Here is a 56895-nt window from a genome sequence, read left to right as displayed (position 1 = left end):
TGCACGAGCGTCACGACGACGTCGGGCACGGGCTCGACGACGGCCTGCTCGACGCGCAGGTGCACCTCGGCGCCGTGCACGGCCTCGACGACGGTCCGCAGGCGCACGCCCGCGCCGTCGACCACGTCGATCCGCTCCCCCGGCCCGCGCCGCTGGACGACGCCGGCGTGCCGGCCCTCGGCGCCGTCGAGCACGTACAGCGCACCCGCGCCGTACTCGGACAGCGGGTGGGCGGCGGACGCCTCGGCGAGAAAGACTGGCGCGCTCATCGGTGCGCGGTCAGCGCCCGCTGAGCTTGTCGCGCAGGCGCGAGAAGACGCCGCCCTGGACCGTCGCGAGCCGCGGCTCGGGCCGCTCCTCGCCGCGCAGCGCCGCGAGCTGCTGCATCAGCGCGGTCTGCTCCTCGTCGAGGCTCGTGGGGACCTGGACCTCGATGTGCACGTTGAGGTCGCCGCGCCCGTTGGAGTGCAGGTGCCCCACGCCGAGGCCCTTGAGGGTCATGACCTGGCCGGGCTGCGTGCCGGGGCGCAGGTCGATCTCCTGGAGGCCGTCCAGCGTGTCGAGCTCGAGCACGGTGCCGAGGGCGGCCGCCGTCATCGGCACCTGGAGGGTGCAGTGCAGCTCGTCGCCGCGCCGCACGAACGTGTCGTGCGCGCGCTCGCGGATCTCCACGTACAGGTCGCCGGCGGGGCCGCCACCGGGGCCCACCTCGCCCTGAGCGGAGAGCTTGATGCGCGTGCCGGTGTCGACGCCGGCGGGGACGTTGACCGCGACGGTGCGCCGCGAGCGCACGCGGCCCTCGCCGGAGCAGTCGGTGCAGGGCTCGGGGATCACCGTGCCGAAGCCGCCGCAGGCGGAGCACGGCTGGTTGGTCATGACCTGGCCGAGGAACGAGCGGGCGACGCGCTGCACGGAGCCGCGGCCCTGGCAGACGTCGCAGGTGCGGGCGTGGGTGCCCGGCCGCGCGCCGTCGCCGCCGCAGGTGTTGCAGACCACCGCGGTGTCGACCTGGATCTCGCGCTTGGCACCGAACACGGCCTCGGCGAGGTCGAGGTCGAGGCGCACGAGCGCGTCGTTGCCGCGCCGCGCGCGCGGGACCGGGCCGGTCGGCTGCCCGCCGCCGAAGAAGGTCTCGAAGATGTCCTGGAACCCGAACCCGGCGCCGAACCCGCCGCCCGCGCCGCCGCCGGGCGACGTCGGGTCCACACCCATGTCGTACTGCTGGCGCTTGTCGGGGTTGGACAGCACCTCGTACGCGCGCGCGACGTCCTTGAACCGGTCCTCGCCCGCGTCGCCGGCCACGTCCGGGTGCAGCTCGCGGGCCAGCTTGCGGTATGCCTTCTTGATCTGCTCGGGCGAGGCGTCGCGCGGAACACCGAGAATCTCGTAGTAGTCGGTCACAGGTCTCTCTTCGTGATGAGGTGAGTAGTCAGCTGGGCAGCACTCGCGACAGGTAGCGCGCGACGGCGCGGACCGCGGCGATGGTGCCCGGATAGTCCATACGGGTGGGGCCGATCGAGCTCAGGATCGCGACGGTGTCGCCGTCGGACGAGCCGTAGCCGGACGTGACGACGGAGGTCTCCGCCAGTCCCGCCAGCCGGTTCTCGTGTCCGATGCTCACCGCCACCTTGGCGTCGTCGGTCATGTCGGTGAGGAGGCCGAGCAGGACGACCTGCTCCTCGAGCGCCTCCAGGACGGGCCGCAGGCCCTGCTCGAAACGCATGCCGGAACGTGCCAGGTTGGCCTGGCCGGTCAGGACGATCCGCTCCTCGCTCTCCTCGGCGAGCGCGGCGGTGACCACCTCGGCCACAGCCGTCGCCAGGGGGCGGTGCTCGGCCGGCATCGCCTCGGCGACCCCGGCGAACGCGTCACCGAGGTCGGCGAGCCGGCGGCCGGCGGTCGCCGCGTTCAGGCGGGCGCGCAGCTCGCCGAGCGTGCCGTCGTCCAGGTCGACGGGCACGTCGAGGAAGCGCTGCTCCACCCGGCCGGTGTCCGTGATGACGACGACGAGGAGCCGCCCCTCGGCGGTCGGCACGAGCTCCAGGTGCCGCAGCCCGGACCGCCGCAGCGACGGGTACTGGACCACGGCGACCTGGCCGGTGAGCTGGGCGATGAGCCGCCCGGCGCGGGCCACGACGTCGTCCAGGTCGACCGCCTCGGACAGGAAGGTCTCGATGGCCCGCCTCTGCGGGACGGACAGCGGCCGCACCTCGGCGAGCTGGTCCACGAAGAGGCGGTAGCCCTTGTCGGTGGGGATGCGCCCCGCCGAGGTGTGCGGCTGGGCGATGAGCCCGGCCTCCTCCAGGGCGGCCATGTCGTTGCGGACCGTGGCCGGGGAGACGCCGAGCTGGTGGCGCTCCGTGAGAATGCGCGAACCGACGGGCTCCCGTGTGCGGACATAGTCCTCCACGATGGCCCGCAGGACATCGAGTCTGCGTTCCTCGCTCACCGCGCTCACCTCCGTCCCCAGGTAGAACGTCCGGGACGTGCACCCGGGTTCCGGCCCGCTCACCGACACTGCCTTCCAGCACTCTCACCGACCGAGTGCCAATCTTACGCGGCACGCGCCACCCGCCGGGTCGCCGACCCGCCGCTTGCCCCGCACACCCGGGCCGGCCGCGCCGTCCCGCCCCGGCAAACACGCGCCTGACCTGCATGTCCTACCGTTCGCCGAGGGCTGAGCACCGAGCATAGGGCGATGCCTTAGGCGCGCCCACCCCGCATCGCGAACCCGACGCGAAAGATGCGGCGACCGCCCGATCCGCGCGACGTACCTCACAGACGAACCTGGAATCACCGCCGGCGAGGGGCCGGCGGTGACACCGGGAGGAACCACCATGTTCGGTTTTTCGGACTACGCCGAGTACCGCCGCAACGAGCGGGAGCTCGACCAGCGCAACGAGCGGGCCCGCGTGGCCCGGGAGCAGAAGGACGCGGCCCGCCGGCAGGCCGCCGCGCAGCGCACCGCCGAGCGCGGTGCCCGGGCCAAGGCGGCCGACGCCGTCCGGCCGCGGGTCGCCTGATCCCGTAGGGAGGGCGACCGTGCCGGGCGGCGGACAGGCCCGCGAGAGCGGCGGGCCGGCCGACGAGAGGAAACAGAACGACCACGGACCGGCATGGGACGATGAGCCCATGCCGGTCCCCCGTGCCCGCCTGGTGGGCCGAGCCCCCGAGCTCGGCGCGCTCGAGGCCGCTCTCGCCGACGTCCGCTCCGGCGGCAGCCGCACCCTGGTGATCGCCGGCGAGGCCGGGATCGGCAAGACCCGCCTGCTCGACGAGCTCACCTCCCGGGCCGACGGCGCCCACGTGATCGTCGGCCAGTGCGCCGACGAGGGCTCGGGACCGCTCCCCTACGCGGCCCTGGCCGGGCTCCTGAACGGCGTCGTCCGGACGATGGGCCACGAGGCGGTCGTCGCCGCGGCCGGCCCCGCTGCGGGCGCCCTGTCCGCCCTCGCTCCCCAGCTCGTCGCACCCACGCCCGACGCCGGGGCCGACCGAGTCCCCGAGGTCCTCACGGACCTGCTCGCCGGGCTCGCGCGCGAGCGCCCCGTCGTGGTGGTCATCGAGGACCTGCACTGGTCCGACGACGTCACGCGCGCCGTCGCGCTCCGCCTCGCCCGCACCACGCCGCCGGGCCTGCTCCTGCTGCTCACCTACCGCAGCGACGACGTCTCGCGCGCCCACCCCCTGCGCACCGTCATGGCCGAGCTCGACCGGGCCCGCCTCATCACACGCCTCGAGCTGGCCCGCCTGGGCCAGACGGAGATCCGGGAGATGGCGCAGGACCTGCTGGACGCCGGCCTCGACGCCGAGTCGCTCGCCGACCTGGCGGACCGCAGCGAGGGCGTCCCCTTCTACGTCGAGGAGCTGGTCGGCTTCCTCGGCACCGACCTGCCCGACTCGCTGCGCGACATCCTCCTGCTGCGCTACTGGAACCTGAGCCGCGCGGCCCAGGCACTGTGCCGCGTGGTCGCGGCCGCCGGCCCGCGCGTCTGGTACGACGTGCTCGACGACGTCCTCGCGGATCCCTCGACGGGGTCCGGCCCGCGCACCGTCCCCGACGCCGGTCCCGGACCGGACGCCGGCGTCGTCCCGAACACCGGCGTCGAACCGGAGGAGGCGGTCCGCGAGGCGGTCGAGGCACAGGTGCTGGTCGTCACCGAGGTCGGGTACGCGTTCCGGCACGCCCTGGTCCAGGAAGCGGTGTACGCCGAGCTGCTGCCCGGCGAGCGGCGTCGGCTGCACGCCGCCTACGCACGCGCGCTGGAGCAGGCGCTGCACCGGCGCGCCCGGTCGGTCGCGAAGCTGTCCCGCATCGCCGACCACTGGTGGCGCGCCGGGATGCTCGGCAAGGCGCTCGCGGCGGCCGTCGAGGGGCACCGGGCCGCGGCGGATGGGGCGGCGTCGTCCACCGCGGTCGCTCTGGGTGAGCGTGCCCTGGAGCTCTGGGACCAGGTGCCCGACGCCGAGGCCGTGGCCGGCCTGCCGCACCACGAGCTGCTGCGCTCCGTCGCCGAGGCCCTGCGCGGCTCGACCCGGACCGCCCGTGCCCTGGCCGTGGCGCACGAGGCGCTCGACGAATGGCCCGCCGACGACCCGGCGGGACTCGCCGGCATGCTCTCCGACACGGCACTCATCGCGGGCCACGCCGGCTCGGGCGAGGGGCCCGAGCTCATCGAACGGGCCCTGGCGCTCGTCGAGCCCGGCCGGGACGACGTCGTGCGCGGCCAGCTCCTGATGCTGCGGGCGCGCCGCGCGATGCTCGGCGGCCGGCCCAAGGAGGCGATCGAGGCCGCGACGGCCGCCTACGAGGCCGCCCGTGCGATCGGCAACGACGAGGTCATGTCGGTCACGCTGAACCTGCGGGGCGTGAGCCGCGTCCAGCTCGGCGACACCGGCGGCTTCGCGGAGATCGACGCCGGCCGCGAGGCGGCCGGGGACACCTGGCACGGGCTGAGCCGGTACTACGTCAACGGGTCGGACGCCCGGCTCGTCGTGGGCGACTGGACCCGGGCGGCGGAGATCGCCCAGGAGGGGATCGGCGCGGCGCGGCGACACGGCTCGTCCGACTCGACCCGGCTGATGATCGAGGGAAACCTCGCCGAGGCGCAGATCGGGCGCGGCGACTGGGCCGAGGCCGCCGCCTGGTACGAGCGGACGATCCCGCCGATCCACGACAGCGTCTACTCCGCCTACCTCAGCGAGCGCCGGATCTGGCTCATGATGTGGCAGGGCGAGGTGGAGCAGGCGCAGGCCGAGGCGCGCCGCAGGGCCGCGAGCTGGGAGCGGTTCGGGCGCCTGGAGGAGCAGATCAGGTCGCGCACCAGCGTGACGCTGGCGGAGCTCGCGCTGCTGCGCGACGAGCCGGCCGAGGCCCTGGAGCGCATGTCGGTGGTGGTCGCCCCGGACCGCCCGCGCATGCCGGCCTACGACCTGCAGCAGCTCGCGGCGGCGGCCCAGGCGATCGCCCGGCTGCGCTCGGCCGGGCAGGACGTGGCCGACGCTCCCTACCGGGCGGTCCTTGCCCAGTGCGCGCACTGGCCGACGTTCCCGTTGTGGTCGGCACTGTTCGAGGCGGAGCTCGGTACCGGCCCGTGGGCCGCCGTCGCCGACCTGCCCGGTGCCGGGCCCGTGCACCTGCGCCCGTACGCGCTGTCGCGCGAGGGCGCGCGCCTGCTGGAGGCCGGGGACCGGGGCGGTGCCCGGTCGACGCTGGGGTCGGCCGTCGCGGAGGCGGAGAAGATCGGGGCGGGGCTGATCGTCCGGCAGGCGCAGGGGCTTCTCGACCGGGCGGGGCTGGCCGGCACGGCAGGGCCGGCCGGGCGGGCCGGCCTGACCGGCCGGGCCGAGGAGCGGCGTCCTGCCGAGGGGCCGGACGCCGGGACCGACGCGCTCACCGCCCGCGAACGGCAGGTGCTGGCCCTGGTGGCCGAGGGCCTGACGAACGGGCAGATCGCCGAGCGGCTGTTCATCTCGGCCAAGACCGCGTCGGTGCACGTCTCGGCGATCCTCCGCAAGCTGGGCGTCGCAACCCGCACGGAGGCGGCCCTCCGCGCCACCCGCTGACCCCCGCCGGCCCACCCGCCCGCCCTCGTGGAGTGCGGGCTGTCCGCGCCGGATGACACTCCGGGAGCACGGATATCCAGCACTCAACGAGAAGGGCGACCTAGGCTCGCGGCGTGGTCGACGAACGGTATGGAGCCGATGTGCTGTCCCCCCAGTTTCCCGGCGCGCAGCGAGGGCGGCGGCCGACGTCGCAGCCCACGCCCGCCGAGCTGGGCCTCGTGGTCGAGGAGGTCGAGACCGGCTGGGTCGGCGCCGTGGTGCGCGTCGAGAAGTCGGGCGGCATGCACGTGGTGGTCCTGGAGGACCGCCGGGGCCGCACCCGCACCTTCCCGCTCGGCCCGGGATTCTGGGTCGAGGGCAAGCCCGTCGAGCTCACCGCGCCCGTCGTGCACCGCGCCCCCGCGCAGCCCACCCGCACGGCCTCCGGCTCCGTCGCGGTGCACGGCGCCCGGGCGCGCGTCGCCCGCGGCAGCCGCATCTGGGTGGAGGGCAAGCACGACGCCGAGCTCGTGGAGAAGGTCTGGGGCGACGACCTGCGCGTCGAGGGTGTGGTGGTCGAGATGCTCGACGGCGTCGACCACCTCGCCGAGCGCCTCGCCGAGTTCGGGCCCGACGCCGAGCGCCGGGTCGGCGTGCTCGTGGACCACCTGGTGCCCGGGTCGAAGGAGCAGCGGCTCACCGACGAGGCGCTGGGTACCGTCCCCACGGGCACCGTGCTCGTGCTGGGCCACCCCTACGTCGACGTGTGGCAGGCGGTGCGCGCCGAGCGCCTCGGGCTGGAGCGCTGGCCCGTGATCGACCGCGGCACCGAGTGGAAGCTGGGCATCCTGCGGTCCCTGGGCTGGCCTGCGCAGACGCAGGCGGACGTCGCCCGCGGCTGGCAGCGGATCCTGGGCACGGTGCGCGACTTCCGGGACCTCGACCCGGCCCTTCTGGGACGCGTCGAAGAACTTATCGATTTCGTGACCGTCTCGTAAGGCACAGCCTCTACGGTTGGTCATATGTCCGAAAACCCGCAGGAGCCGCAGACTCCTCAGCAGCCCGGCCCGGCGCCGCAGCAGCCCGGTCCCGCACCTCAGCAGCCGCAGGACGCCCCGGCCTACGGGACGCCCCAGCCCCAGCCCCAGTCGCCGTACCAGGGTCCGCCGGCGGCGGGTCCGGCGTACAGCACCGGCTACGGTCCCGGCGCGCCGTACCAGCCCCAGCCGCTCACCCCGTCGGACGAGCGCATGTGGACGGTCTTCGCCCAGGTCGGCGCGATCATCTTCTCGTTCGTGCCGCCGCTGGTGATCTGGCTGGTCTTCAAGGACCGCAGCCGGTTCGTGGAGCAGGAGGCGAAGGAGTCGCTGAACTTCACGATCACCGTGATCATCGCGAACGTGGCGCTCGCGATCATCGCCGCGGTCACGTTCGGCCTCGGCACCATCCTGTACATCGTGCTCATCGCCGCGGTCGTGTTCCAGATCCTGGCTGCCGTCGAGAACGGCAAGGGCGCGCCCTACCGCTACCCGGTCAACATCCGCTTCATCAAGTAACCGCCGGCGCCCGGCCGGCCCGCCCTCGCGATCGCCGAGTCAGCATGCTGGTCCGCGACCAGCATGCTGACTCGGCGCATCGGTCGGGCGGCTCAGGCGACGGCGGGACCCATCGTGCCCGGGCTGGCCGTCGCCGGACCGCTGGCGACCGGCCCGCCGGTGAGGCGGCGGAACGCGAAGGCCAGTGCCAGCAGCGACAGCGGGAAAGTGATGAACCAACCGAGCAGGCACGGGATCGCGCCCAGGAGGTTGATGCCCAGGAGCGCGAGCTCCAGCAGGAACACCGAGCCGAAGTTCTTCCCCACCAGGCGGAACGAGCCGGTCAGGGCGTCCCACGCGTTGAGGTTGCGGTCCACCACGTTGTGGTAGGTGAACGGCGCGAAGATCGCCAGGGCGATGAGGCCCAGGCCGCACAGCAGCACGCCCACGAAGCCGGCGACCAGCAGCAGGAGCGCCGCCAGGATGATCATCGGGTAGCTGTTGACCTTGAAGAGCGTGCCCCAGGTCGCCTTCTCGCCCGAGACCTCACGCAGGGCCGCGTTGATCCCTAGGGCGCCGAGGATCGAGTTGATGATTCCACCGATCAGCCCCAGCAGCGAACCTCCGAACGACACCCCGGTTGCCGTGGACGAGCTGATGTCGCCGCGCATCGCGGCCTGGTTGATCTCCTGGTAGTCGCCGATCGAGCTGGCGTTGAAGATGGCGCCCACGGCGAACGAGAGCAGGATGAAGAGCACCCAGAAGAGCCAGTTCCCCGTGAAGCGGCTCCACCCGAAGCTCAGTGCCTCGCCCACGGCGAACGGCGCGGCCGACTGCGTGCCGTAGGGCACGCCCGGACCCCCGTAGGCCGGCGGCTGACCCGCCCCGCCGTAGGGCGGGGGCTGGCTGGCACCGCCGTACGGCGACTGCTGACCGGCGCCGTAGGGCGACTGCTGACCGGCGTCGTACGGCGGCGGCTGCGCGGGCCCGCCCTGCTGCGTCGGCCCGCCGGCCGGGTTCTGCGGCGGCGTCGGGCCGCCGGCTCCCGGCTCGTACGGGTTCTGCGGAGTGTTCTCGGTCATGTGTGTCCCCTTTTCACTGTTCAGTGATCCGAAGCCACCTTCACCTTTTCTCCGCAAATCCGCATGTGCAACCGTGGAGTTGTTCCCCGTCGGTCAGGACCGGACCGGCTCCCCGGTCCACCGCTGGACGAGACAGGCCCCCACCAGCAGCATCGCCGGGGCGATCACCACCAGGCCGATGCCGCACGTGAAGACCGACGCGACGGCCAGGCCGGCGAAGATCCCGAAGAACGCCAGCGCCGCACCGAGATGGGACAGCACCAGCCCGACGCCGCCGCCGAGCGCCCGGCCGAAGCCGACCCCCTTGAGCAGCAGGAACGGCACGGGGAGCAGGAGCAGCGTGCAGACGAGCTGGATCAGGCCGCCCACCACCGGGACGACGGTGCTGACGAACCCGATCACCCCCGCGAGCAGCGCGTACGCCACGAGGCCGCCGAAGCCGCGCAGCAGGAAGAAGTCCCGGAACCGGACCGTGCGGGTCCGGGTGGCGGCGAGCGCGCCCGCGTACAGGAGGGCTTGCAGCAGGAAGCTGATCGCGGTGCCCGCCGCGCCCAGCGCCTTGGCCTCGAACGACTGCCCGGCGACCAGCGCGGCGTCCAGCGCCGCCGGGTCGGTGGAGCTCGACAGGGCGTCCATGGTGGACGGGCTGAACAGGAGGACGACAGCGATCTGCGCGACACCGAGCGTGAGGCTCATCAGCACCCAGATGCCCCAGCTCGCGCCGAACGCGCCCCAGGCCCAGCGCCACGCGCCGCCGATCGTCGGGGGCACGTCGTCGGAGCCCGGCGCCGGCTCCTGGACCGGCGCGTAGGCCCGGACCTGCTGCTGCGGCGCCTGGTACTGCTGCTGGAAGCCGCCGTGCGGGTGCTGCGGGGGCTGGTAGTCCGGCCGGCCGTACGGGTTGGCGGGGCGGCCGTACGGGTCGCGCGGCCCGTACGGGTCGGGCTGCTGCGGTGGCTGGCCGCCCTGCGTCCGGGGGTCCGGACGCTGTCCGGAGGAGGGATCCTGCGGGTTCCAGCCACCGTAGGTGTTGCTCATGCGCGTGCCCCTTGTCAGGCGGGACCGAGCCGCCTCGTAACGGTATGAACAGCACAAGATATCGACGGTTTCGCCCACCGTGCAAACAAACGAAAAGGACCTTCTGCGTGAAGAAAAGGGGTGCGGATCAGGCGGTCAGGTCCCGCACGACGGCGTCGGCCAGCAGGCGCCCGCGGCGCGTCAGGACGGCGCGCGGGGTGCCCGCGCTCGAGGCGCCGGGCGTGCCCGGCACGCCGACCCCGAGGGCGGCGTGTCCGTCGAGCAGCCCGCGGGCCACGAGGCCCGCCACCGCGGTGCGGCCCTGCGCCGAGAGCACACCGAGGTCGAGCCCCTCGCGCAGCCGCACGCCGAGCATGACACGCTCCAGGTGCGCCTCCTCGCGGGTGAGCAGCTCGCGCCCGGCACCCGGGCTGTGCCCGGCCTCCAGCCGCGTCGCGTAGGCGCGGGGGTGCTTCACGTTCCACCAGCGGACGCCGGCGGGCGGCTCCTCGCCGTCCGGCCCGCCGTCCGACGCCCCGCCGTCCGACGGAACCGACGCCGCCGGCGCCGGCGCCGGCGCCGACACGTAGCTGTGCGCGCCCGGGCCCACGCCCCACCAGTCGTCGCCCCGCCAGTAGCCCACGTTGTGCCGGCACTCGTGCCCCGGCCGGGACCAGTTCGACACCTCGTACCAGCGCAGACCCGCCGCGGTGAGCAGGTCGTCGGCCAGCTCGTACTTGGCGGCCTGGTCGTCCTCGTCGGGCAGCGTGACCTCGCCACGGCGCACCTGGGCGGCCATCTTGGTGCCGGGCTCGACCACCAGCGCGTAGGCGGACACGTGGTCGACGCCGGTGGCCAGCGCCGTCTCGACGCTGGTGCGCCAGTCGTCCAGGGACTCGCCCGGCGTGCCGTAGATGAGGTCCAGCGACACGTCCAGGCCGGCGTCCCGCGCCCAGCGGACGACGTCGGGGATGCGCAGCGGGTCGTGGGTGCGCTCCAGGGTCGCCAGCACGTGCGGCACCGCCGACTGCATGCCGAACGAGACCCGTGTGAACCCGGCGTCGGCCAGCACGCGCAGCGACTCGGGCGTGACGGAGTCGGGGTTGGCCTCGGTGGTGACCTCGGCCGCCTGCCCTGTGCCTGTCGAGGGGTCCGCCAGGCCCCACGCCTCCCGGATGCCGGTCAGCACGCGGGCCAGGTCCTCGGCGGGCAGCATCGTCGGGGTGCCGCCGCCGAAGAAGACGGTCGAGACCGCGGCGGGCGACCGCCCGGCGTCCGCCAGGACCTGCCGCGCGAGCGAGACCTCACGCAGCGCCGTGGTCGCGTAGGCGGCCTGGTTCGCGCCGCCGCCCAGCTCGGACGCCGTGTAGGTGTTGAAGTCGCAGTACCCGCAGCGCACCGTGCAGAACGGCACGTGCACGTACACGCCGAACGGCCGGGCGGCGCTGGTCGAGCCTGTCGAGACCGCGGCCTCGGCAGGCTCGACCAGCGAGGGCACGGGGCGCACCCAGGCAGGCAGCCCACCGTCGTCGGGCACGGGGATGCCGGAGGGAAGTGCGGGCACCTACTTCTTCTTGTCCTTGGGGCCGTCCGAGTCCGAGGAGAGCGCGGCGATGAACGCGTCCTTCGGCACCTCGACGGAGCCGATGTTCTTCATGCGCTTCTTGCCCTCCTTCTGCTTCTCCAGCAGCTTGCGCTTCCGGCTGATGTCACCGCCGTAGCACTTGGCGAGCACGTCCTTGCGCATGGCGCGGATGGTCTCGCGGGCGATCACGCGTGCGCCGATGGCCGCCTGGATGGGCACCTCGAACTGCTGGCGCGGGATGAGCTCCTTGAGCTTCGCCGTCATCATGACGCCGTAGGAGTACGCCTTGTCCCGGTGCACGATGGCGCTGAACGCGTCGACCTGCTCGCCCTGCAGCAGGATGTCGACCTTCACGAGGTCGGCCACCTGGTCGCCGGACGTGTCGTAGTCGAGCGACGCGTAGCCGCGGGTCTTGGACTTGAGCTGGTCGAAGAAGTCGAAGACGATCTCGGCGAGCGGCAGGTGGTACCGCATCTCGACGCGGTCCTCGGACAGGTAGTCCATGCCCTGCAGGTCGCCGCGCTTGGACTGCGAGAGCTCCATGACGGCGCCCACGAACTCGCTCGGGGTGAGGATCGTGGCCTTGACGACGGGCTCGCGGACCTCCTTGATCTTGCCCCCGGGGAACTCCGACGGGTTGGTCACCTCGACCTGGGTGTTGTCCTCCAGCGTCACGTCGTAGATGACGTTCGGGGCCGTGGAGATGAGGTCGAGGTTGAACTCGCGCTCCAGGCGCTCGCGCACGATCTCGAGGTGCAGCAGGCCGAGGAAACCCACGCGGAAGCCGAAGCCGAGGGCCACCGACGTCTCGGGCTCGTAGTTGAGCGCGGCGTCGTTGAGCTTGAGCTTGTCCAGGGCGTCGCGCAGCACCGGGTAGTCCGAGCCGTCGATCGGGTACAGGCCCGAGAAGACCATCGGCTTGGGGTCGCTGTAGCCGCCGAGCGCGTCGGTGGCGGGCTTGGCGGCGTTGGTGACGGTGTCGCCCACCTTGGACTGGCGCACGTCCTTCACGCCGGTGATCAGGTAGCCCACCTCGCCCACGCCGAGCCCCTTGGTGGGGTGCGGCTCGGGCGCGCTGACGCCGATCTCCAGCAGCTCGTGCGTGGCCCGCGTGGACATCATCGCGATCTTCTCGCGCGGGTTCAGGTCGCCGTCGACCACGCGCACGTAGGTGACCACGCCGCGGTAGGTGTCGTAGACCGAGTCGAAGATCATGGCGCGGGCCGGGGCGTCCGGGTCGCCGACCGGGGCCGGGACGCGCTGCACGATGCGGTCGAGCAGGGCCTCGACGCCCACGCCCGTCTTGCCGCTGACCTTGAGCACGTCCTCGGGGTCGGAGCCCACGAGGTTCGCCAGCTCCTCGGCGTACTTCTCGGGCTGGGCCGCCGGCAGGTCGATCTTGTTCAGGACCGGGATGATCTCGAGCTCGTTCTCCATGGCCAGGTACAGGTTGGCCAGGGTCTGCGCCTCGATGCCCTGCGCGGCGTCGACCAGCAGCACCGCGCCCTCGCACGCGGCCAGCGACCGCGACACCTCGTAGGTGAAGTCCACGTGGCCGGGCGTGTCGATCATGTTCAGCGCGTGCGGGGTGCCGTCGAGCTCCCACGGCATGCGCACGGCCTGCGACTTGATGGTGATGCCGCGCTCGCGCTCGATGTCCATCCGGTCCAGGTACTGGGCGCGCATCGCGCGCGCGTCGACGACACCCGTGAGCTGGAGCATGCGGTCGGCAAGGGTCGACTTGCCGTGGTCGATGTGCGCGATGATGCAGAAGTTGCGGATCAGCTCGGGCGCCGTGGCATTCGGCTGGATGCGCGCCGTGAGCGCAGGACCGGGGATGGGCAAAGCGTTCTCGCTCCGTCGTCAGGGTGGTGTCGTCAGGATCGTGGCCGGGATGGGCGGGGGCCGACCCCCATTCTCCCACGTCCCGTGCGAGCGGGGTGCGGTCGTGCTTACGGTCACGGGACAGCGACACCGATCGACGGAGGAGAATCATGGCGCACCTGACCGGCAAGCACGTTCTGGCCATCGTGACCAACTACGGCGTCGAGCAGGACGAGCTGCTGGTGCCCGTGCGGCACCTGCGCGACCACGGGGCGGTGGTGACCGTGGCGTCGGCGCAGCCCGGCGACATCCGCACCCTGGTGAGCGACGAGAAGCCCGGCGAGACGGTCCGGCCGGACACCACGATCGACGCCGTCGACCCGGCCGGCTTCGACCTGCTGCTCGTGCCGGGCGGCACGATCAACGCGGACGCCCTGCGGCAGCGGCCCGAGGCCGTGGCCGCCGTCGAGGCGTTCGCCTCCTCGGGCCGGCCGGTCGCGGCGATCTGCCACGGCCCGTGGGCCATCGTGGAGGCCGACCGGGTCAAGGGCGCCACGCTCACCAGCTACCCGTCCCTGGCCACCGACGTACGCAACGCGGGCGGCACCTGGGTGGACCAGGAGGTCGTGCGCGACGAGGGCGCCGGGTTCCCGCTCGTCACGTCCCGCGACCCGGGCGACCTGCCCGCGTTCCTCCGCGAGGTCGACGCGGCGCTGGAGGCCTGAGCCCCCGGCACCGCGCCTCCCTCGTCAGGCCGGCCGGCCTCGTCAGGCCGGCTGGCCCGCCGTCGTGCGCGGCAGCAGGCGCCGCAGCACGTCGGCGAGGGTCACCACGCCGAAGTCCGCCGCGGGCCCGTCCGGCCCGTCGGCGTCCGACCGGGGCACGACGGCGAGGTGGTTACCCGTCTCGCGCATGCTGGTCAGGGCGGTGTGCAACGGCACGTCCGCGGCCAGCTCGAAGACCGGCCGCGTGACGTCCGTGACCGGCGCGTCGTCGGCCAGCAGGAGGGTGTCCCGGACGTGGACCACGCCCTCCGGCCGCCCGCCCTCACCCTGCACCAGGATCCGCAGGTGGCCGGAGACGCGGGACGCCTCCTGCACCTGGGCGGCCGTGGCGTGGTGCCCCACGGCGGACGGCGCCGCGTGGTCGGCCAGCAGGTCCTCGACCGTCAGGCGCCGCAGGTCGAGCGCGCCCGAGAGCTGGGTCGAGTAGGCCAGGTCGAGCGCGCCGACGCTGACGGAGTGCTCGACCAGGTGCCGCAGGTCCTCCGGGCCCTGCCCGGAGGCGACCTGGTCGGCCGGCTCGACGCCGACGCGCCGCAGGCACCAGTTCGCGGCGCCGTTGAGCGCCAGGAGCACGGGCCGGGTCACGACCATGAACGCCCGCATCGGCAGCGCGAGCATCGTCGCGCTGGCCTCGGGGTGGGCGATGGCCCACGACTTGGGCGCCATCTCCCCCACCACCAGGTGCAGGAACGTGACGATGACCAGCGCCAGGACGAAGCCCGCGACGTCGGCGGCCCAGTAGGGCGCGCCCCACGTCTCGAACACCGGCGTCAGCCAGTGGTGCACGGCGGGCTTGGTGATGGCACCGAGGGCCAGGGTGCAGACGGTGATGCCGAGCTGCGAGCCGGCCAGGAGCACCGTGAGCTCGCTGGCGCTGCGCAGCGCCGCCCGCGCGGAGCGGCTGGTGGGCGCGGCGTCCTCCAGGCGGTGCCGCTTGGCGGCCAGGAGCGCGAACTCCACGGCCACGAAGAACGCGCTCAGCGCGATGACGACGACGGTCGCGGCGAGGACGACCCAGGGGTTGCTCATCGGGTCTCCTCGGTCTCGGTGCCGGCGTGGTCGGCGAGGCGCTCCGCCGGTTCCTCGGGGGGTGCCTCCACGACGGTGACCCGGACGTGGGACGGCACGTGCCGCTCCACGTCGAGCACCTCGATGCGGAGCACCTCGCTCGGCGGCGGCTCGGGCGCCACCAGGGTGGCCGGGTCGATGGGCAGCGGCACGTCGACGACGTCGCCGGCCGCGGGCAACGAGCCGTGCACGGCGATGGCGAGCCCCGCGATCGTCTCGTGGTCGCCCTCCGGCAGGTCGCGCTCGACGGCGCGCTCCACCTCGTCGAGGTGGACGTCGCCGGCCATGACCCAGACGCCGTCCGACGCCGCGGTCACGGGGTCGATCTCGTCGTCGTGCTCGTCGGTGATCTCGCCGACGAGCTCCTCGGCGAGGTCCTCGACGGTCAGCACGCCGGCGAACCCGCCGTACTCGTCCACGACGCACGCCATCTGGTTGCGCGTGGCCGACAGCTCCCGCAGGGCGTCGGGCAGCGCCATGGACGTGGGCAGCACCAGCGCGGGGCGCAGCAGGTCGGCGACGGTCGTCGCCTCCGGCGCCGCGGAGAGCAGGTCGGTCAGGTGCACGACGCCGGTGACCTCCCCGTCGTCGTCCACCACGGGGTAGCGGGAGTGGCCCGCCGCCATCAGCTCGCGCACCTGCGCGAGCGTGTCCTTGCTGTGCACCACGCCCACGCGGGCGCGCGGGATCATCGCGTGCTCCACGTCCTGGCGCGGGAAGTCCAGGATGCGGTCCAGCAGCACCGACAGGTCGCCCGGCAGGTCGCCGCTGGCGCGCGAGTCCGCGACGATGTGCTCCAGGTCGCGGGCCGTCGCCGAGTGCTCGACATCGTGCACGGGTTCGATGCGCAGCAGGCGCAGGAGCGCGTTGGAGGCGGCGTCGAACACCTTGATGAGCCAGCCGAAGACGGCGAGGTAGATGGTCGTGGAGCGAGCCAGCCACAGCGCGACCGGCTCCGGCCGCGCGATCGCCAGGTTCTTGGGCACGAGCTCGCCGAACAGCATCTGGACGAGGGTCGAGAACACGAGCGCGAGGACGGTGCCGATGGCCACGCCCGTGCCGACCGGCACGCCGACGCCGCCGAGGGCCTCGCCCAGCGACTCACCGACCAGCGGCTCGGCGACGTAGCCGACGAGCAGGCCGGTCACCGTGATGCCGAGCTGGGCGCCGGAGAGCATGAAGCTGGTCCGCCGGGTCACGCCGAGCGCGCGCCGCGCCCCGGCGTCGCCGGCCTCGGAGCGCGCGGCGAGCCGCGCGCGGTCGACCGCCATGTACGCGAACTCCTGCGCGACGAAGTACCCCGTCACGGCGGTGATCACCAGGATCACCACGACCCCCAGCAGGAGGGAGATCACCCAGGTCAACGCATCCACCTCCTCTCGGTGGTGCGGAGACGTGCGTTCGGGCCGGGACTATGACTGTCGGGGTCCATGATCCTTCACTGGTGGTCGTGCGGTTGTGTCTCGGGCCGAGGGCCTCGGGCCGGATGCGCGGCGCGCATCGCGTGGAGAACGTCGGAGCTGGGTCCACGGTTCCACGGCGCGCGGAAGTCGTCATCCGGAGCGCGGTCCCGTCCGGGGTCTCGTCCCGGGGTCTCGTCCCGGGGTCTCGTCCCGGGGTCTCGTCCCGGCGCGAGGGCGGACGGCGTGTCGGTGGCGCGCGGTACGTTTCGGCCCATGACGCTCGACCACCTGGCCCTGCTGGCCCGGTTCCAGGACGACTTCCTGGCCGCGATCCCCGCCGCCGACGCCGACGCGCGGGTCCCCGCCTGCGGCGACTGGACCGTGCGCGGGCTCGTGGAGCACCTCGCGGACGTGCACCACTGGGCCGCGGGCAACGCGCGCGGGGTCAAGGGCGCGGCGCTGGGCGACGGGCCGTTCGACCTGGCGCCGCACTACGCGACGCAGGCGGCGGAGCTGCGCGCGGCGCTGTCCGACCTCGACCCCGCGGCCGAGTGCCGGGTCCTGGCCCATCCCGCCCCGATGGGCCCCGGACCGGTCCGGTTCTGGCACCGCAGGCAGACCCACGAGACGCTCGTCCACCTGCACGACCTGCTGGCGGCCTCTGCGGGCGCGGCCGCGTCCGGCCTGGTCGGGGCGGCGCCGGAGGTGTGGGCCGACACGGTCGACGAGGTGGTCACGGTGCTCCAGCCCCGGCAGGTGGGCCTGGGCCGCATGGAGCCGCTCCGCTTCCCGGTGGTGCTCGTGGCGACGGACCTCGCCGGCGCGCCCACCTGGGTGCTCGGCGCCCCGGGCGAGCGCGCGGACGAGGTGGCCCCCGACGTCGTCGTGGCCGGGCCGGCCGAGGGGCTCGCCCTGACGCTGTGGCGCCGGCTGACGCCGGGCGAGGCGGGGCTCACCGTCACGGGTGACCGCGGCGACCTGGAGGCGGCGCTGGCGCAGCCGATCGTGCCGTAGCGGGCAGGCCCGGTCGGGGGGCGCCGGCGTCAGCGTGCGCCAGCGTCAGCGTGCGCCGCATGCTTGGGCGGCGTCAGCCCGCGAGCACCGCGGCGATCCGGGCCTGGCCCGCCCGGGCGAAGGCGGGCCAGCGGTCCCAGTAGTACGGCAGGGCGATGACCGCCTGCACCAGCATCCAGCCGCGCCCCCGCTCCCACGCGTCGTCGGGGTCGGCGAGCCCGTCCGTCGCCGCGGCGCGGAACACGGCCCGCTCCGCGTCGGTGAGCCCGGCACCCCAGGCGGGGATGAGGTCGGCGGCCGGGTCGCCCACGCCCATGGCGCCCCAGTCGATGACGCCGGCCAGCCGCCCGTCCCGCACCAGCAGGTTGCCGGGCAGCAGGTCGCCGTGGAGCCAGCGGGCTTCCGCCGCCGGACGGGCGTCGAGTGCCCGCTCCCACGCCTTCGTGACGGCGGGGCCGTCGACGCGGGTGCCGGAGGCCGCGATCGCCCCGCGGACGTCGTCGTCCAGGCGGGCCAGCGGGACGCCCCGGGACGTGCCCTCCTTGACCGGTCCGCCGTCCGCGGGCACCGTGCGCAGGGCGGCGACGAGCTCGCCCAGGCCGCGGGCGCCGTCGGCGCCGAGACTCCCGGGAGCGGGCGGCTCACCCTCCAGCCAGGGCACCACCGACCAGCGGAACGGGAACCCCTCGCCGGGCTCCCCCACCGCCACGGGCACGGGGAGCTCCACCGGGAGGTGGGCGGCGAGGTGCGGGAGCCAGCGCGCGTCGGCGACGGCCTGGTCCTGGGCCCAGGCGATCTTGGGCATCCGGACCAGCAGCTCGTCGCCGAGCCGGAACAGGTGGTGGTCGGTGCCCCCGGCCGGTCCCGGCCGCACCGGCAGCCCGGACCACTGCGGGAGCTGGGCCGCGACCAGCCGGTGCACGAGGTCCGGCGTGGAGACGATCTCGTCGTCGTGGAGGCGCATGGGCCACACCGTGGCACCCGCGCGGACCGGCGGGCCAGCGCTTTTCGTCCGGGCGATGAGTTCGGCGCGCCGCCGTCGTCGGACGGACATGACCCACTACGCGACCACCAGCCAGCGCGACCGCGTCGCCTACGACCTGCGCGGCACCGGCCCGGCCCTCGTCTTCGTGACGGGTGCGGGACCGGACCGGGCCGACGACCCGATCACCGCCGAGACCGCCCGGCGAGCCGCCGACGCCGGCCTCACCACCGTCACCTTCGACCGTCTCGGCCGGGGCGAGAGCCCCGCCGAGGGCCGACTCGACCTGGACCGCGAGCTCGCGGCCGTCGCCGCGATGATCGAGGTCGCGGGCGGTTCCGCCGTGCTGGTCGGGCACTCGTCCGGCTGCTCGGTCAGCCTGCGGGCCGCCGCCGCGGGGCTGCCCGTCACGGGCCTCGCCCTCTGGGAGGCGCCGCTGGGCGACCCCGCCGCGACCACGCAGGCGTGGGCCGACGAGATCGAACGGCTGCTCGACGCGGACGACACCGAGAACGCCATGCGGCACTACATGAAGGACATGCCGCCCGAGTGGCTCGCGGGGATGGAGGCCTCCCCCGACTGGCCCGTGCTCGCGCGCACCGTGGCCGCCTACCGGGCCGACGCCCAGTCCCTCGCGTGGGCGCAGCACGCGCTGGAGGACGGCACGCTCGATGTGACGGTCCCGGTGCTGGCGATGTACGGGACGCAGACGTTCCCGGAGATGCCCGTGGCCGCGGCGAGCATCGTGGCGCAGGTGCCCAAGGGCACCGAGAAGGAGATGCCGGGCGCCATGCACAGCTGGGAGCCGGAGCCGATGGCGGCGGAGCTGGCGGAGTTCGCGCGGGCATGTGCCGGGTAAGTCTTGGATGTGCACTTCACCCGTTCCGGTACGGTTCCAGGCGTGACCTTCGCATCAGAGAACAGCTACCCCGGCGACTTCGAGGGTGAGGTGCACCCGATCTACCACCCCCAGCTCGACGGCGAGCCGGACCCGGGCGAGGTCGTCTGGACCTGGGTGCCCTACGAGGAGGACCACAGCCAGGGCAAGGACCGTCCGGTGCTGCTCGTGGGCAAGGACGGCCCGTGGCTGCTGGGCCTCCAGCTCACGAGCCAGGACCACGACCGCGACGCGCTGCAGGAGGCCCGCGCCGGCCGCATTTGGATGGACGTCGGCACGGGCCGCTGGGACGCCTCGGGACGCGAGTCGGAGGTGCGGATCAACCGCGTCATCCGGGTGGACCCCGACGACGTGCGCCGCGAGGGCGACGTGCTCGCCGAGGAGATGTTCAACGACGTCGTGAAGTACATGGACCGGGCGCTCGACCTGACCTGACCCGCGCCGTCCGGCGTCGTCCCGCCTGCCCGCGGGCCGGCGTCGGGCTACCCTGCCCAGCGTGAACCAGCAGAACCCGTGGCTCAAGTTGCTCGGCGAGGTCGTCGAGGCAGTCGCCCGCACCGTACTCGACCAGAACGACCGCCGCCCGGGCGGCGACCGGCCCTCCGGCTCCCGACCGGCGGGCTCCCGGCCGACGGCGACGCCGAGGGCGCCCCGGCCGTCGGGGCGCGACCTGCCCGAGACCGACGGCTACCCCGGCGACTTCGAGGGCAAGGTCAAGCCCGTCTACCACCCGGAGCTGGACGGCGAGCCCGACCCGGGCGAGGTCGTGTGGTCGTGGGTTCCGTATGAGGAAGATCACAGCCAGGGCAAGGACCGGCCGGTCCTGATCGTGGGCAACGACGGGCCCTGGCTCCTCGCGCTGCAGCTCACCAGCCAGGACCACGACCGGGACGCCGCGCAGGAGGCCCGCGCAGGACGCCGCTGGATGGACATCGGCACCGGCGCCTGGGACAGCTCCGGCCGTCCGTCCGAGGTGCGCCTCAACCGCGTGATCCGCATCCACCCGGACGCCGTCCGCCGCGAGGGCGCGGTCCTGGACAAGAAGATCTTCGACGAGGTCGCCGCGGCGCTCTGACGCTAGGGCTGGACCGAGACCACGAGGAACGCGGCGAGCAGCACCAGGTGCACCACGCCCTGGAGCGTCTTGGCCCGGCCCGGGGCGATGCTGAGCATCGCCACCACCACGGAGACCGCGAGCAGCACCATCTGGGTCGGGTCGAGGCCGAGCGTGAGCGGCCCGTCCATCCAGATCATCGCGACCGCGATGGTCGGGATGGTCAGGCCGATCGACGCCATCGCGGAGCCGTAGGCGAGGTTGAGGCTGATCTGCACCCGGTTGCGCAGGGCGTTGCGGACGGCGGCGATCGACTCGGGCGCGAGCACGAGCAGCGCGATCACCACGCCGACGACGGTGTAGGGCAGGCCCGCGGCCTCGACGCCGTGCTCGATCGTGGGCGAGAGCACCTTGGCCAGGAAGACCACGGAGACCAGCGCGACCATCAGCAGCGCGACGCTGAACCACGCCTCCTTGACGGGCGGCGGGTCGGCGTGGTCGTCGCCGTCCTCGTCGAGGAGGCCGGTCACCCGGCCGTACTTGTCGCTGGCGACGGGCAGGAAGAAGTCGCGGTGCCGCACGGTCTGGGTGAACACGAACGCCCCGTAGAGCGTCAGCGAGGCCACGGCCGCGAAGCCGAGCTGGAACGGGGTGTACGCCCCGCCCTCCGCGGACGTGGTGAAGCTGGGCAGCACCAGGGAGACCGTGGCCAGCGCGACGACGGTGGCCAGCGCGGAGCCGGTGCCCGAGGCGTTGAAGCTCACCAGGTGGTGCTTGCCCGCCCCCACCAGCAGGGACAGGCCGACGATGCCGTTGAACGTGATCATCACGGCGGCGAAGACGGTGTCCCGGGCGTACGTGCTCGCCGAGTCGCTGCCGCCGCTCATCAACATGAGGATCAGCCCCACCTCGATCACGGTCACCGCGACCGCGAGGATGAGGGAGCCGAACGGCTCGCCGACCCGGTGGGCCACCACCTCCGCGTGGTGCACCGCGGCGAGGACGGCGCCGACCAGCGCGGCGCCGATCGCCATGAGCGTCACCGGGTGCTCGTGGTTGCTCCACGTCGCGACGAGGAGCACCAGGGCAAGGACGGGGACCACCACGGTCCATTGGAAACGGCCCCGAAGTGTCCTGGTACTCATAGCCGGAGTCTATGGCGGCTCGTCAGAGGCCCTTCACGCGCCGAGCCGCTGGTAGCCGGTGTCACACCGCACCGCCCCACGAGGGGCCGGACCCTCTGGTAGCCTTGGGGGTCGCGTGTCCGCCCAGGTCGGCGGGCACAGTCGCAGTTCCTCTCCACGGGTCCCCACCCCAGTCCCGGACCTGCGACCGCCCTCTACGACCTATCCGCTCGCCGCAAGGCGAACACACCAGGAAGTCCACTCGTGGCAAACATCAAGTCCCAGATGAAGCGCATCAAGACGAACGAGAAGGCTCGTCTGCGCAACAAGTCCGTCAAGTCGGAGCTGAAGACCCACGTGCGCAAGGTGCGCGAGGCCGTCGCAGCCGGCGACAAGGAGACCGCGACGGTCGCCCTTGCCACCGCGTCGCGCAAGCTCGACAAGGCTGTCGCCAAGGGCGTCATCCACGCGAACCAGGCTGCGAACCGCAAGTCGGCCATCGCGAAGTCGGTCGCCGCTCTCTGAGCCACTTCGTCGGACGCCGTTCGCCTTCCGGGCGGACGGCGTCTTTCGCGCGCGCGGAAACTGCGGGCGCGGCGGGGGCGGGTGCGTCGGGCGCGGGTGCCGGTGCCGGTGCGGGTACGGGTGCCGCCCGACCCACGTGCCCTGGCGGCCTCCGCCAGCCACCCCGCCTCCCCGCTCCGCCCCGCGCCGATGTGCGCTTCTACCCCGTCATTCGGCCCGAAAACAGGCTGATTACGGGCCGAATGACGGGGTAGAAGCGCACTCTGGTCGGCGACCGGTGGGGTCGGCGGTCGGCGGGGTCAGGCGCGGCGGGGTCAGGCGCGGCGGGAGCGGGCGATCGTCATGACCGCGCGTTCGACGGCAAAGACCGTGTCCCGCGCCTCGCCCTTCACGTCGGCGTCGGCCTGCGCGACGGCGGAGATCGCCGCCGCGAGCCCCTCCGGCGTCCAGGCGCGCAGGTCCTTGCGGGCACGGTCGATCTGCCAGGGGGCCATGCCCAGGTCACGCGCCGACAGCCCGCCGCCCCGCATCGAGGCGACCTTGGCCAGGTTGCGCAGGCGCAGCGCCAGCGCCGCGACGATCGGTACGGGGTCCAGGCCGGTGTCCAGCGCGTGCCGCAGCAGGGCGACGGCGCCCCCGGCGTCGCCCGCCACCGCGGCGTCCGCCACCCGGAAGCCCGTGGCCTCGACCCGGCCGCCGTAGTACCGGTCCACCGTGGCGGCCGTGATGGTGCCCGTGGTGTCGGCGACGAGCTGCGCGCACGCCGCCGCGAGCTCGCGCAGGTCGCTGCCCAGTGCGTCGACGAGGGCGCGGACACCCTCGGCGTCCGCGCGGCGGCGAGCCGCCTTGAACTCCCCCACCACGAACGACGCCTTCTCCGCGTCCTTCGTCACGGGCTCGCACACCATGACCGGCGCGCCGGAGCCCGTGATCGTGTCGAGCATCTTCTTGCCGCGCTGCCCGCCGCCGTGCACCACGACGACGGTGGTCTCCTCGTCGGGCGCGCCGACGTACGCGATGAGGTCGGCCATCAGGTCCTCGGTGCCCGACTCCGTCGAGCGGACCACGACCACCTTGGCCTCGCCGAACAGGGACGGGCTCGCCGCGACCATGAGCTGGCCCGTGCCGTACGTGGCCCCCTCCAGCTCCACCTTCTCGACGTCGGGGTCGCGCTCGCGCACGAGCCGCACCACGCCGTCCACCGCGCGCTCGGTCAGGAGCGGCTCGGCGCCGCGCACCAGCACGACGGGAGCCACGGTGGGCTCGTCCCAGCTCCGTCCGGCGGGAGCGGTGGCGGTACGACGTCTGGTTGCGGGAGGCACGGACACAGCCTGCCACGCGCCACCCACACCGGCCGCGCCCTACTCCCAGACGAGGTCGGCCAGGGCGATCCGTCCGCCGTCGGTCCACGCGTTCGCGATCACGCAGGCGCCCTCGTCGGCGCAGTCGGCGGATCCCCCGCCCACCAGCTCGATCTCCCGGACCACGCGGAGCTGGGTGACCAGGGTGCCCGCACGGTCGGCGATCACGCGCTTCCCGTCGTCGTACAGGCAGTTGTCCCCGTCCACGGCACCGTCGGAGGTGGTGGCGCACTGCACGATCCGGACCGTCGCACCCGCCGCGTAGCCCTTGCCCGTCACGGTGACGCGACCGTCGTCGGCGCCGAGCTCCAGCTCGGACAGCGTCAGCGTGGGCGCGTCCGGCGGCTCCGAGCCGCCCGGCAGGGGCGCCGGGGCGGCGGCGAGCACCCGGTCCGACAGGTCGGCGACGGCGAGCGCGCACGGGTCGCCCGTGCAGTCCACCTCGGAGACCGAGCCGACGTTGACGAACGCCCGTGCCTGACGGGTCGCGGTGATCCGGCCGCTCTCGTCGGCGACCACCTGCTCGCTGGTCGACATGTCGCACTCGTCGAGCGCGCTCGCCCCCGTCGTCGTCCCGCCGACGCACTGGACCAGGTACTGGTTGCCGCCCGTGAAGCCCGTGCCCCGCACCAGCCAGGCGCTGCCGGCGGCCCGCACGGTGATCTCTGGTTCATCCGAACCGGCCGCGTCGTCCGAGCCGGCCGCGTCGTCCGACGGCGACGGACCGTCGGTCGACGTCCCCGCTCCGCGCGACGGTCCCGACGTGGCCGGCCCGGTCGGGGCCGCCGTGCAGCCGGCCAGCAGGAGCAAGGCCACGGCGATTGCGGCGACCGCGGCGCGCTGCCGGGCGCGCATCAGGGGTACCCCATGTACACGTCGACGGCCATGGCCAGGCGCCAGCTCCACGAGTCGCGGTCGCGCATCCAGTTCACCCCTCGTTGCCAGACGTGGAAGTCCTGCTCCAGGTAGCACGCGACGGCGTTGGTCTGGTTCAGCTCGCCCAGGTCCGTCCGGTACTGCCGGGTGTCGTTGGTGCCGGGGCTGCTCGCACCGACGCGCTGCACGATCTCCGCCGCACACTCCTTGCCGGCGCTCGACACGTACATGGCGTGCGTGCCGTACCGCGACGCCGGTTTGCCGGACTCGCAGGACGCGCTGATGGCGTTGGAGTGCAACGGGATGTGCAGGTCAGCCCCCACCCGGTTCGAACTGGCGATGTTCTTCCGCGTGAGCCCGTTGCCCCGGACCACCTTGTAGCCGCGCTCCAGGAGGCTGAGGTGGTCCGTCCTGCCGCCGTTGATGGTCGACATCGCCACCTTGTAGGAGTTGATGTTCTCGCTGAAGCCGTCGCAGCCCGTGTTGTCGTGGCACACGGTGTCCCCGCGGTCGTGGCACGCCTGAGACAGGTAGACCACCTTGCCGTTCCAGTTGTCCGGCACGTAGGTCACGTCGGCGGCCGCGGTCGGGGCCACGGCCAGGAATCCGGCTGCCCCCACGAGGACGACGGCGAGCACCGACACGAGCCGTCGAAGAGTCTTGCGCATCGTCACCTCCTCAGCCGAGATCGATCGGCAGGTCGGTCGACGCGCACATGTCGCCGCCCGTCGCGTACGCGAAGGCGAGACAGTCCCCGTCGAGCGTGAACTTCACGGAGTCGACCGCCCCGTTGCTGTACGCCGTGAACAGGAGCGCCTGCCAGACGTCGCCCGGGTAGACCCCGGCGTCCGACAGCGCCTGCTCGAACCCGGCGCCGACGTCGACCGTGGCGTGGCCCTTGCTGAGCCGCGCCTTCGTCGCCGGCAGGTCCGCGCCCGGCAGGTAGGACGCCAGCACATCGTCGACGGCGGTCCCCAGCGTGCGGGACGGACCGCCCTGCGTCGCGCGCGCCGCCCCCGCGGTGAGCTGGACGTCCTTGCCGGTGCCGCAGCCCAGGACCGGCGTCGTCGAACCGTCCTCGGACCGGGGACCCTCCGGCACCTCCGGGCACGAGGCGTCGGGCGGCGTGTCGCCCGCCGACTGCTGCTCGTCCAGCGCCGCACGCTCCTCGCCGGACCGCGGCTCCGCCCCGCCCACGACGACGGTCCAGCCGTCCAGCACCTCGGCCGACTCGTCCAGCCACTCCCCCGCGGCCTCCGGGTCGCGTGTGGTGTCGACCCGGACGACCTGGTCGGTCTCGGAGACGTCGGTGACGACCGACTGGTCCAGCAGCTCCTCCCGGAGCTGGAGCTGCGCGCTCGCCTGGTCCCTGCCCGCGGCGCTGAACGCAGCCGCCGGAACGAGCAGAGCCACTGCCGCTGTGACCGCGATGATCCGGCGCTGTCGCCGACCGGTCAGGGTTGATATGACCACGTTGCCCCCTGGTACGTGCTGACGGAACTTCACCCGTCCTCCCCCCACGTTAGGGCCGTGGTCAGGATCCGCAACGTTTCGCGAAGTGTCGCGCCATCGTGTACCAGTGCCCGTGTGGCCTGCGGCGGGACCGGGCGCCCGTCGGTCGCCGGCCGCTCAGCAGCCGGCCAGTGACACCTCCTCTCCGCGCACGACCAATGCGACGGTGCCGCACTCGTCGGTGCGCACCACCGCCGCACCGACACCGGCGTACAGGTCGAGCGCCTCGTCGGTCGGGTGCCCGTACTCGTTGTCCCTGCCGGACGAGACGAGGGCGACCGCCGGACGCACCCGTTCCGCGAGTGCGCGGGACTGCACCGCCGACCCGTGGTGCGCGACCTTGACGACGTCGAATCGGCCCGTCAGCGGGACCAGTGCCTCCTGCCCGGCGTCCTCCAGGTCGCCCAGCAGCAGCACGTCCAGTCCGGCGACGCGGGCGGCCAGCACGATGCTCGAGTCGTTGGCACCCGAACCCGCGCCCGCCTGGAGCACCCGCCAGGCAAGGCTCCCCAGGACTCCCCTGTCGCCGGTCTCCGCGACCCGGACCGGTACGCCCGCGGCGGCCAGCACGGCCTCCGTCGCCGCGGCGTTCGCCGTCGGCTCCGGTACCGGGGATACGAGCGCCGCGACCACCTCGCGCCCGGCGAGCACGGGACGGAGCCCGCCCACGTGGTCGGCGTGGAAGTGGCTCAGCACGAGCAGGTCCACCCGCTCGATCCCGAGCTCGTCGAGGCAGCGGTCGGCGGCCGGCCCGTCCGGTCCGACGTCCACGACCACGGCCGACACCGGACCGGTGCGCAGCGCGAGCGCATCCCCCTGCCCGACGTCGCAGGCCGCCACCTGCCAGTCCTGCGGGAGCCCCGAGCGGGCCGCGAGCCGGGGTACGGCGACGGCCACGACCAGCGCCGCCGCCGAGGCCGCCGCGAGGAGCACGAGGAACCGCGCCCGCGAGAGCGGACGCCGGAGCGTCCGGACCTCGGGCGGGGCGTCCCGCAGTACCTCCCGCACGACCTGGCGCAGGCCGGAACGGGCCGTCGCGCGCCACGACTCGGGCCAGCCGCGGAGCGGCTCACGCCGCAGCACGGCCCACAGCACCAGTCCGGTGAGCACGGCAAGCAGAAGCGCACCGACCGGGCCGCCCAGCCATGGGACGGTTGCACCGGGAAGTGCGGCACACCGGTGCGCGACCGCGGCGATCCACCAGGTGGCACCGCTCGCCGCCCAGGCCACGAGCCCGGCGACGGCCGGGAGCCAGGGCGCGAGCACGGTGGCGACCAGGCCGAGCACGGTGGCCGGGACCAGCGCCGGACCCGCCAACAGGTTCGCGAGCACCGAGACCGTGGACACCGACGGGTCGAGCAGTACCAGCACCGGACCGCACGCTGCCTGCGCTGCCAGCGGCACGGCCAGACCGAACGCCAGCGCCTCCCCCGTCCAGGGCGCCAGTCGCGCGGCCAGCGGCGCGGCGAGCAGCACCAGCCCCGCCGTCGCCGCGGCCGACAGTGCGAACCCGAAGGACCGGGCCAGCCACGGGTCGACCACGAGCAGCCCGACCACCGACGCCGCGAGCGCCGGGACAGCCTGAGAGGGTCGACCGAGCGCCACCCCGGTCAGGGCGAACGCCGCCATGACCGCTGCCCGCAGCACGGCCGGTTCGGGCCGGACGAGCAGCACGAAGGCGAGGGACGCGAGCGCGATGACGAGCACCCTGACCGGCCTCGGCAGGCGGGCCACGGAGCACAGGAGGGTCAGGACGGTCACGACGACGGCGAAATGACCTCCGGAGACGGCGGTGATGTGAGACAAGCCGGTAATGCGCATCTCCTCGGACAGGTCGTCCGGGAGCCGCGTCGTGTCGCCGATCGCGGCGCCGGGCACCAGCCCGCGGGCCTGCGGGGACAGCGGGTCGGTCACGTCGAGGAGCGCCGCGCGGTGGGTGTCGAGCACGCGAAGGGCGGACGGCGGGGCACGGATCTCGGCGGTGCTCTCGGCGTTCAGACGGGCGGTCTCGGCCGCGCCGGGGTCGGCGGGACGCAGCCCGCCCGAGACGGTCACGGTCGCCCCGTACCGGGGCACGACGGCGGACAGCACCTGGACGTGCGCCCGCGCCGCCGACCCGACTCCACGGGCGTCCATCGCGCGGGCGGCGAGCACCCAGCGGTGCTGCCCGGCGCCCGGGGCGAAGGCGAACGGCTCGGGCTGGGAGACCACGACGCCGACAAGGGTCGCCGTCACACGCTGCTCGGCCAGTCCGGCGAGCGGCGCGCGGCCCGCGAGCTGGACGTGGGCGGAGGCCGTGACCGCGAGGACGCAGGCCGCCGCGAGAGCGGCGTGCGCGACGAGGACGGTCGCAGCCGGGGGCCGGTTGGTCGTGGCCGCAGGCAGGGCAGTCGCCGCACGCCGAGCTGTCATCGCACGCCGGACCGTCACCGCACGTCGGGCACGTGAGGCCTGGGGCCCGCCACGACCCTGGCCGCGCACGAACGCGATCCGGAGGCAGGCCGCAAGGAGCACAGCCCCGACCAGTCCCGACACGAGGCCGCTCCACCGCTCCCCGGCGCCGGTCAGCACCCAGGCTGCGGCCCAGACCGCCAGGGCCGCGGGCACCATCCGCAGGTCGGTCATGGCCCCACCCGCGCGCTGTCGCGGAGCTCGTCGAGGGTGGCCGGACCGATGCCCGGCACATCGTCGAGCTCGTCCACGCTCGCGAACGCGCCGTTCGTCTCGCGCCACTCGACGATCGCCTGCGCGATCGACGGTCCCACACCGGGGAGCGCCTCCAGCCCGGCGGCGTCCGCCGTGTTGATGTCGACGGCACCCGCTGTGCCACCCGCACCACCCCCAGCACCACCACCCCCAGCACCACCACCGCCCGCGGCCGGCGCCCCGCCGGCGCCCGGCGCGGCCGCTCCCGGCACCGGCTCCCCCGGCTTCGGCACGTACAGCTGCTCACCGTCGACAACTGTGCGGGCGAGGTTCACGGCCGTCAGGTCGGCCTTGCGGGTCACACCGCCGGCGGCCTCGACGGCGTCGGCCACACGGGCGCCGTCGGGCAGGGTGACCAGGCCCGGCCGGGCCACCTCGCCGACCACGTGCACCAGCAGCTCGCCGCCCGCCTCACCCGGAAGACCGCCCGCGGCGCCGGAGCCATCCGGCTCACCGAACGCGCCCGAGCCGCCCGATCCCGACGACGGAGACGACGGATCGGTCCCGCTCACGACCTCGTTCCCGCCCGCCCCGGCGCTCGCCGACCCGCCGTCCGCACCCTCGCCGGCACCGACCGGTGCCAGGGCCTCGACGTCGCCGCCCCTCAGCGAGAGCGCCGCCACGCCCAGCCCGAGCAGCAGCACGGTCACGACCGCCACCACCGCGGTCGTGCCGGTCAGGGCCCACCGGCGGGCGCCCTGCTCGGCCCGCGGGTCGGCGGGATGTCCGTGCGCCGCCGCATAGGCGGCGGCCACGCCCGACGTGGACCGCCGAGAACGTAGCCGGGCCACCAGGTCGTCGGTCTCGGTGGGGGCGCCGTCCGCGCCCGCCGCCGGGCCGGAGGACACGGCCCACGGGTCGTCCGGGAACGGCGCGGGCGACGGGCCGGGCAGCTCGACGGCCGACTCGGCGGGCAGGGGTCCGGGACCGTCGGACCCGCGCACCGGGCCGAACGGCCAGGGGTCTGGGCGGCGCTGCTGCGCGGTCTCTGGCTGCATGTCCCAGGACGCTAGGCGCGCTGCGCACCCCTCGGACGGGCTCCGAGCGCCGCCTGTGCACAGACGCCGAAAAGTGCTCCCTGTGGTCGGGCTCGTCCCCGCACGACGCCGTCCCGAGGGTCCGCCTGCCCAGCCGACGAGTTCCGTGCAGGCGCACCGATGAGTTCGACCCGGCGCCGTCGTCGGACCTGACGACCGCATGCCAACCCGGGCGGAACCCGCAGACCCGGGCCACGCAACAGACGCGGAACAGACCAGGAGCGAGCACCATGACCGACAAGAAGACCCACACCCTGGACGTGCCGGGCGCCGTCCTGACCTATGACGTGCGGGCGGCGCAGACCCCGACCGACGAGCCGCCGCTGGTGCTCATCGGCCTGCCCATGGGCGCGGAGGGTTTCACCACCCTGGCGGGTCACTTCACCGACCGGACCCTGGTGACCTACGACCCGCGCGGTGTGGAGCGCAGCACCCGCACGGGCGACGACCTGCCCGTGATCGAGGACCATGCCGACGACGTGCACCGGATCATCGAGGCCGTGGGCGGCGGCCCGGTGGACCTCTTCGCCTCCAGCGGTGGCGCCGTCGTCGCGCTCGACCTCGCCGCGACCCACCCGGAGGACCTGCGGACCGTCATCGCGCACGAGCCTCCGCTGCCCGGCGTGCTCCCGGACCGCGACGCCGTGGTCGCGGCCATGACGGACGTCCACGACACCTACCAGGCGAAGGGCTTCGGCGCGGGGATGGCCAAGTTCATCGCGCTGGTCATGGCCACGGGCGAGATCCCCGCGGACTACACGGCGCAGGCCGACCCCGACCCGGCGATGTTCGGCATGCCCACCGAGGACGACGGCACCCGCAACGACCTGATGCTGGGCGTGAACATGCTGACGCTGCCCCGGTACGAGCCCGCCTGGGACGTCCTCAAGGCCGGTGCGCCCGAGGTCCTGGTCGCCGTCGGCGAGGACACGGGCGAGGAGATCACCGGGCGAGCCGCACGTGCGGCGGCAGCGCGGCTCAGCGCCGAGCCGCTCGTCTTCCCCGGCGGGCACGGCGGGTTCGGCGGCGGGGAGTACGGCCAGCCGGCCGACAAGCCGGTGGAGTTCGCGGCGAGACTTCGCGAGGTCCTCGCCCGCTTAGCGGGCCGAGCCGACCAGCGGCATCGTGATCGGCAGTACGTCAGGTGATCGGCAGTTCGAGCTGCCGATCACCTGACGTACTGCCGATCACCCGCTCCCAGCCCGAGCGGCGCGCGTCAGTGCGCGTGGTCGCCCAGGTCCGCGACGACGACGGCGAGCGTGCCGGGGCCCACGTGCACCCCGAGGACGGCGCTCAGCGGCGTGACCTCGACGTCCGCCCGCGTGCGCGTGTGGAGGCGGCCGGCGAGGGCGAGCGCCCGGTCGTGCGCGCCGAAGTGGTGGACGGCGACCACGGGCCGCGTCGCCTCGGCGACGTACCCGGCAGCCTGCTCCAGCAGCCGTTCGGCGCCGGCCGCGCGGGTGCGCACCCGCTGGGCCAGCTCGATGGCGCCGTCGGACAGCCGCAGGATCGGCTTGACGCCCAGGACCGTGCCGAGGGCGGCCGCCGGGCCCGACAGGCGTCCGCCGCGCCGCAGGTGCTCCAGCGTGTCGACCACGAACACGGCGTGGGCCGTCGCGGCGACCTCCATGGCCCGCGCGGCGACATGGGTGGCGTCGGCCCCGGCGGCGGCGCACTCGGCGGCGGCGCGGGCCGCGAAGCCGAGGCCCGCGGCCGCCGTCCGCGAGTCCACCGCGCGTACCTGCAGGGGCGACCGCGCCGCCGCGGTGCCTGCCGAACCGACGGTGCCCGACAGCGCGCCCGACAGGTGCACCGAGACGACCGACCGGACGCCCTGCTCACCGAGGCTGCGGTAGACCGCGGCGAACGCCTCGGGGGACGGCTGCGACGTGGTCACCTGCTCGCCCTCGGAGACGAGCTCGGCGAGCCGGTCGGGCGTGATGTCCTCGCCCTCGGCATAGGCCTCGTCGCCCACCAGGACGCGCAGCGGCACCACGACCGGGCCGCCCGTCGAACCGGCGGGGAGGCAGGCGGTCGAGTCGGTGACGACCCGCACCTCCTGGGGTGCCGGGCGGGAAGGACGACGACGGTTGCGCATGACCGCGACACTCTATCCGTGCGGGGAACCCGACGGCGAAACGCCCGGGACCCTCCCCGCGCGCGGCACCAGGGGCCGACTTAGCATCCGAGACATGCCCGATGCATCGACGCCAGATCTCGCCGCTCTGCGCGAGGCCGCCGCCGCGGCCCAGAAGGCCCTCGAGGAGGCGGAACGGGCTGCAGCGCCAGCGGCCCCCGAGACGGGCGGGCCGGAGACGAGCGGGCAGGAGACGCGCGAGCCCGAGACGGGCGAGCCGGAGGAGGCGGCGCCGGCGTCGTCCGAGGTGCCCGACGCTCCCGCCGGCGCGCCCGACGGCTACGCGGCCGAGGTCGCCGCGGGCTACGCGGCCGAGGCCACGCTGCCGCTGGGCGCCCTCCTCGAGGGCGAGCCCGGCGGTGAGGCCACGCCGAACCCGCGGGTCCAGGTCGGTTTCGCGCTCTCGATGCTGAACCGGCACGGCCTGGTGGCGGGCGCCACGGGAACCGGCAAGACCAAGACGCTCCAGGGCATGGCCGAGGGGCTGTCACTGGCCGGGGTGCCGGTCTTCCTGGCGGACGTCAAGGGCGATCTGTCCGGTCTCGCGCTGCCCGGTCCGGACAACCCGAAGGTCGCGGAGCGCGCGGCCAGCATCGGGCAGGACTGGCGGCCGACGCAGTACCCGGTCGAGTTCTACTCGCTCGGCGGGATCGGCAAGGGCGTACCGATCCGCACGACGGTCACCGACTTCGGGCCGCTGCTGATGTCCAAGGTGCTGGGCCTCAACGAGACCCAGGAGTCGAGCCTCACGCTGATCTTCCACTGGGCCGACACGAAGGGCCTGGCGCTGCTGGACCTCAAGGACCTGCAGTCGGTGATCGCCTACCTGACCTCGGACGAGGGCAAGGGGGAGCTCAAGGGCATCGGGGGCGTCTCGGCGGCTACGGCCGGCGTCATCCTGCGCGAGATCGTGGGGCTGGAGGGGCAGGGCGCCGACGTGTTCTTCGGCGAGCCCGCGTTCGCGACGTCGGACCTGATCGCGACCAGGGGCGACCTGGGCGTGCTCAGCGTGCTGGAGCTGCCCGCGGTGCAGGACCGGCCGCAGCTCTTCTCGACGTTCCTCATGTGGCTGCTCGCGGACCTCTTCCAGGACCTGCCCGAGGTGGGTGACGCCGAGAAGCCGAAGCTCGTGTTCTTCTTCGACGAGGCGCACCTGCTGTTCGCGGACGCATCCAAGGACTTCCTGCAGCAGGTGGTCCAGACGGTGCGGCTGATCCGGTCCAAGGGGGTCGGCGTCTTCTTCGTGACGCAGTCGCCCAAGGACGTGCCGTCCGACGTCCTGGCCCAGCTCGGCAACCGGGTGCAGCACGCGCTGCGCGCCTTCACGCCCGACGACGCCACGGCGCTGCGGGCCGCGGCCCGCACCTTCCCGAAGTCGCCGTACGACCTGGAGCGGCTGCTGCAGTCGCTCGGCACGGGTGAGGCGGTGGTCACCGTGCTGACCGAGAAGGGCGCGCCCTCCCCCGTCGCGTGGACCCGGGTGCGGGCGCCGCAGGCCTCGATGGAGCCGGCCGGCGACGCCGTGATCGACCAGGTCGTCGCGGCCTCCCCCGGCCAGGCGCGGTACGGCACCCCGGTCGACGCGGAGTCCGCGTTCGAGCTGCTGCAGGCGAAGGCGCAGGAGCAGGCCGCCGGCCGCGCGGCCGCCGAGGGCTCGGCCACCGCGGCCGCGGACGAGCGGGAGCTGGCCAAGGAGCGCGCCCGGCTCGAGAAGGAGGCGGCGACGCGCGAGAAGGCGGAGGCCCGCCACAAGGAGCAGGCCGCCCGCGACCGCAACCGGGTGGTCACGTCGCTGGCCAAGACGGCGGGCACGGTCCTGGTCCGCGAGCTGACCCGCTCGCTCTTCGGCACCCGCAAGCGCTGAGGGCCGGCCGGCCCGACGAGCGGGCCTCCCTGGAGCGTGTGAGACTCGGGCGTGCTCTTCGCTTACATAGATGAGACCTCGAACTCGCGGTGTTACCGGACGGTGGGCCTTGTCGTGCGCGCTCCCGACGTGCGTGTGTTCGCGGAACAGCTCGACGCGGTAGTCGCCCGAGCAGCCGAAGCGTTCGGTGGGATCGATGCGGACACCGAGCTGCACGGCCACGACCTGTTCGGTGCGACGCAGGAGTGGGCTCCCCTGAAGCCGGTCGTGCGAGCCCGCATCTCGATCTATCGGCAAGCCCTCGACGTGACGGCAGCACACGCGGAGGGCATCTGGATCGAAGGACTGGACCGGCAGGGATTCCGTGATCGCTACGCCGAACAGCACGACGAGCACATCACGGTGCTCCTCCACCTGCTCGAGAAGCTGAACCGCTACGCCAACCGGCACGGCGAGGACCTGGTGGTGATCGCTGACGAGCACCGGACGGCAAGGAGCGCTCAAGCCGCTCTGCGCAGAGCGCGCCGTGAACGTATCTGGGGGTATCGGGGCAAGCCCCAGCGCATCGCGGACACGGTCTACTTCGTTTCGTCGGCCGGTAGCCGCCTTGTCCAGGCAGCGGACCTCGTTGCCTTCCTGTATCAGCGGCTTGCGGACGGCGTGGACCGCGACGAGCGCGCAGCCGCGGCCAACAGGAACCTGTGGTCTGTGCTGGAGGGCGTCCCAGTCCACGACCGGCTCTGGGAGCCCTAGACGCACGACAGCCCCCGGCTGTGCGGGGGCTGAAGGCAGGGCGCTCAGGATCTCTCCCTCTTGCGCCCTTTCACTATAGGCCTAGCGCCGGGCATGGTCCACAAGGGACCTGCCCGGCGCTGATGACGCCTGGCGGGTCAGGCCGGGACGATGTTGACCAGCTTCGGGGCCCGGACGATCACCTTGCGCACCCCGCGGCCGTCCAGGAACTTGACCACGTTCGGCTCGGCCAGCGCCGTCGCCTCCAGGTCCTCCGCGGAGATGTCCGGGGCCACCTCGAACTTGGCCCGCACCTTGCCCTGCACCTGGACCACGCAGGTCACGGTGTCCTGGACCAGGTAGGCCGGGTCGGCCGCCGGGAAGGGCGCGTGCGCCAGCGACTCCTCGTGCCCGAGCCGCGACCACAGCTCCTCCGCGATGTGCGGCGCGATGGGTGCCGTCATGAGGATCAGCGGCTCCACGGCCGAGCGCGGCACGCCCGACAGCCCCGTGAGGTGGTTGTTCAGCGTGATGAGCTTGGCGATCGCGGTGTTGGGCCGCATGTTCTCCATCTCGACGCGGACGTCGGCGATAGTGCGGTGCACGGCGCGCAGGGTCGCGGTGTCGGGCTCCTCGTCGGTGACGGTGAGCTCGCCCGTCTCCTCGGAGACGACGTTGCGCCACAGCCGCTGCAGGAACCGCTGCGACCCGACGACGGCGCGGGTCTCCCACGGGCGCGACAGGTCCAGCGGACCCATCGACATCTCGTAGACGCGGAACGTGTCGGCGCCGTACTGCTCGTACATCTCGTCGGGCGTCACGACGTTCTTGAGCGACTTGCCCATCTTCCCGTACTCACGGTTGACGGGCTGGCCCTGCCAGGTGAACCCGGTCTGCTCGTCGCCCTCGACCTCCTCGGCGGGCACGTACTGGCCGCGCGAGTCGGTGTAGGCGTACGCCTGGATGTAGCCCTGGTTGAAGAGCTTGCCGAACGGCTCGACGCCCGTGACGTGGCCCAGGTCGAAGAGGACCTTGTGCCAGAACCGCGCGTACAGCAGGTGCAGCACGGCGTGCTCCACGCCGCCCACGTAGAGGTCGACGCCGCCGGCCGGGCCGGACGTCGGGTTGTGCTGCGGCCCCAGCCAGTACTTCTCGAGCTCGGGCAGCGCCGCCGCCGAGGTCTCCGCGGGGTCGAGGTAGCGCAGGTAGTACCAGCACGACCCGGCCCAGTTGGGCATGGTGTTGGTGTCGCGGCGGTACTTCTTGGGCCCGTCACCCAGGTCGAGAGTGACGTGCACCCAGTCGTCGTTGCGGCCCAGCGGCGCCTCGGGCTCGGAGTTCGCGTCCTCCGGGTCGAAGGTGCGCGGCGCGTAGTCGGGCACGTCCGGCAGGTCCACCGGCAGCATCGCGTCGGGGATCGCGACCGGGCGGTCGTCCTCGTCCCACACCACGGGGAACGGCTCGCCCCAGTAGCGCTGGCGGCTGAACAGCCAGTCGTTGAGGCGGTAGGTCGTGGTGCCCTCGCCGATGCCCTTGCTCTCCAGCCAGGCGATGATCTTGGCCTTGGCCTCGACCACGCCCAGGCCGTCCAGCGAGATCTCGTCGTTGGCGGACCGCACGGCGACGCCGTCGCCCGCGTACGCGCCGGTGTGGCCCTCCGGCAGGCCGCCGGCCGGCTCGACCGTGTAGATCACCGGCAGGTCGTAGGCCTCGGCGAACGCGAAGTCGCGCTCGTCGCCGCCGGGCACGGCCATGATGGCGCCGGTGCCGTAGCCCATGAGCACGTAGTCCGCGGTGAAGACCGGGACCTGGAGGCCGCTGACCGGGTTGACGGCCAGGTGTCCGGTGAACACGCCGGTCTTCTTGCCGGCGTCCGCCTGCCGCTCGACGGCGGTCTTCGCGGACGCCTCGCGCCGGTAGGCGGCGACGGCCTCGACCGGGGTGTCGTACCCGCCGGTCCAGGCGGAGCGTGTGCCGTCGGGCCAGGCCGCGGGGACCTCGTCGAGCAGCGGGTGCTCCGGCGCGACCACCATGAACGTGGCGCCGAACAGCGTGTCGGGGCGGGTGGTGAAGACCTCCAGCGAGCCCGCCGCGCCGGCCGGGTCGCCCTCGGCGGTGCCGACGACGTCGAACCGCACGTTGGCGCCCGTGGAGCGGCCGATCCAGTTGCGCTGCATCGACTTGACCTTCTCGGGCCAGTCGATGAGCTCCAGGTCGTCCGTGAGGCGGTCGGCGTAGGCGGTGATGCGCATCTTCCACTGGCGCAGGTTGCGCTGGAAGACGGGGAAGTTGCCGCGCTCGGACCGGCCGTCGGCCGTGACCTCCTCGTTCGCGAGCACGGTGCCCAGGCCCGGGCACCAGTTGACCGGCGAGGAGTCGATGTAGGCGAGCCGCTGGGCGTCGATGACGTCCCGCTGCTCGAGCTCGCTCAGCGCGGACCAGACGGCGCCGCCGGCGTTGTCGCCGTCGTGCCCGGGGACGGGGCGCGTGCCCGCGGCCAGCTCGGCGCGCAGCTCGGCGATGGGGCGCGCGCGGCCCTTGCCCTTGCCCTTGCCGGAGCCGGTGACGGGGCCGGGACGCTCGGCGTCGGCGTCGTACCAGGACTCGAAGATCTGCAGGAAGATCCACTGCGTCCAGCGGACGTACTCGGGGTCGATGGTCGCGAACGTGCGCCGCGAGTCGTGGCCCAGGCCGAGGCGGCGCAGCTGCCGGCGCATGTTGCCGATGTTGGCCTCGGTGGTGGTGCGCGGGTGCTGGCCCGTCTGGACGGCGTACTGCTCGGCGGGCAGGCCGAAGGCGTCGTAGCCCAGCGCGTGCAGCACGTTGTCGCCGCGCATGCGGCGGAAGCGCCCGGTCACGTCCGTGGCGATGTAGCCCAGCGGGTGGCCCACGTGCAGACCCGCACCGGAGGGGTACGGGAACATGTCCATGATGAAGTACGGGTCGCCCGCCGCCGGGCTCCCGCCCGGCCCCGCAAGTCGCCCCTGCGGGTTCGCCGCGTGGAACGTGCCGCGCTCCTCCCAGATGTCCTGCCAGCGCAGCTCGATCTGCTGCGCGAGGGTCGGGGTGTAGCGGAAACGGGGCTCGTCGGGAGACGTGGTGCGCTCGGGTGCGTCGGGCATGGTCACCCGCCCGAGTCTACCGACCGCGCGGGTGCGCGGCCCTCGCTCGTCCACAGCCTCCAGGGTTCACCCGACATTCGCCCCCACCTCCCCCGAAGTTCGCCCCCCGGGTGCTCGAATTGCCCGCATGATGCCCTCGTTGCGAAAGATCCTCGCCACCAGCATCGCCGCCGCGACCGTGTGGACGGCGTCGACCGCCGTCGCCGCGCCGCTGCCCGACGACGACGCCCGGGGCGGCCCCGCCGCCCGCGCCGACCACGTGATCTTCCTCGCGCTGGACGGGTTCGACGTCGACTACCTCGACCTGGTGCGCGACGGCGCCGGCTCCCCTGGCACCGTCGAGATGCCGAACCTGCGCGCCCTCCTGCGCGCGGGCAGCGTCACCACCTCGACCGGCGTGATGACCTCGATCACCAACCCGTCGTGGTCCTCGGTCGCCACGGGCGCCTGGCCCGCGACCCACCGCAACACCGCCTACTGGTTCGACGCCGCGAGCAACACCGCGCGGGGCCAGCAGCGCGACCTCGCCGTGCCGACCGTCGCGGAGTCGGTCCGGGAGCAGGGCGGCACCGTCTTCTCGGCGCAGTGGTTCATCCTGCAGAACCACGGCGTCACCTTCGGCGACCCCGACGCCCTGTACACGCAGCCCGGCGGCGACTGCGCGCGCCGCACCGACGACGTCGTCTCCGTGCTGCGCGGCGAGCCCGTCAGCTCGAACGGCCAGCTTGTCACGACCAACGGCGTCCCCGACCTGATCACGGTCTACTGCGACACCCTCGACGCGATCGGGCACGACGGCGGCGACGCGGACCCCCGCATCCCCGGCGCCCTGGAGGACATCGACCGGCAGATCGGCCGCATCGTCGCCGCCACGCAGGAGGCAGGTGTCCGCGACCGCACGGCGTTCGTCATCACGGGCGACCACGGCATGACCACCTTCGACAAGGGCTTCGCCGCCGAGGGGCTCGCCGCGATCGAGGCGGCCGGCTTCACCCCGCAGGTCCTGACCAGCGGGCAGTCCCCGGCGCCCGGCACCGACGTCGTGATCGTCGTGGGCGGGGTCGCCGACGTGCGCCTCGTCGGCGAGCGGGCCGGCGACCGCGCCGCCGTCCGCCGCCTGGAGCGGGCGCTGACGGCGCTGCCGCAGGTGCGGAACGTCTTCGACAAGGCCGACCAGCGACGGCTGCGCATGAGCCCGAACCACGGCGACCTGCTCGTGGAGCCGGAGCCCGGCTGGTCGTTCGGAGCCACGCCCGCCGACCCGGCCGGCCGCCACGGCGCGACCACCGAGCTGCGGATCCCGCTCGTTCTCGCCGGTGCCGGCGTGCGGCCGGGCGCGCACCCGCGCGACCCGCACCACGTCGACGTGGCCCCGACGATCTCCGCGCTGCTGGGCTACACGCCGCCGTCCGGCAGCGAGGGCCGTGTGCTGCGCGAGGCGCTGCGCCGCTGAGCCGTCCGGGGCGGGGCCCCTGAGAGCGACCCGGTCAGAACGAGTCGATCAGGGGCCCGCCCACCGCGATCATCAGCCAGGCCACGGCCGCCACGTAGCCGATGACCAGGATGATGTGCCGGTTGCCGACCATCACGTCCCGCAAGCCGGCACCGACGGGCAGGTCGCCCGACTGCACGCCGCGCACCAGCTGGTACCAGAGGAGCGGCCACATGATGGTCCACACGACCATGCAGTAGGGGCACAGCGCCACGATCGCGTAGAAGCTGGTCCACATCAGGAAGAACACGAGCGCCTGGCCGAGCACGGTGCCGACCAGCAGCGACATCCAGTACCAGCGGGGCAGGCGGGCGCCGATCAGCAGCACCACGCCCGTGGTGATCACCACGGGGAACGCCGCGACACCCAGGTAGGGGTTGGGGAAGCCGAGCAGCGCGCCCTGCCACGACGACATCGCGGCGCCGCAGTCGACGAACAGGTTGATGCTGCAGGACGCCGTCCGGTCCGGGTCGAGGAGCTTGAGGTACTTCTCCCAGGCCAGGGCGAAGGAGGCGGCGAAACCGACCGCGCCCAGCACCACCAGGAGCAGCGCCACGGCCCGGCCGCCGAGCGGCTTCGGTCCGTACGTGGCGACCTCGTTCTCGCCGTCCGGCGAGCTGTCCATCGAGCTGTCCGACGACGTCGTGGTCGCCCCGGTCTCAGTCACCCGCCCTACGCTACCGGCGCAGTCTGGGACATTGCTGAGACCCGGGTCACAGTGCGGTCTCCGTCGGCTGGTGCACCACTCGCTGCCGCCCGAACGCCACGATCAGCCCGAGGCCCAGCACGGTGACGACGGCGCCGGCCCACGCGGGCGCCAGGTAGCCCCAGCCCGCGTCGATGACGACGCCGCCCAGGAACGCCCCGGCGCCGTTGGCCACGTTGAGCCCGGCGTGGCACAGCGCGGCGCCCAGCGACGGCGCGCCGGGCGCCAGGTCCATGAGCCGGGTCTGGAACGCGAGCCCCAGCACCTGCGAGGTGACGCCCAGCAAGAACAGCGAGACGAGTGCGGGCACCACCGAGGCGCCGGTCAGCGCGAACAGCACGAGCGAGGCGGCGGTGGCCACGAAGCCGATGAGGACGGCGCGCAGCACGCCGCGGTCGGCGAGCCGCCCGCCGATCTGGGTGCCGACCGTCATGCCGACGCCGAACAGGGCGAGCACCCACGGCACGGCGCCGCCGCGCAGGCCCGTCACGCCTGTCATGGTGGGGGCCACGTAGGTGTAGACGGCGAACATGCCGCCGAACCCGATCGCGCCGGCCACGAACGCGAACCACAGCGGCCCGTTGCGCAGGGTCGCCAGCTCGGTGCGCACCGAGCGGCCCTCGCCGCCCGCGCCGGCGGGGATCAGCCGCCAGAGCCCGAGGAGCGTGGCGGTGCCCAGCACGCCGATCAGCACGTAGGAGACGCGCCAGCCGAACGCCTGACCCACCCACGTGGACAGCGGCACGCCGACGACGTTCGCGATGGTCAGGCCGGTCATCATCGTCGCGACCGCCCGCCCGCGCTGGGCCGGCCCGGCCACGGCGGCACCGACCGCGGCGCCGACGCCGAAGAACGCGCCGTGCGGCAGCCCCGCGAAGAAGCGCCCGACCACGAGCCACCCGATGTCGGGCGCCGCGGCGGACAGCACGTTCGCCACCGTGTAGAACCCCATCAGCGCCAGCAGGAGCCGTTTGCGCGACATCCGCGCCGCGGCCACGGTCAGCAGCGGCGCCCCGACGACCACGCCGAGCGCGTACGCGGTGATCGTGTGCCCCACCTGCGGGTCGGTGGCACCGAGGTCGAGCCCGACGTCGGGCAGCAGGCCCATCGCGGCGAACTCGGTGGTACCGATCGTGAACCCGCCCACCGCCAGCGCGACGAGCGCGGGCGCGGCGCGGCGCATCGAGCCGGGCCGCGGCGCCTGGTCCGGGGCGTTCTGGGGTGCACTCGTCGCCATGGGGTCTCCGGGGGGTGTCGTATCGATTCGGCTGACCGTCGGCGACACCGGCGACGAACAAGGAGGGAACGGGAGAAGACTACTCCTGCGCCACCCACACGCGGGAGGCCGCGAGCAGGCCGAGATCGGCCACGCGCTCGTCGGCGTCGTCCGCCCCGCCGCCGACCGCCGCGCCGTCGGGCCCGGGAGCGGGCGGGCACGTCCAGGCGACGGCGACCGTCCCCGCGAACTCGCGCCGCGTGGTGACCTCCACCCGGAGGTCCAGGTCCAGGCCCAGCTCCGCGAGGTACCGCAGCGCCTCCGGGTCGGCGTCCGAGATCCGCACCACCGTGCCCGCGTCGCCCGCGTGCATCGACGACAACGGCACCGCGTCGGGCCGCACCACCGTGCCGTCGGCAGACGGGATCGGGTCGCCGTGCGGGTCGCGCGACGGGTTGCCCAGTCGCGCCGCCATCCGCTCCACGAAGACGTCCGAGACCGCGTGCTCCAGCACCTCGGCCTCGTCGTGCACCTCGTCCCACCCGTACCCGAGCTGTTCCACGAGGAACGTCTCCAGGAGCCGGTGGCGGCGCACCATCATGAGCGCGAGCCTGCGGCCCTCGTCCGTCAGCCGGATCGCGCCGTACCGCTCGTGCTCCAGCAGCCCCTGACCGCTCAGCCGACGCACCGTCTCGGACACCGTGGACGCGCCCACACCCAGCCGGTCCGCCAGATGCTTGGTGGTCACCTTCTCGTCCGACCACTCCTGGGCCGACCACACCGCCTTCAGGTAGTCCTGGGCGACGGGCGTCAGCTCGGCCGGGTCGGTTGTGATCTCCACGCCCCGAGCCTAGTTGCCCGACGCCGACGACGACGGTGTCGGGCCGGCATCCGGCACGTCGCCCGGTGTGTCGTCGGGCACCTCGTCCGGCAGCGGCGCCGGCTGCGGGACGGGCCGCCGCTCGCTCACGGCCGCCTCCCCCTCCGGTGTCACCTCGACGAGCTGCCAGTCCACGAACTGCCGCCGCTCCGGGTCGAACCGCAGCACCGTCATCTGGGAGGTGTCCCGCAGCGGCCCCACCGAGGCGTTCCCCTTCGTGGCCCCGCCGGTGCTCGCGTTCACGTACCGCACGCCGTGACCCACCACGTCGGGGCCGATCCGCGTGTGCATGTGCCCCGAGATCTGGAACGGCACACAGCCGGACTCCAGCGCCGCGTCGCCCACCGCGGGCTGGTGGATCAGCAGCAGGTCCACCCGGTCCTCCGCCGTGAACCCGCCCAGCCCGGCCTCCCCGGCCGCCTCGCACGCGACGTCCCGCAGCCGCTCCCCGGCCTCCTCGGGCGTCTCCTCGCGCGCGATCACCGTGCCGCCGCCGATCCGCGTCTCCAGCGGGTCCCGGTCCCCCAGGATCCGCACCCCCTCCACCTCGACGACCTCACCGTCGAGCACGACCTGCCGGTTCGCCAGCTCGGTGGCCGTCGTCAGGCGCGAGTCGTGGTTGCCGTCGGAGACGACGAACGGGACGCCGTCCGGCACCGCGGAGGCGAAGGAGTCCACGCACACCGACTCCACGCTCGTCCCGTTGATCGTGGTGTCCCCGGAGTTGAGCATGACGTCGGGTGCCAGCCGGTCCGCGAGGTCACGGATGAGCGGCGTCATCCCCGTGTTGCAGTGCAGGTCGGAGACCAGCAGGAACGTCACGTAGTCCGGCGCCCCCGGACTGCTCGACACCGTCGCGTCCTGTTCGCCCTCCGCCGCCTCCTGCTCCGCGACCCGGGCGTCCCACGCCGCCATCAGCTTCTCCCGGGCACCCGCGTAGAACACCTCGTTGGCCTGGTACGTCTCCACCAGCTGGCTGCTGTACGTGTCGATCACGCCCGCCAGCCGGCCCGTGATCCGCGCACCCTCCAGGGCCGTCCCCGCGAAGACCGGCGAGGCCGGCAGCGCGGCCCGCTCCTCGGGCCCGGCGCTCGCCGTGGCGGTCGCGGCCACCAGCACGACGACGACGCCGGCCGCGGTGATCTCCCAGGTGCGGGCCGCGAAGGTGCGGGCGAGCTCCCGCCGTCGGGAGGCGCCGAGCAGAGCCCGCAGGCCGACCGCGACACCCACCAGCACCACCGCGGCGGCCGCCGCGCCGCGCAGCGCGTCCCAGACCAGCGCCCACGCCACCGTGCGCGCCGTCCGCTGGGGGGTGTCGAAGAACTGGAGGTATCCGTCGAGGTCACCCGCGAGCGCGTCGAAGCTGGCCGCGTCCACGGCCGACAGGTCGGCGGGGATCTCGTGCACCGTGATCCGCACCCCGAGCGTCAGGGGCAGCGGGGAGTCGGTGACGACGGTGCCGAGCGGGCCGAGGTCGGCGACGATCTGGTCGTCCGCGGTGACGGCGTAGGTCGCCTCGTGCGGGCCGAGGCTGAGGTCGGCCCTCGCCGTCGTGATCCCGAACATCAGGCAGAACAGGGCGGCTGCCCCTCCGGCAAGGGTCCAGCGCAGCCAGCGGGGCGGGTTGGGACGACTCATCTCCTCTACCTTTTCATGCGTGCGCCGCGCTCACCCGCCGCCCGGGCGGACGGTGGCGCGGCGGGCGCCCCGGGCGGACGACGGCGCGGCGTCCGCCGGCGCGCCGTCCGCGGGCGGCACGATGGGGGCCGTGTTCGTCCTCGAGTCCGTCTGGCGTCCGGCCGCCCCCACCGCACGGGTCTGGTCGGTGCTCGCCGACCCGCGGTTCACCTGGCCCGACTGGTGGCCCGGCCTGACCGCGGGGGCGACCCACGGCGTCGTCGGGCCGGACGGGCTGGCCGCGCCCGGGACGTGGGCACACCTGCGGGTGCGCAGCCCGCTCGGGTACGCCCTGCGGTTCCGGCTGGACCTGAGGGAGACGACGGCGCCGTCCGACGGCGTGGCCGGGCGCGCCCGGCTGGACGTCACGGGCGACCTGGAGGGCCAGGCGGACGTGACCGTCGCGGACACGCCGGCCGGCACGCCGTCGGCGGCGGAGGTCCGGCTCCTGTGGCAGGTGTCCCCGGGGCCGCCCTGGTTCCGGGCGGCAGCGACCCTCGCCCCGGCCCCGCTGTCCTGGGCGCACGCCCACGTGATGCGGGCGGGCGAGCGCGGCCTGACGACCCACCTCGCCCCGTTCGCGGCGCGCTGACCTCCCGCCCGCGGCGCCGACCTCGACGCGGGGAGGTCAGCCGGTCTTGCGGGACTTCTTGGCGTCCGCGACGCTGCGCTTCAGCGCCTCCATGAGGTCCACGACCTCGGCGCCCTCGCCCTCCTCCTCGGCCTTCTCGCCGAACGTCGCCGCCGTGTCGACGGTCTCGCCCGCCTCCAGCTTCGCGTCCACGAGCTTGCGCAGCTGCACCTGGTAGTCGTCCTCGTAGTCCTCGGGCGTGAAGTCCGCCTCGAAGCTGCCGACGAGCTGGGCCGACATCGTCAGCTCCTTGGCGCTCACCTTCGCGGGCTCGTCGAGGGACGGGAACGCGGCCTCGCGGATCTCGTCGGCCCACAGGAGCGTCTGCAGCACCAGGACCTCGTCCCGCACCCGCAGCGCCGCGAGGCGGGTGCGCTGCCGCAGCGCGAACTTCACGATCGCCGTGCGGTCGGTCTCCTCCAGCGTGCGGCGCAGCAGCACGTACGCCTTCGTGGACTTGGAGTCCGGCTCCAGGTAGTAGGTCCGGTCGAACATGATCGGATCGATCTGCTCGCTGGGCACGAACTCGACCACCGAGATCTCGCGGTCCCGCTCGGCGGGCAGCTCGGCGAGGTCCTGCTTGGTGAGCACGACGGTGCGCTCGCCGTCGTCGTAGGCCCGGTCGATGTGCTCGTACGGCACCACCTCGCCGTCGATCTCGCACACGCGCTTGTACCTGATGCGTCCGCCGTCGGCGTCATGCACCTGGTGCAACGGCACGTCGTGGTCCTCGGTCGCGCTGTACAGCTTGACCGGGACGTTGACGAGACCGAAGGTCACGGCACCCTTCCAGATCGCCCTCATCCATCTATGGTGCGCCCCAAGCGCACGACATGCCCAGGTTTAGTCCCGGGCGCGGTTTCCCGAGGGCGTCAGAGGCCGCAGCGGTCCAGCTTCGCGGCGAGCTCCGCGTTGGTGGGCTCCACCAGGTGCTCGCCGTCGGGGAACACCAGCACCGGGATGGACTTGCGGCCGGTCAGCGCCTCGGCCTCGTCGGCGCGGGTGGGGTGGGCGGCGAGGTCCACGTAGACGTAGTCCACGCGCCGGACGTCGAGCACCGCCTTGCTGCGCCGGCAGTCCCGGCACCACTCGGCGCCGTACACGGTGAGCCGCTCGGGCCGGCCGATCGAGGGAGCGTCGGCGGCAGCCGGCAGGGGCGCCAGGGACACGTCGATCGAGATGTCAGAAATCACTCGCGGGAGCCTAGCGGAGTTCTTCACCCGGCCTCTACACCGTTCGAGTGATCTCGCCGACTCCGCGTACGACTCCTGAACGACTCCCGCACGCGACTCCCGCGCGCGACTCCTGCGGCCGCGGCCAACCGGCGGCACGATGGTGGGATGGCGACGACGCAGACGGTCACGGTGGACGGCCACCGCCTGCGCCTGAGCAACCTCGACAAGGTGCTCTACCCGACGTCGGGCACCACCAAGGGCGAGGTGCTGCACTACCTGGCGGAGGTGGCGCCCGTGCTGCTGCCGCACGCCGCCAACCGCCCCGCGACCCGCAAGCGCTGGCCCGACGGCACGGGCGGGCAGATGTTCTTCCAGAAGAACCTCGACGCCTCCACCCCCGACTGGGTCAAGCGCCGGTCGATCCAGCACAAGACGTCGGCCAACGACTACGTGCTGGTCAACGACCTGGCGACCCTGACCTGGCTGGGCCAGACCGCGACGCTGGAGCTGCACACCCCGCAGTGGCAGTTCGGCCGCACGGGCGCCCGCCTCGACCCCGACCGGCTCGTGCTCGACCTCGACCCCGGGCCCGGCGCCGGGCTCGCCGAGTGCGCCGAGGTCGCGCGCTGGGCCCGCGAGATCCTCCAGGGCATGGACCTGGAGCCGTACCCCGTCACGTCCGGGTCCAAGGGCATCCACCTGTACGCGGCCCTCGGCAAGGCGGCCGACACCCGCCTCGACTCCGACGCCGTGTCCGCCGTCGCGCACGAGCTCGCCCGCTACCTGGAGGCCGAGCACCCCGACCTGGTGGTCAGCGACATGAGCAAGGCCCTGCGCGCGGGCAAGGTGCTGGTCGACTGGTCGCAGAACAACGGCAACAAGACCACGATCGCGCCGTACTCCCTGCGCGGCCTCGACCGGCCCTGGGTCGCGGCGCCCCGCACCTGGGCGGAGCTGGAGGACCCGGACCTCGCCCAGCTCACCCCCGAGGACGTGCTCGCGCGCATCGCGGCCGACGGCGACCTCCTCGCGCCCCTGCTGGAGGGGCACCTCGCCGCCCTGGAGCCGACGCCGGAGCGCCTGGCCACCTTCCAGAAGCTGGAGACCTACCGCGCCAAGCGCGACCCGGCGAAGACCCCGGAGCCGTTCGGGCCCGGAGCACAGGTCGAGCCCACCTCGGAGGTCGAGACCGTCGAGACCGACCCCACCTTCGTGATCCAGGAGCACCACGCCCGCCGCCTGCACTGGGACTTCCGGCTGGAGCACGAGGGCGTGCTGGTGAGCTGGGCCCTGCCCCGCGGCGAACCCACCGACCCCGGCAAGAACCACCTCGCCGTGCAGACCGAGGACCACCCCCTGGAGTACGGCGCGTTCGAGGGCAGCATCCCGGGCGGCGAGTACGGCGCGGGCGAGGTCACGATCTGGGACTCCGGCACGTACGACCTGGAGAAGTGGCGCGACGACGAGGTCATCGTCACGCTGCACTCCGCGGAACGGGGGGCCCGGCGGCTCGCCCTGATCCGTACCGGCGGGCGCGACGGCGACGCCGAGAACAACTGGCTGATCCACCTGACCAAGGCCCAGCCGGACGGCTCCCCCGCCCCGGTGAGTGCTGGACATCTGTCGCCGTCAGCACCCCCGAGCCCGCAGAAACCCAGCACTCAACGAGAGGCGGAGGCCGGCGGGCGGCGTCGGGCCATGCTCGCAACCGCCGCCGCACCCGGCGACCTCACCCGGCCCGACGACTGGGCCTTCGAGATGAAGTGGGACGGCTTCCGCGCCCTCGCGCACGTCCAGGACCCCGAGACCCTGCGCCTGGTCAGCCGCTCCGGGCAGGACCTCACCGTCACGTTCCCCGAGCTCGCCGCGCTCGCGGGCCAGGTCGACGCCGCCCGCCTGCCCGTCGTGCTCGACGGCGAGATCGTCGCCCTCGACCGCGCCGGCCGCCCCGACTTCCGCCGCCTCCAGCATCGCGCCAACCTGCACAAGGAGCGCGACGTCGCCCGCGCCAGGGCGCAGGTCCAGGTGGACCTCATGCTGTTCGACGTGCTGGTCGCCGACGGCGACGACGTCACCGCCCGCCCCTACACCGAGCGACGCGAGCTCCTGGAGTCCCTGGTCACGCCCAGCGCGCCCATCCACCTCCCGCCCGCGTTCGACGGCGACCTGGAGGCCGCCCTCCGCACGTCCCGCACCCTCCGGCTGGAGGGCGTGGTGGCCAAGCGCCGCACCTCCACCTACGCCGGACGGCGCTCGCGCGAGTGGCTCAAGATCAAGCACCAGGCCATGCAGGAGGTGGTGATCGTGGGCTGGCGGCCGGGCCGCGCGGACTCCTCCGTCATGGGTTCGCTGCTCATGGCGGTGCCGGAAGCCACACCGGACACCGGCGGCGACGCCGTCCTGCGGTACGTCGGCCGCGTCGGCACGGGCTTCTCCGAGCGGGAGCGCCGGGAGATCACCACGCGGCTGCGGGGCATGGAGCGCAAGACGCCGGGGGTGTCCGGGGTGCCGGCCGAGGACGCGTCGGACGCCCGCTGGGTCACGCCCAGCCTGGTGGGCGAGGTGACGTACGCGGACTGGGCCGAGGGTCCGGACGGCGCCTCGGGCGAGCGGCGCATGCGGCACTCGGTGTGGCGGGGCTGGCGCCCGGAGAAGTCGCCGGCGGACGTGGTGGTCGAGGCCGCCGGTGCACCTTGACGCGGGTGACCCGGGTGACGCGGGTGACCCGGGTGACGCGGGTGGCGCGGGTGGCGCGGGTGACGTGGGTGGCGCGGGTGACGCGGGTGACGGGGGTGGCGCGGCGGACCGGGCGAGTGCGGGGAGGCGCCGGGAAGTGCGCTTCTACCCCGCCATCTGGCCCGGAACCAGGTCGTTTCCGGGCCAGATGGCGGGGTAGAAGCGCACTTTGGTCGGGAGGCCCGGCCGCTTGGCACACTATTACTCGGTGGCTACTCGGTGACGCACGCTGTGCGTGCCACGGCCCACACGGCGTGCACGGAATAGCGGCGTCCGCCAGGCCCGTTGTCGCCTGCATGCGAGCCATCACCTATGCACAGTTCGGCAGCGCGGACATCCTGGCGCTCACCGAGCAGCCCGACCCGCACATCGGCCCCGACACCGTCGTCGTCCGCGTGCGGGCCGCGTCGGTCAACCCCGTCGACTGGAAGATCCGCCAGGGGTACCTGCAGGGGCTCATCGACACAGAGCTGCCCGCGATCCCGGGCTGGGACGTCGCCGGCGTCGTCGAGCAGGTCGGCCTGGACACCCCGGAGTACCAGGTGGGCGACGAGGTGTACGGCTACGTGCGCAAGGACACCGTGCACGGCGGCACGTTCGCCGAGCTGGTCGCCGCGCCCGTGCGCACCCTGGCCCGCAAGCCGGCGTCGCTGAGCTTCGAGGAGGCCGCGGCGGTCCCGCTCGCGGGCCTCACCGCCTACCAGTCGATCCAGCGGACCGGCGTCAAGGACGGGCAGACCGTGCTGGTGCACGCCGCGGCCGGCGGCGTCGGCGCGTTCGCGGTGCAGATCGCCCGAGCCCAGGGCGCCCGCGTCATCGGGACGGCGAGCGAGCGCAACCACGAGTTCCTGCGCGGCCTGGGCGCCGAGCCCGTGACCTACGGCGACGGCCTGGCCGACCGCGTGCGGGCGCTCGCCCCCGACGGCGTCGACGTCGTGCTGGACTTCGTGGGCGGCGGGGCGGTCGCAGACAGCACGAGCCTCCTGGCCGAAGGCGGCACCATCGCCTCGATCGCCGACCCCACCGCCCGCAGCGAGCACGGCGGGCACTACGTGTGGGTGCGGCCGTCGACCGCCGACCTCGACGCGCTCACCGCGCTCTTCGACGCCGGCAAGCTGACCGTCGAGGTCGCGCAGGTCTTCGACCTGGCCGACGCCGCGGACGCGCACCGCGCCAACGAGTCGGGCCACACCCGCGGCAAGGTCGTGGTCCGGGTCTGACGCGGGGCCGGGCCGGCCTGCGCGCGGCACCGCGCCGGGCCGGCCCCGGGGCTGGGTCAGGGGGCCGGGGCTGACGCCGACGCCGGGTTCAGAGCCGGAGCTGGCGCTGGCGTCAGCGCCGGCGCTGGGGCTAGCACCGGGCTGGGGGCTGGGGGCTGGGGGCTGGGGGCTGGGGGCTGGGGGCTGGGGGCTGACGCCGGGTCCAGCGCCAACGCCGGGGTCAGGGCCGACGCTGGCGCTGGCGTCAGCCGCAGCGGCACTCCGCATGATCGGCAGGACGTCGGGCAGTCGGCAGAGCGTCAGGCGGTCGGCAGAACGTCAGGCAGTCGGCACAACGTCGGGCGGTCGGCAGGACGTCAGGTGGTAGGCAGAACGTCAGGCGGTCGGCACAACGTCGGGCGGTCGGCAGAACGTCGGGCGGTCGGCACAACGTCAGATGGTCGGCATTCCGAGCTGCCGATGACCTGACGTACTGCCGATCACCTGACGTGTTGCCGATCATCCGGGCGGGCGCAGGTCGCGCCGAGGCGGACGCAGCAGCGCGCCCGGGCGGGAACGGGGCTCAGCCGTAGACCGGCGGGTAGCTGATCGTGCCGCGCAGCGTCGGGTCGGCCGGGTCGTACGCAGGGAGCAGGTGGACCTGGCCCGCCTCGGGCGGGGCCCAGTCCGGCAGCTGCATGTCGATCCCGTGGTCGCGGGCCGCGACGAAGCCGAGCGCCCCGTAGTACGCCGGGCTGCCCTCCAGCACGACGAACGGCTCGCCCGCCCGCTCAGCCTCCGCGAGCGCGGCCCGGACCAGCGCCGAGCCGATGCCGCGCCGCTGGTGCTCCGGCAGCACGCCGAGCGGGGTGAGCATCGCGACCTCGCGCTGCCCGGCCTCTCCCGTGACGGTGCAGCCGGTGATCATGACGTGGCCCACCACAGCGTCGTCGGACACCGCTACCAGCGACGTCGCCGGGCGGTAGATCGAGGACTCGCGGATGCGGTCGACGCCGTCGGCGACCCGGTCCTCGCCGAAGGCCGCGACCTGCACCGTGCGGATCGCGGGAAAGTCCTCCGGCGTCTCGGGCCGGATCACCCAGTCGCTCATGCGTCGGCAGGCTCGGCCGAGGCTGCCTGCTCGGCCGCCTTCTCCCCTGCCGCGACCTCTTCGCGCGAGCGGAGCACGCAGAACTCGTTGCCCTCCGGGTCGGCGAAGGTCACCCAGCCCGAGCCGGGCCCGTAGATCCCGCGGTGGTCGGCGACGACGGTGGCACCGTGCGCCTTGACCCGCTCGATCTCGGCGTCCCGCAGGTCGGCGCGCGGCCGCAGGTCGAGGTGGACCCGGTTCTTGACTGACTTGGCCTCCGGCACCTCGATGAACAGGACATCGACGCCCTCGCCGTCCGGGTCGACGATCGTGCACTCCTCGTGACCGGGCAGGTTCGGGTCGCCGGGCACGTCCTCGTAGCCGAGCACCGGTTTCCACCACTCGGAGAGCGAGTAGGGGTCGGACGAGTCCACGGTCACGTGCGAGATGAAGGAAGCCATGACCGGGACCCTGACACACCCACCCGCACCGACCCAACGCAAATATGCCCGGATGCAGGTGGTCGGCGGAACGTCAGGTGATCGGCAGTCCGAGGTGCCGACCACCTGACGTTCCGCCGCCCACCCGTCCGGCCTGCCGCCGGGGCGGGTGGGCGGGTCGGGCTGCTGGGGCGGGTGGAGCAGGTGGGGGTGGCGGGAGGTGGTGGAGCGGGGTCAACGCCTCGCGGAGATCACGTGGGAGGCGGCGGAGGATGCGGTGCTCCGCCTGGTCGGGCGTGTCGGACGACGTGACGCGGACGACGCCCCAGCCCTCCTCGCGGAGGTGGTCCTCGCGGCGTTTCTCGTCGAACAGCGCGCGGTCGGCATCGTGCCCCGGGCCCAGCGCGCCGCGGGTGTACTTGACCCGTCCGTCGAACTCGGCCAGCAGCCGCAGCTCGGCCCAGCCCAGATCGGCGCGACAGTCGCCGTGCGGCGTGCGCACCTGGAGCTGGGTGGTCGGCCGGGGCAGGCCGGCCCGCACCACGATGTAGCGCAACCAGGTCTCCCACACCGATTCCGCGCCCGGGTCCGCCAGCTCGAGCACCAGCCGCGCCCGACGCCGCCCGCGTGGATCGCGCCGCGCGTCCAGCACGGCGAGGGCGGCAGCCCGGTCCATCCCGAGCGCGAGCGCGTGGTCCGCGATGACGAGCGCGAGCAGCGGGTGCAGCGTGACACAGCAGTCGACGACCGTACGCTCCAGGGTCGTCGTCGCCACCCCGTCGAGCACGGTCCGCTCGTCCTCGGCAAGGTCGAGACGGTGGCGCGCGATGTCGTCGGCCGAGGCCGACGAGGCCCGGTACTTCTGCACGACGTGGACACGGTCGGGCAGCTGCCACAGCCGCAGTCCGTGCAGCAGCGCGGCGGACTCGTGACTCACCCAGGCCTGGCGAAGCTGAGCAGCGACCGCTCGTGTGCGCGCCAAGGCCTGGTCGTCGGCATCACGGAAGCGGTCGCCGGTCGACGGCTGCGGACGGCGATAGGCGCCTCGGCGGATCCGCTCCGCCCGGTTGGTGCGGAGCGCGCGGCGCAGCGCCTCCCGGTCATGGTGGCGAGCGAGGACGATCCCGGTCTGGTTCATGCCTCGACGGTGCCGCACGATCACCTGCCGCGGCGGCCCCTCGACTGCCGCCTGTGCACGAACCCCCGGAACCAGCACCTGTGGTCGCGCTCCTCGCGGCCCATACCCTCACCGAGGGTCTCTCCGCTCCACCAACGATCTGCCCCACGCCCCACCGCGAGCCACGACAGCAGAGCAGCGGTCGGCAAGACATGAGGTGGTCGGCAGAAGGTTAGGCGGTCGGCAGAAGGTCAGGTGGTCGGCAGAAGGTCAGGTGGTCGGCAGAAGGTCAGGTGGTCGGCAGAAGGTCAGGTGGTCGGCAGCTCGGAATGCCGATGATCTGACCTTCTGCCGACCGCGCGGCGCGACCCGCCAGCGACGGTGGCAGCCGCGATCAGCTCGGGGACGAGCGGCCGTGGCGCCAGTAGCCCACGAAGTCGACGTGCGCCTTGGGCACGCCGCGCTCCCCCACCAGGTGCCGACGCGCACCCGTGGCCAGCGCCGACTCGCCGATCGCAAAGGCGTACACGTCGCCGGTGTGCCCTGCCATGTCCAGGGCGCACAGCTCCGCGAGCGCCGCCCGTCCTGGGACGGCATGCGCGGCGGGATCCACGGCAGCATGCGCGGCGGTATCCACGGCAGCACGCCCGGCACTCCCGGCGCCGTCCACGGCGGCACCCCTGCCGCCGTCAACCCCGCCGTCGGACCGCACCACCCAGCGCAGCTCGACGCCGGACGGGACGCGGAACTCCTGTGCGTCCGCGGCGGTGGGAACCTCGACGACGGCGAGGCCGCGCGCGTCGTCGGGCAGGGACTCGCAGATGCCCGCGATGGCGGGCAGGCCGGACTCGTCGGCGACCAGGAGCGTCCAGTCGTGGTCGTGCCGCGGGTTGTAGGCGACACCCTGGTCGAGCAGGCCGACGCGCAGACCCTGCTCGGCGGCCTGGGCGAAGCCGGCCCCCGGGCCGGCGACATGCCCGGCGACATGCCCAGCGACATGCCCAGCCGCATGCTCCGCGGCATGCGCGATGGCATGCCCAACAGCATGTCCGGACGTGTGCGCACCCGCGGAGGCGTCGTCGTCGCCCGCGTGCAGCACGAAGTCGACGTCGATCTCGTTCAGGTCGGGACGCGCGGCGCGGACCGTGTAGTTGCGCACCCACGGCCGGCGGGCCTTGGGCGTGGTGAGGTACTCGGCGTACCAGAGCCCGGACGTGCGCGTGGGCAGGCGCAGCATGTCCTGGCCGGCGCGTGGGAGGAACAGCCGGAACCACTGGTCGTAGCCGGCGGGCGTGAACCGGTCGAGCTCGTCGCCGCCGAGGGTCACGCGCATCATGTTCGGCGAGACCTGTTTGGTCCTGACGACCTCGGCCATCACGACGTGCGGGTCGACGGCCTTGCGCCCCTTGAATGCCATGCACTGAGGTTAGGCATACCTAACTGGATTTGACCAGGTTTGCGTCGGGATCTACTCCACGCACGTTCCGGATCCCCACCAGCGACAGCAGCCCGCCGAGGAACAGCAGGCCCGCCGTCACCAGCAGCGCCCGGTGGAACGACGCGACGTCGAGCACGCCGCCCGTGATGATCCCCGCGAACGCCACGGTCACCAGGCCCGCCACCCGCGCCACCGCGTTGTTCACGGCGGAACCGATGCCGGCGTCGTGCGTCGGCACGGCGCCCAGGATCGCGGCCGTCAGGGGCGCCACCGTGATAGCGAGGCCCAGCCCGAACACGAGCTGACCGGGCAGCACCTGCGTCGGGTAGTAGGCGGTCTCGTCGATCGCGAGCATGAGCAGGTAGCCGACGCCGGCCACGATCGGCCCCACGGTCATGAACAGCCGTGGCCCGTAGCGGCCGGCGAGCGTGCCGAACCATGCCGACAGGGCGATCATCGCGAGCGTCGTCGGCAGCTGCGCCACCCCGGACCACGTGGCGGAGTACCCCGCGACCTGCTGCAGGAACAGGGTGAGCACGAAGCCGCCCAGCGACAGCGCGCCGTAGATCGCGGTCGTGGCCAGGTTGCCCCAGGCGAAGTTGCGCGCCCGGAACAGCCGCAGCGGCAGCATCGGGTCCGCCGCTCGCCGCTGGTAGAGCACGAACGCGACCAGCATCACGGCGCCCGCGACGATCGAGACGAGGATGACGGGCGACGTCCAGCCGAGCCGCTCCCCCTCGATCAGCCCGAACACGACGCCCGCGAGGCCGAGCGCCGCCAGCACCGCACCGGGCACGTCGATGTGCCGGCCGGGCTCGCCCTCCGCGGCGGGGACGCCGCGCAGGAGCCAGAGCGTGACGGCGATGACGGGCACGTTGATCCAGAACACCCAGCGCCACGACGCGAAGTCCACCAGCATGCCGCCCACGAACGGACCGACGATCATCGCGCCGGTGGTCAGCGCCGTCCACCGGCCGATCGCGCGGGACTGTGCCTCGCCGCTGAACGTCGCGATGATCAGCGCCAGGGAGCTCGGCACCAGCAGGGCGCCGGCCACCCCCTGCAGGGCGCGCGCGAGGACGAGGAAGGGCCCGGTCGGCGCGACGGCGCACAGGATGGAGGCGAGCGCGAACCCGACGAGCCCGGCCGCGAGCACGCGACGCCGGCCGTAGACGTCGGAAATCGAGCCGGCCACGAGCATCAGCGCGCCGAGCGTGATCAGGTACGCGTCCACGACCCACTGCTGCAGCGGCAGCGCCTCCATGCCGGGGCCCGCGAGCTCGTCCGCGATCGCGGGCAGGGCGACGCTCACCACCGTGCCGTCGAGGAACGACACGAAGGAGCCGAGGACGGCGACGACGAGAACTCGTCTCTGGAGCGTGGTCACGGCCCTCACGCTATGCCCGGCCACCGACATCCGGCCCGACCACCGCGGGGATTTCGCCCACGGCAGCCGACCGCGGCGCCTGTCGCGTCCCGAGCACACCCGTGCATCCGGCACGATCACCCCATGGACCTGACGATCCGCGCCGCGATCCCCGAGGACGCCGCGGCCTGCGCCGACATCTACGCCTACTACGTGCGCGAGACCCACATCAGCTTCGAGTCCGAGCCGCCGAGCACCGAGGAGATGGCGCGCCGCATCGCGACGTACTCGGCCGGGCACGCCTGGCTCGTCGCCCTGGAGGCGGGTACGACCGACGTCGTCGGCTTCGCGTACGCGGCGCCGTACTCGCCGCGCGAGGCCTACCGCTGGGCGGCCGAGACCAGCGTCTACCTGCGGCAGGGCCGACGGCGGACGGGCGCGGGCCGCGCGCTGTACGAGGAGCTCTTCGACCGGCTGGCCGCTCGGGGCTTCCGCCGGCTGGTGGCGGGCCTGGCCCTGCCGAACGAGGCCAGCCTGGGCCTGCACACCGCCCTGGGATTCGAGGTGGTCGGCACGTTCCACCAGATCGGCTGGAAGCACGGCCGGTGGCACGACGTCATGCGGCTGCAGAAGGACCTGGCGCCCGCACTGGGGGACGCGCCGCCCGCGGGCGAGCCGGGCTGATCTACCTGCTCAGCAGGTCGCCGTCAATTCAGTGTTGCGATCGTCCTGCCCGCGCGGAACACGACAGGATCCGTGCATGGACAGCATCGTCCGCGTCGCGACTCCCGACGACGCCGCAGCCTGCGCCGCCATCTACGCCCCCTTCGTCGCCGACTCGGCGGCGACGTTCGAGACCCGCCCGCCGGACGCCCGCGAGATGACGCGCCGCATCGAGCGTTTCTTCGGCCGCGAGACGTGGCTGGTGCTGGAGTCGCACGGCACGGTCGTGGGCTTCGCCTACGCCAAGCCGTTCGCGGACCGTCCGACGTTCCGCTGGACGCTCGAGACCAACGTCTACGTCGCGACCGAGCACCAGCGCGCCGGCGGCGGCCGCGCCCTGTACGAGGCGCTCCTGGCGCGGCTCGCGCGCCGCGGCTACCACCGCGTCGTCGCGAGCATCGTGCTGCCGAACGACCCCGCGATCGCGCTGCACGAGGCGGTCGGGTTCCAGCGCGCGGGCTCGTTCGAGAAGATCGGCTGGAAGCTCGGCGCCTGGCGGGACGCCGTCCTGTTCCAGCGCGACCTCGTGGCGGACGACGGCCTCGCGCCCGGCAACCGCACGGCCGACGCCGAGCTGCAGGGCCTGCTCACGCCGGAACCGCTGGAGGTCACGCGCACGCCGCTGCTGCGCCCGCACCCGGCGGAGGACCAGGTCGCCTACTTCGGCGACTAGGTCTATCGAGAAGACGTTTTGAGCTCGCCCCCCTCCTCACCCGTTGCCTAGGGTCGCCAGCATGACCCTCACCGTGCGCCGGATCGAGTACGCCGACCAGCCCGACTACACCCGGCTGGGCGGCGAGGCGTTCGGTGTGCCCGCCGGGGGTCGCGAGGTTCCGACCGCGGAGGAGTGGGCCGCCTCGGGCTTCCGGGAGTGGGGCGCGTTCGACGGCGAGGGGCTGGCCGCCCGCCTGCGGGTGTACGGGTTCACGTCGTGGTTCCACGGCGCCCGCGTGCCGACGGCGGGCGTGGCAGGGGTCGCCGTCGAGCCCGAGCGGCGTGGCTCCGGACATCTCGCGCGCCTGTTCCGCGCGGCGCTCGACGAGGCCCGCGAGCAGGGCGACGTCCTCTCCACGCTCTTCCCGTCGGCGCCGGGCATCTACCGCCGCCTGGGCTACGAGGTGGTGGGCTCGTTCGACGACGTCGACGTGCCGCTGCAGAACCTGAACCGCGTGCCGGCGCCCGCGGGCGTGGTGACCCGCCGGGCCACGACGGCCGACTTCGACGCCGTCGTCGCCGTCCACCGCCGCTGGGCCGCCGCGCAGAACGGGCCGGTCTCGCGGGCGGAGAAGCCGTTCTGGACGCCACCGGAGAAGTTCTTCGCCGACTACACGGGTGTCACGCTGGCCCTCGACGCCGCGGGCGAGGTGGTCGGCTTCGCGAGCTGGACCCGCGGCGACGGTTACACGCCGGCCACGACGGTCATGGAGATCGACGACCTGATCGCGCTGACGCCGGACGCCGCCCGGGCCCTGTGGCGCACCCTCGGCAGCTTCTCGACGGTGGTCGGCACGGCGCGTGTGGCGACGTCGGGCCTCGATCCCGCGTGGCTGGTGCTGCCCGACCTGACCACGACCGTGCACTCCGCCCACCCGTACATGCTGCGGATCCTGGACGTGGCCGGGGCGCTCGGCGGGATCGCGACGCCGCTGGAGGGTGCGCGCGTGCCGTTCGCCGTCCGGGGCGCGGAGGAGCTCGCCGGGGCGTGGACGCTCACGGTGTCC

General features: G+C 73.6%; 50 protein-coding genes (2 of these 50 cut by a window edge). 20 read left to right on the top strand and 30 right to left on the bottom strand.

The annotated features are described in order from the left end of the window. The 3 genes in view from ACH45N_RS26140 to hrcA are tightly spaced (at most 28 nt apart) and all read right to left on the bottom strand, a layout consistent with a single transcriptional unit that may run on beyond the window. Positions 1-269: the start of a 16S rRNA (uracil(1498)-N(3))-methyltransferase gene (locus tag ACH45N_RS26140; RefSeq protein ID WP_397398892.1), read on the bottom strand. Its footprint begins 496 nt before the window's first position; only the first 269 of its 765 coding nucleotides appear in the window; it begins with the start codon at positions 267-269; its stop codon lies beyond the left edge, outside the window. A gap of 10 nt (positions 270-279) precedes the next feature. Continuing rightward, complete coding sequence (gene dnaJ, locus ACH45N_RS26135) at positions 280-1401, bottom strand: molecular chaperone DnaJ (protein WP_285108560.1); 1122 nt, start codon at positions 1399-1401, stop codon at positions 280-282. 28 nt (positions 1402-1429) lie between these two features. Beyond that, complete coding sequence (hrcA, locus tag ACH45N_RS26130) at positions 1430-2449, bottom strand: heat-inducible transcriptional repressor HrcA (RefSeq protein WP_397398890.1); 1020 nt, start codon at positions 2447-2449, stop codon at positions 1430-1432. Between the two features lie 388 nt (positions 2450-2837). On the opposite strand from hrcA, the gene ACH45N_RS26125 reads away from it, so the two are divergent. The 4 genes from ACH45N_RS26125 to ACH45N_RS26110 all read left to right on the top strand — a co-directional run bounded on the left by ACH45N_RS26125 (position 2838) and on the right by ACH45N_RS26110 (position 7601). Next, entirely contained in the window at positions 2838-3023 is a 186-nt protein-coding gene (locus ACH45N_RS26125; RefSeq protein WP_357482183.1) for a hypothetical protein, read from the top strand. Between the two features lie 109 nt (positions 3024-3132). Beyond that, a complete protein-coding gene (locus tag ACH45N_RS26120) occupies positions 3133-6066 on the top strand; it encodes an AAA family ATPase (RefSeq protein ID WP_397398888.1) in 2934 nt (977 codons plus the stop codon). Between the two features lie 113 nt (positions 6067-6179). Further along, on the top strand, positions 6180-7043 hold the full coding sequence (locus ACH45N_RS26115; protein ID WP_397398886.1) for a DUF3097 domain-containing protein: 864 nt from the start codon (positions 6180-6182) through the stop codon (positions 7041-7043). Between the two features lie 24 nt (positions 7044-7067). After that, positions 7068-7601: a DUF4870 domain-containing protein gene (locus ACH45N_RS26110; RefSeq protein ID WP_397398884.1), complete on the top strand. Its 534-nt coding sequence runs from the start codon at positions 7068-7070 to the stop codon at positions 7599-7601. A gap of 92 nt (positions 7602-7693) precedes the next feature. On the opposite strand, the gene ACH45N_RS26105 is transcribed toward ACH45N_RS26110, so the two are convergent. From ACH45N_RS26105 to lepA, 4 genes are all read right to left on the bottom strand, one after another. Next, positions 7694-8662: a hypothetical protein gene (locus ACH45N_RS26105; protein ID WP_397398882.1), complete on the bottom strand. Its 969-nt coding sequence runs from the start codon at positions 8660-8662 to the stop codon at positions 7694-7696. A gap of 93 nt (positions 8663-8755) precedes the next feature. Further along, a complete protein-coding gene (locus ACH45N_RS26100; RefSeq protein ID WP_397398880.1) occupies positions 8756-9700 on the bottom strand; it encodes a hypothetical protein in 945 nt (314 codons plus the stop codon). Positions 9701-9827: 127 nt separating this feature from the next. Beyond that, positions 9828-11243, bottom strand: a complete 1416-nt coding sequence (gene hemW / locus ACH45N_RS26095) for a radical SAM family heme chaperone HemW (protein WP_397398878.1) — start codon at positions 11241-11243, stop codon at positions 9828-9830. After that, entirely contained in the window at positions 11244-13109 is a 1866-nt protein-coding gene (lepA, locus tag ACH45N_RS26090; protein ID WP_397398876.1) for a translation elongation factor 4, read from the bottom strand. It abuts the gene before it with no gap. 149 nt (positions 13110-13258) lie between these two features. Between lepA and ACH45N_RS26085 the strand changes: the two genes are divergently transcribed. Next, positions 13259-13813 (top strand): DJ-1/PfpI/YhbO family deglycase/protease, encoded by a 555-nt coding sequence (locus ACH45N_RS26085; protein ID WP_397398874.1) that lies wholly within the window; start codon positions 13259-13261, stop codon positions 13811-13813. Between the two features lie 42 nt (positions 13814-13855). On the opposite strand, the gene ACH45N_RS26080 is transcribed toward ACH45N_RS26085, so the two are convergent. Beyond that, complete coding sequence (locus ACH45N_RS26080; protein WP_397398873.1) at positions 13856-14902, bottom strand: CNNM domain-containing protein; 1047 nt, start codon at positions 14900-14902, stop codon at positions 13856-13858. Continuing rightward, positions 14899-16305 carry a hemolysin family protein gene (locus ACH45N_RS26075; RefSeq protein WP_397398872.1) on the bottom strand — a complete coding sequence of 469 codons (1407 nt, stop codon included), beginning with the start codon at positions 16303-16305 and terminating at the stop codon, positions 14899-14901. Before ACH45N_RS26075 ends, ACH45N_RS26080 begins: the two co-directional genes overlap by 4 nt. A 312-nt stretch (positions 16306-16617) precedes the next feature. On the opposite strand from ACH45N_RS26075, the gene ACH45N_RS26070 reads away from it, so the two are divergent. After that, positions 16618-17358, top strand: coding sequence for a maleylpyruvate isomerase N-terminal domain-containing protein (locus tag ACH45N_RS26070; RefSeq protein ID WP_397398871.1), 741 nt, complete (start codon positions 16618-16620; stop codon positions 17356-17358). Between the two features lie 73 nt (positions 17359-17431). Here ACH45N_RS26070 and ACH45N_RS26065 read toward each other — a convergent pair whose 3' ends face one another. Next, positions 17432-18322 (bottom strand): aminoglycoside phosphotransferase family protein, encoded by an 891-nt coding sequence (locus ACH45N_RS26065; RefSeq protein WP_397398870.1) that lies wholly within the window; start codon positions 18320-18322, stop codon positions 17432-17434. 88 nt (positions 18323-18410) lie between these two features. Here ACH45N_RS26065 and ACH45N_RS26060 point away from each other — a divergent pair, with 88 nt between their 5' ends. From ACH45N_RS26060 to ACH45N_RS26050, 3 genes are all read left to right on the top strand, one after another. After that, positions 18411-19199, top strand: a complete 789-nt coding sequence (locus ACH45N_RS26060; RefSeq protein WP_397398869.1) for an alpha/beta fold hydrolase — start codon at positions 18411-18413, stop codon at positions 19197-19199. Between the two features lie 42 nt (positions 19200-19241). Next, positions 19242-19673 carry a type II toxin-antitoxin system PemK/MazF family toxin gene (locus tag ACH45N_RS26055; RefSeq protein WP_397398868.1) on the top strand — a complete coding sequence of 144 codons (432 nt, stop codon included), beginning with the start codon at positions 19242-19244 and terminating at the stop codon, positions 19671-19673. A gap of 61 nt (positions 19674-19734) precedes the next feature. Beyond that, positions 19735-20313: a type II toxin-antitoxin system PemK/MazF family toxin gene (locus ACH45N_RS26050; RefSeq protein ID WP_397398867.1), complete on the top strand. Its 579-nt coding sequence runs from the start codon at positions 19735-19737 to the stop codon at positions 20311-20313. A 2-nt stretch (positions 20314-20315) separates the two neighbouring features. Here ACH45N_RS26050 and ACH45N_RS26045 read toward each other — a convergent pair whose 3' ends face one another. Further along, complete coding sequence (locus ACH45N_RS26045; RefSeq protein ID WP_397398866.1) at positions 20316-21437, bottom strand: calcium:proton antiporter; 1122 nt, start codon at positions 21435-21437, stop codon at positions 20316-20318. 243 nt (positions 21438-21680) lie between these two features. On the opposite strand from ACH45N_RS26045, the gene rpsT reads away from it, so the two are divergent. After that, positions 21681-21941 carry a 30S ribosomal protein S20 gene (gene rpsT / locus ACH45N_RS26040; protein ID WP_026365415.1) on the top strand — a complete coding sequence of 87 codons (261 nt, stop codon included), beginning with the start codon at positions 21681-21683 and terminating at the stop codon, positions 21939-21941. Positions 21942-22255: 314 nt separating this feature from the next. On the opposite strand, the gene holA is transcribed toward rpsT, so the two are convergent. The 6 genes from holA to ACH45N_RS26010 all read right to left on the bottom strand — a co-directional run bounded on the left by holA (position 22256) and on the right by ACH45N_RS26010 (position 29394). Then, the gene (gene holA, locus ACH45N_RS26035) at positions 22256-23263 is read right to left on the bottom strand and encodes a DNA polymerase III subunit delta (protein ID WP_397398865.1); all 1008 of its coding nucleotides are present in this window, start codon (positions 23261-23263) and stop codon (positions 22256-22258) included. A gap of 39 nt (positions 23264-23302) precedes the next feature. Continuing rightward, the gene (locus ACH45N_RS26030) at positions 23303-24157 is read right to left on the bottom strand and encodes a neocarzinostatin apoprotein domain-containing protein (protein WP_397398864.1); all 855 of its coding nucleotides are present in this window, start codon (positions 24155-24157) and stop codon (positions 23303-23305) included. Then, positions 24157-24846, bottom strand: coding sequence for a hypothetical protein (locus ACH45N_RS26025; RefSeq protein ID WP_397398863.1), 690 nt, complete (start codon positions 24844-24846; stop codon positions 24157-24159). Before ACH45N_RS26025 ends, ACH45N_RS26030 begins: the two co-directional genes overlap by 1 nt. A gap of 10 nt (positions 24847-24856) precedes the next feature. Continuing rightward, positions 24857-25591 carry a hypothetical protein gene (locus tag ACH45N_RS26020; RefSeq protein ID WP_397398862.1) on the bottom strand — a complete coding sequence of 245 codons (735 nt, stop codon included), beginning with the start codon at positions 25589-25591 and terminating at the stop codon, positions 24857-24859. A 216-nt stretch (positions 25592-25807) separates the two neighbouring features. Beyond that, entirely contained in the window at positions 25808-28315 is a 2508-nt protein-coding gene (locus tag ACH45N_RS26015) for a ComEC/Rec2 family competence protein (protein ID WP_397398861.1), read from the bottom strand. Continuing rightward, positions 28312-29394, bottom strand: a complete 1083-nt coding sequence (locus ACH45N_RS26010) for a helix-hairpin-helix domain-containing protein (RefSeq protein WP_397398860.1) — start codon at positions 29392-29394, stop codon at positions 28312-28314. The genes ACH45N_RS26015 and ACH45N_RS26010 overlap by 4 nt, the downstream gene beginning before the upstream one ends. A gap of 269 nt (positions 29395-29663) precedes the next feature. On the opposite strand from ACH45N_RS26010, the gene ACH45N_RS26005 reads away from it, so the two are divergent. Further along, complete coding sequence (locus tag ACH45N_RS26005; protein ID WP_397398859.1) at positions 29664-30581, top strand: alpha/beta fold hydrolase; 918 nt, start codon at positions 29664-29666, stop codon at positions 30579-30581. Positions 30582-30649: 68 nt separating this feature from the next. Here ACH45N_RS26005 and ACH45N_RS26000 read toward each other — a convergent pair whose 3' ends face one another. Next, positions 30650-31531, bottom strand: coding sequence for a DegV family protein (locus ACH45N_RS26000; RefSeq protein ID WP_397398858.1), 882 nt, complete (start codon positions 31529-31531; stop codon positions 30650-30652). A gap of 94 nt (positions 31532-31625) precedes the next feature. Between ACH45N_RS26000 and ACH45N_RS25995 the strand changes: the two genes are divergently transcribed. Next, entirely contained in the window at positions 31626-33434 is a 1809-nt protein-coding gene (locus tag ACH45N_RS25995; protein ID WP_397398857.1) for a helicase HerA-like domain-containing protein, read from the top strand. A gap of 51 nt (positions 33435-33485) precedes the next feature. Continuing rightward, entirely contained in the window at positions 33486-34187 is a 702-nt protein-coding gene (locus tag ACH45N_RS25990) for a DUF3800 domain-containing protein (RefSeq protein WP_397398856.1), read from the top strand. Positions 34188-34324: 137 nt separating this feature from the next. On the opposite strand, the gene leuS is transcribed toward ACH45N_RS25990, so the two are convergent. After that, on the bottom strand, positions 34325-37288 hold the full coding sequence (leuS, locus tag ACH45N_RS25985) for a leucine--tRNA ligase (protein WP_397399505.1): 2964 nt from the start codon (positions 37286-37288) through the stop codon (positions 34325-34327). A 139-nt stretch (positions 37289-37427) separates the two neighbouring features. Between leuS and ACH45N_RS25980 the strand changes: the two genes are divergently transcribed. After that, complete coding sequence (locus tag ACH45N_RS25980; protein ID WP_397398855.1) at positions 37428-38741, top strand: alkaline phosphatase family protein; 1314 nt, start codon at positions 37428-37430, stop codon at positions 38739-38741. Positions 38742-38775: 34 nt separating this feature from the next. Here ACH45N_RS25980 and ACH45N_RS25975 read toward each other — a convergent pair whose 3' ends face one another. The 4 genes from ACH45N_RS25975 to ACH45N_RS25960 all read right to left on the bottom strand — a co-directional run bounded on the left by ACH45N_RS25975 (position 38776) and on the right by ACH45N_RS25960 (position 43220). Next, entirely contained in the window at positions 38776-39447 is a 672-nt protein-coding gene (locus ACH45N_RS25975) for a vitamin K epoxide reductase family protein (RefSeq protein ID WP_397398854.1), read from the bottom strand. 46 nt (positions 39448-39493) lie between these two features. Continuing rightward, positions 39494-40723 (bottom strand): MFS transporter, encoded by a 1230-nt coding sequence (locus tag ACH45N_RS25970; RefSeq protein WP_397398853.1) that lies wholly within the window; start codon positions 40721-40723, stop codon positions 39494-39496. A gap of 79 nt (positions 40724-40802) precedes the next feature. After that, entirely contained in the window at positions 40803-41543 is a 741-nt protein-coding gene (locus ACH45N_RS25965; protein WP_397398852.1) for a metal-dependent transcriptional regulator, read from the bottom strand. Positions 41544-41552: 9 nt separating this feature from the next. Then, on the bottom strand, positions 41553-43220 hold the full coding sequence (locus ACH45N_RS25960) for a metallophosphoesterase (RefSeq protein ID WP_397398851.1): 1668 nt from the start codon (positions 43218-43220) through the stop codon (positions 41553-41555). Positions 43221-43239: 19 nt separating this feature from the next. Between ACH45N_RS25960 and ACH45N_RS25955 the strand changes: the two genes are divergently transcribed. Beyond that, positions 43240-43851 carry a hypothetical protein gene (locus ACH45N_RS25955; RefSeq protein ID WP_397398850.1) on the top strand — a complete coding sequence of 204 codons (612 nt, stop codon included), beginning with the start codon at positions 43240-43242 and terminating at the stop codon, positions 43849-43851. A gap of 36 nt (positions 43852-43887) precedes the next feature. On the opposite strand, the gene ACH45N_RS25950 is transcribed toward ACH45N_RS25955, so the two are convergent. Together ACH45N_RS25950 and ACH45N_RS25945 are read right to left on the bottom strand one after the other, a co-directional pair. Then, the gene (locus ACH45N_RS25950) at positions 43888-44694 is read right to left on the bottom strand and encodes a Ku protein (protein WP_397398849.1); all 807 of its coding nucleotides are present in this window, start codon (positions 44692-44694) and stop codon (positions 43888-43890) included. A 68-nt stretch (positions 44695-44762) separates the two neighbouring features. After that, a complete protein-coding gene (locus ACH45N_RS25945; RefSeq protein ID WP_397398848.1) occupies positions 44763-45083 on the bottom strand; it encodes a glutaredoxin family protein in 321 nt (106 codons plus the stop codon). A gap of 147 nt (positions 45084-45230) precedes the next feature. Here ACH45N_RS25945 and ACH45N_RS25940 point away from each other — a divergent pair, with 147 nt between their 5' ends. After that, positions 45231-47762 (top strand): ATP-dependent DNA ligase, encoded by a 2532-nt coding sequence (locus ACH45N_RS25940; protein ID WP_397398847.1) that lies wholly within the window; start codon positions 45231-45233, stop codon positions 47760-47762. Positions 47763-48097: 335 nt separating this feature from the next. Next, positions 48098-49021 (top strand): NADP-dependent oxidoreductase, encoded by a 924-nt coding sequence (locus tag ACH45N_RS25935; RefSeq protein WP_397398846.1) that lies wholly within the window; start codon positions 48098-48100, stop codon positions 49019-49021. A gap of 562 nt (positions 49022-49583) precedes the next feature. On the opposite strand, the gene ACH45N_RS25930 is transcribed toward ACH45N_RS25935, so the two are convergent. The 5 genes from ACH45N_RS25930 to ACH45N_RS25910 form a co-directional block, all read right to left on the bottom strand. Then, on the bottom strand, positions 49584-50111 hold the full coding sequence (locus tag ACH45N_RS25930) for a GNAT family N-acetyltransferase (RefSeq protein WP_397398845.1): 528 nt from the start codon (positions 50109-50111) through the stop codon (positions 49584-49586). Then, positions 50108-50551 (bottom strand): VOC family protein, encoded by a 444-nt coding sequence (locus ACH45N_RS25925; protein ID WP_397398844.1) that lies wholly within the window; start codon positions 50549-50551, stop codon positions 50108-50110. The genes ACH45N_RS25930 and ACH45N_RS25925 overlap by 4 nt, the downstream gene beginning before the upstream one ends. 73 nt (positions 50552-50624) lie before the next feature. Next, entirely contained in the window at positions 50625-51668 is a 1044-nt protein-coding gene (locus ACH45N_RS25920; protein WP_397398843.1) for a hypothetical protein, read from the bottom strand. A gap of 373 nt (positions 51669-52041) precedes the next feature. Further along, the gene (locus ACH45N_RS25915) at positions 52042-53064 is read right to left on the bottom strand and encodes a siderophore-interacting protein (RefSeq protein ID WP_397398842.1); all 1023 of its coding nucleotides are present in this window, start codon (positions 53062-53064) and stop codon (positions 52042-52044) included. Between the two features lie 19 nt (positions 53065-53083). Next, entirely contained in the window at positions 53084-54502 is a 1419-nt protein-coding gene (locus ACH45N_RS25910; protein ID WP_397398841.1) for a DHA2 family efflux MFS transporter permease subunit, read from the bottom strand. A 93-nt stretch (positions 54503-54595) separates the two neighbouring features. On the opposite strand from ACH45N_RS25910, the gene ACH45N_RS25905 reads away from it, so the two are divergent. From ACH45N_RS25905 to eis, 3 genes are all read left to right on the top strand, one after another. Then, on the top strand, positions 54596-55135 hold the full coding sequence (locus tag ACH45N_RS25905; protein WP_397398840.1) for a GNAT family N-acetyltransferase: 540 nt from the start codon (positions 54596-54598) through the stop codon (positions 55133-55135). Between the two features lie 76 nt (positions 55136-55211). Further along, a complete protein-coding gene (locus ACH45N_RS25900) occupies positions 55212-55847 on the top strand; it encodes a GNAT family N-acetyltransferase (protein WP_397398839.1) in 636 nt (211 codons plus the stop codon). Positions 55848-55908: 61 nt separating this feature from the next. Beyond that, positions 55909-56895 carry the 5' portion of an enhanced intracellular survival protein Eis gene (gene eis, locus ACH45N_RS25895; protein ID WP_397398838.1) on the top strand. The gene runs 219 nt beyond the window's last position, so only the first 987 of its 1206 coding nucleotides appear in the window; its start codon is at positions 55909-55911; the stop codon falls past the right edge of the window.

This window comes from Promicromonospora sp. NPDC019610, from assembly GCF_044389365.1.
Taxonomy (GTDB): domain Bacteria; phylum Actinomycetota; class Actinomycetes; order Actinomycetales; family Cellulomonadaceae; genus Promicromonospora.
The sequence above is the reverse complement of the archived record's forward strand: the minus strand, read 5'-3'. Positions and strand labels throughout refer to the sequence as shown.

Excerpts from the sequence above, each read along its gene's own strand:
- ACH45N_RS26125 (WP_357482183.1), top strand. The coding sequence starts at position 2,838 with ATGTTCGGTTTTTCGGACTACGCCGAGTACCGCCGCAACGAGCGGGAG.
- ACH45N_RS26120 (WP_397398888.1), top strand. The coding sequence starts at position 3,133 with ATGCCGGTCCCCCGTGCCCGCCTGGTGGGCCGAGCCCCCGAGCTCGGC.
- ACH45N_RS26110 (WP_397398884.1), top strand. The coding sequence starts at position 7,068 with ATGTCCGAAAACCCGCAGGAGCCGCAGACTCCTCAGCAGCCCGGCCCG.
- ACH45N_RS26105 (WP_397398882.1), bottom strand. The coding sequence starts at position 8,662 with ATGACCGAGAACACTCCGCAGAACCCGTACGAGCCGGGAGCCGGCGGC.
- ACH45N_RS26100 (WP_397398880.1), bottom strand. The coding sequence starts at position 9,700 with ATGAGCAACACCTACGGTGGCTGGAACCCGCAGGATCCCTCCTCCGGA.
- ACH45N_RS26085 (WP_397398874.1), top strand. The coding sequence starts at position 13,259 with ATGGCGCACCTGACCGGCAAGCACGTTCTGGCCATCGTGACCAACTAC.
- ACH45N_RS26080 (WP_397398873.1), bottom strand. The coding sequence starts at position 14,902 with ATGAGCAACCCCTGGGTCGTCCTCGCCGCGACCGTCGTCGTCATCGCG.
- ACH45N_RS26070 (WP_397398871.1), top strand. The coding sequence starts at position 16,618 with ATGACGCTCGACCACCTGGCCCTGCTGGCCCGGTTCCAGGACGACTTC.
- ACH45N_RS26065 (WP_397398870.1), bottom strand. The coding sequence starts at position 18,322 with ATGCGCCTCCACGACGACGAGATCGTCTCCACGCCGGACCTCGTGCAC.
- ACH45N_RS26060 (WP_397398869.1), top strand. The coding sequence starts at position 18,411 with ATGACCCACTACGCGACCACCAGCCAGCGCGACCGCGTCGCCTACGAC.
- ACH45N_RS26045 (WP_397398866.1), bottom strand. The coding sequence starts at position 21,437 with ATGAGTACCAGGACACTTCGGGGCCGTTTCCAATGGACCGTGGTGGTC.
- ACH45N_RS26030 (WP_397398864.1), bottom strand. The coding sequence starts at position 24,157 with ATGCGCGCCCGGCAGCGCGCCGCGGTCGCCGCAATCGCCGTGGCCTTG.
- ACH45N_RS26025 (WP_397398863.1), bottom strand. The coding sequence starts at position 24,846 with ATGCGCAAGACTCTTCGACGGCTCGTGTCGGTGCTCGCCGTCGTCCTC.
- ACH45N_RS26015 (WP_397398861.1), bottom strand. The coding sequence starts at position 28,315 with ATGACCGACCTGCGGATGGTGCCCGCGGCCCTGGCGGTCTGGGCCGCA.
- ACH45N_RS26010 (WP_397398860.1), bottom strand. The coding sequence starts at position 29,394 with ATGCAGCCAGAGACCGCGCAGCAGCGCCGCCCAGACCCCTGGCCGTTC.
- ACH45N_RS26005 (WP_397398859.1), top strand. The coding sequence starts at position 29,664 with ATGACCGACAAGAAGACCCACACCCTGGACGTGCCGGGCGCCGTCCTG.
- ACH45N_RS26000 (WP_397398858.1), bottom strand. The coding sequence starts at position 31,531 with ATGCGCAACCGTCGTCGTCCTTCCCGCCCGGCACCCCAGGAGGTGCGG.
- ACH45N_RS25995 (WP_397398857.1), top strand. The coding sequence starts at position 31,626 with ATGCCCGATGCATCGACGCCAGATCTCGCCGCTCTGCGCGAGGCCGCC.
- leuS (WP_397399505.1), bottom strand. The coding sequence starts at position 37,288 with ATGCCCGACGCACCCGAGCGCACCACGTCTCCCGACGAGCCCCGTTTC.
- ACH45N_RS25970 (WP_397398853.1), bottom strand. The coding sequence starts at position 40,723 with ATGGCGACGAGTGCACCCCAGAACGCCCCGGACCAGGCGCCGCGGCCC.
- ACH45N_RS25960 (WP_397398851.1), bottom strand. The coding sequence starts at position 43,220 with ATGAGTCGTCCCAACCCGCCCCGCTGGCTGCGCTGGACCCTTGCCGGA.
- ACH45N_RS25950 (WP_397398849.1), bottom strand. The coding sequence starts at position 44,694 with ATGAGGGCGATCTGGAAGGGTGCCGTGACCTTCGGTCTCGTCAACGTC.
- ACH45N_RS25940 (WP_397398847.1), top strand. The coding sequence starts at position 45,231 with ATGGCGACGACGCAGACGGTCACGGTGGACGGCCACCGCCTGCGCCTG.
- ACH45N_RS25935 (WP_397398846.1), top strand. The coding sequence starts at position 48,098 with ATGCGAGCCATCACCTATGCACAGTTCGGCAGCGCGGACATCCTGGCG.
- ACH45N_RS25930 (WP_397398845.1), bottom strand. The coding sequence starts at position 50,111 with ATGAGCGACTGGGTGATCCGGCCCGAGACGCCGGAGGACTTTCCCGCG.
- ACH45N_RS25925 (WP_397398844.1), bottom strand. The coding sequence starts at position 50,551 with ATGGCTTCCTTCATCTCGCACGTGACCGTGGACTCGTCCGACCCCTAC.
- ACH45N_RS25920 (WP_397398843.1), bottom strand. The coding sequence starts at position 51,668 with ATGAACCAGACCGGGATCGTCCTCGCTCGCCACCATGACCGGGAGGCG.
- ACH45N_RS25915 (WP_397398842.1), bottom strand. The coding sequence starts at position 53,064 with ATGGCATTCAAGGGGCGCAAGGCCGTCGACCCGCACGTCGTGATGGCC.
- ACH45N_RS25910 (WP_397398841.1), bottom strand. The coding sequence starts at position 54,502 with ATGTCGGTGGCCGGGCATAGCGTGAGGGCCGTGACCACGCTCCAGAGA.
- ACH45N_RS25905 (WP_397398840.1), top strand. The coding sequence starts at position 54,596 with ATGGACCTGACGATCCGCGCCGCGATCCCCGAGGACGCCGCGGCCTGC.
- ACH45N_RS25900 (WP_397398839.1), top strand. The coding sequence starts at position 55,212 with ATGGACAGCATCGTCCGCGTCGCGACTCCCGACGACGCCGCAGCCTGC.